Genomic DNA, 56,383 nt, shown 5'->3' with positions numbered 1-56,383 from the left:
GCCTGGTCGGCGCCCCGCCCGGGTACATCGGCTACGAGGAGGGCGGCCAGCTCACCGAGGCGGTCCGCCGCCGCCCGTACAGCGTGGTGCTGCTGGACGAGGTGGAGAAGGCCCACCCGGAGGTCTTCGACGTGCTGCTCCAGGTGCTGGACGACGGCCGGCTCACCGACGGCCAGGGCCGCACGGTGGACTTCCGCAACGCGATCCTGATCCTCACCTCCAACCTGGGCTCGCACTACCTGGTCGACCCGACCACCCCGGAGGACAAGAAGAAGGCCCTGGTGCTGGACTCCGTCCGGGCCGCGTTCAAGCCGGAGTTCCTCAACCGGCTGGACGACATCGTGGTCTTCGACCCGCTGGGCACCGCCGAGCTCAGCCGGATCGTCGACCTTCAGGTCGCCCGCCTCGGCGAGCGGCTGCGCGAGCGGCGGCTCACCCTGGAGGTCTCCGCCGCGGCCCGCGACTGGCTGGCCCTCACCGGGTACGACCCGGCGTACGGCGCCCGCCCGCTGCGCCGGCTGGTGCAGTCCGCGATCGGCGACCAGCTCGCCCGGGCGATCCTCTCCGGCCAGGTGCACGACGGGGACACCGTCCTGGTCGAGCGGGACGAGGAGGGCGACCGGCTCACGGTCCGCGGCCGGGGGCCGCTGGAGAAGTAGGCACCGGGTACGGGCCGCTCCCTCGCCCACGCGAGGGGGCGGCCCGCCCGGCACCCTGGTCCGCCGGACCGGCTAGTCCGCCGCCCGTTGCCGCCGCCGCGAGCGGTCCCGCCAGGCGCGCGCCAGCCGGTGCAGCTCGGCCCCCTGGGACTCCGGGAGGTTCCAGGTCTGGGTGAGCAGCCGCAGGGTGGACACCCGCGGGCAGGACACCCCCCGCTCCAGGTCGCGGATCGACCGCACGCTCAGCCCCGACGCCTCCCCCAACTGCTCCTGCGTCATCCCCCGGTCCAGCCGGATGTTCCGCAGCAGCGCCCCGAGCGAGGCGCCCTCCCCGGTCACCGTACGCTCCATCCCCGTTCCCCCCTTCGGTTCAAAACACCTCAACTCACCCGGAGGAGAAGGACTTTGCCCCGGGTGAGTTCCGTCGCACGCTAACCGCATCCGGCCCGTACGGCAGGCGAACCCGGGCGCCGGGCGCGTGACTTGGCTCACGCCCGCGCCGGGCGCGCGGCGGGGCCACCGCACCCCGGACACCGTGCGTGACGAAGGCCTCCGGACGCCCCCTGAGGAAGATCGGCGCGCCCCCCGGTGCCCCTGTGAGCGGCGCCCCGGATGAGGCAGGATGGGAGGTGGAAAGGGCGGCCTCTCATTGCCGGCCACCACGTGCACTGAGGAAGAGGACCCCCATGAGCATCGACCCGTCGTCCATCCCGTCGTTCGGCGTGCCCCAGGGCGGCCAGCCCGGCGGCCAGGGTGGCCGACCGGCCGGCCCGCCGCCGATCGTCGTCCCGGAGCAGAGCCTGGTCGCCCAGCTGCTCGACCAGATGCAGCTGAAGCACGTCGTGGACGAGGAGGGCGACCTCACCGCCCCCTGGGAGGGCTTCCGCGTCTACTACATGTTCCGCGGCGAGCAGAAGGAGCTCTTCGCGGTCCGCGCCTTCTACGACCGCGCGTACCCGCTGGAGAAGAAGGGCGAGATCCTCGACCTGATCGACGAGTGGAACCGCGAGACCCTCTGGCCCAAGGTGTACACCCACACCCACGAGGACGGCGTGGTCCGCCTGATCGGCGAGGCCCAGATGATCGTCGGCACCGGCGTCAACCTGGACTACTTCGTCACCACCACCGCGAACTGGACCCAGGCCGCGGTCGGCTTCGAGCAGTGGATCGTCGAGCGCCTCGGCCTGCAGAACGAGATCGAGGGCGAGGACGGCGAGGGCGAGGGCGGCGAGGAGGCCTGATCCCGGCCCCGGCCCGCGCACCCCTGCGGCCCGGCCCCCGGCACCGCCGGGCGGCCGGGCGGCCGGGCCGTTTCCGTACCCGCCCCGGTCGGCCCCGCCCCCGGTCCCGGCCGGCCCCGCCCCGCACCGCAGCGCCCGGCCGTCCTTGTCCCCGGCCCCCGGCTGCCCCAGGATGGCCCTGACGACGAGCCGTGAGGAGCCGACGATGGGTACCAGGCCGCTGCTGAACCGCCGACTGGACGGGATGGGCACGACGATCTTCGCCGAGATGTCCGCCCTGGCCACGGCCACCGGCTCGATCAACCTCGGCCAGGGATTCCCCGACACCGACGGGCCGCGCGAGATCGCCCGGGCCGCCGCCGACGCCGTACTGAGCGGTCGCGGCAACCAGTACCCGCCCGGCCCCGGCATCCCCGAGCTGCGGCAGGCCATCGCCGAGCACCAGCAGCGCTTCCACGGTCTGGCCTACGACCCGGACACCGAGGTGCTGGTCACCGCCGGCGCCACCGAGGCCATCGCCGCCGCCCTGCTCGCCCTGCTGGAGCCCGGCGACGAGGTGATCGCCCTCGAACCCTTCTACGACTCCTACGCCGCCTGCATCGCCATGGCCGGCGCCGTCCGCCGCCCGCTCACCCTCCGGGCCCCGCACTTCCGCCCCGACCTGGACGAGCTGCGCGCCCTGATCACCCCGCGCACCCGGCTGCTGCTGATCAACACCCCGCACAACCCCACCGGCACCGTCCTCACCGCCGAGGAGCTGGCCGGCATCGCCGCCCTGGCGATCGAGCACGACCTCCTGGTGATCACCGACGAGGTCTACGAGCACCTGGTCTTCGGCGCCACCCACCACCCCCTCGCCGCCCTCCCCGGCATGCGCGAGCGCACCGTCAGCATCTCCTCCGCTGGCAAGACCTTCTCCTTCACCGGCTGGAAGGTCGGCTGGGTCACCGCGAGCCCCGCCCTGGTCGCCGCCGTGCGCACCGCCAAGCAGTACCTCACCTACGTCAGCGCCGGCCCCTTCCAGTACGCCGTGGCGGAGGCCCTGCGCCTGCCCGACGGCTACTTCGACACCCTGCGCACCGACCTCCTCCGCAAGCGCGACCTCCTGCTCGACGGCCTCACCGCGGCCGGCTTCCGCGCCTTCACCCCCGAGGGCACGTACTTCATCACCACCGACATCACCCCGCTCGGCGAGAAGGACGGCATCGAGTTCTGCCGCGCCCTCCCCGAGCGCTGCGGCGTCGTCGCCATCCCCAACGCCGTCTTCTACGACGACCCTGACGCCGGCCGCAGCCTGGTCCGCTTCACCTTCTGCAAGAAGGACGAGGTCCTCCAGGAGGCCGTCACCCGCCTCCAGCGGCTCTGAGGCGACGCACCCGACCACCCTTCCGTTCCCCCGCCCGTCCGCGGCCGGGGAACGTCAGCACCGGCGCGGGCCCACTGCCGCCGTCCGGTCGTGCGCCGCGGCCGGTTTCGCCACGTCCGCCGCTTCGGGACGGGCCAACAGCACCTCCCTGCCCAGGAGTTGACGGCCAGGCGGGGCCGTACTCCGCCCACCCCGTGCCCCGCGGCGGCGCCTGGCCCCGGCCACCGGCGCCGCGCTTATCCGTCCGGCGGGCGGTTTGTGCAAAAGGAGTGCGGCCATCCGGGGGTGCGTTGCGTTGCTACGGCGCGCGCGTAGGTTTCGCGCGCCCCCTGAGACGGGACCAATTCTGGCCCGGCAAGCGCGCTGATTCGCCCTCAACTCCCCTGGATGGCATGCTCCTTTGCTGCCCGTGAGGCAAGTCCGGCAGCCCGACGGGCACGCCCCGACCACCCTCCGCACCCCGCGTACGGCAGGTGGGAGCGCACGAAGCGCTCGAAGAGTGCACAACCGGCGCACACGGCGCACGGGCCGGTGACAGGGGCGCGCGCTGTGCAGACTCGCACACCGGCTCGATCAGAGCCGGGAAGCAGGTGTGCTCGAAACGGTGAATGCTTGACAAAGTTGGGTAAATCACCGACGGACCCGGCGTATTCATGCTTCTCTGCTGCTGAATCTCCAGCCGGAATCCTTCCTTCCACGGTCGGCCGCGCCCAGGGCCGCACAGCCACGAACAGCCTCGCCATCGCCTAGGCCTACTCGCTGCTGCTCGGCGGGCGCGCACGGAGCTGAAACGCGGAGCCGAGCATGCTCACCACACTGCAGACCTCCTACACGGACACCCGCGCCGGTGACCTGGCCTGGTGCCTCGGCGGCGACCCGCTGCCCGCGCTCGCCGTCCGCGACCTGAGACTCGGCGGCCGCCGCCCCGGAACCTCCGGCACCCTGCAGCTGCGGCTGCTGGGCGCCTCGCACCAGGTGGTGATCTCGGCCGGCCCCGGCGACTGCCTGGAGACCGTCGCCTGCATGCCCGGCCGCCGCACCCCGCTGCCGGCCCGGGTGGCCAAGCAGGTCGGCGGCTGGGAGTACGAGTTCGCCGCCCGCATCGAAGCCCTGCCCCCGCACGACTTCGCGGCCCGCGCCCAGGAGCTGCTGGCCCTGGTCGAGGGGCACCCGCGCGGCCTCGCCGGGGTCTTCCCGGGCGACCCGAGCGCCTTCACCGCCCTGGTCACCCAGGGCGGCACGGACCGGCTGCTCTGGCGCACCTGGCACGCCTACCCGCAGGAGGGGCAGTTGGTCTGCACCCGCTCCTCGCTGGTGGTGTCGGGGCCGTGACGGCCCGCGAGCCGAACGCCCAGAGCCCGTGCAGCAGCACCGCTCCGGTCATTCGGCACCCGGCACAAGCCTACGAATCGTACGCAGGAACGATTCGTCAATCCGACGGTCCTCGCTGTCCGTCGGATGGGCGCAGCCATCCGTCCCGCACGTCCCCTAGCGTTTGTTCGTGATCAACCATCCGGCCGGTCCGCCCGCACGCCCGCGAGTGGACCTCGACGACGGCACCCCACCCAGGCCCGGGCGAACCCTCACCCCCCTGCCCACCCGCCGTCGCTCCCGGCTGCGCTCCCGCCCCCGGCTCGCCCGGCTGACCGTCCTGCTGGCCGCGTTCGTCTGCGCGGCCTGCGGACTCGTCTACGAACTCGAACTCGTGGCGCTCGGCGACTACCTGCTCGGGGACACCGTCACCCAGACCTCCGTCGTGCTCTCCGTCATGGTCTTCGCAATGGGCCTCGGCTCACTGCTCGCCAAACGGCTCACCCGCCGGCCCGCGACCGCCTTCGCCCTCGTCGAGTGCGCCCTCGCCCTCACCGGCGGGCTCTCCGTCCTCGCCCTGTACTCCTGCTGGGCCTGGATCGGCCGCTACCAGGCCGCCATGGTCGGCCTCACCTGCCTCATCGGCATCCTGATCGGCGCCGAGATCCCCCTGCTGATGACCCTCATCCAACGCATCCGGCGCGAGGACGCCGGACGCGCCGCCGCCGACCTGTTCGCCGCCGACTACGTGGGCGCGCTGATCGGCGGCCTCGCCTTCCCCTTCCTCATCCTCCCCGGGCTCGGACCCGGCGACGGCGCCCTGCTCACCGGGGCGGTCAACGCCGTCGCCGGGTCCGCCGTGGTGCTCTGGCTCTTCCGCGAGGAACCCGCCCCCCGGATACGACGGCTGCTCTGGGCCGGCTGCACCCTCGTCCTCGCCCTGCTCGCGGCCGCCGCCGTCGGCTCCGACGCGGTCGAAAGCGCCGCCCGGCACGCCCTCTACGGCGACCAGGTCCGCTACGCCACCCGCAGCCGGTACCAGGAGATCGTGCTCACCGGCCCCGCCGAGGGCCCGCTCCGGCTCTACCTCGACGGCCGCCTCGCGGTCTGCGGACCCGACGAGTACCGGGGCAGCGAAGCCCTGGTCCACCCCGCCATGGCCGCCGGGCCGGACGCCCGGGTCCTGCTGCTCGGCGGCGGCGACGGCCTCGCCCTGCGGGAGGTGCTGCGGCACCGCGGCGTCCGCACCGTCCGCCTCGTCGACGCCGACCCGGCCCTCCCCCGGCTCGCCCGCACCGACCCCGGCCTCGCCGCCCTCGACGGCCACTCCCTCGACGACCCCCGGGTCCGCACCACCGCGGCCGACCCGATGGCCTGGCTGCGCGGCGCCCCCGACGAGCAGTACGACGTGGTGCTCGCCGACCTGCCCGCGCCCTCGGACGGCGGACCGGTCAAGTTCCACTCCCAGGAGTTCTACGGCCTCGCCGCCCGGCTGCTGGCCCCCGGCGGCCGGATCGCCGTCCGCGCGGGCGGGGACTCCGAGGACGGCGGGGGCAGCGCGGACGGCGGGGACGCCGACGGCCTCTGGCGGATCGAGTCGGGCCTACGGGCGGCCGGGCTGCGGACCACCCCGTACGCGGTCGAGGGCGGCGCCGCCACCGACTGCCGCCCCGGCCCGCGGGACACCGCCCAGGACTTCCTGCTCGCCGCCGCCACCCCGCCCCCGCTCACCCTCGCCCCGGACGCCCCGCCACCCCGCGCCCTCACCCCCGACACCCTGCGCGACTCCACCACCCGCCTCACCGCCCTCCGCCCGCCCCACCCCCCGGCCCCGCTCACCCTCCTGGGCCCGCGCTGAGGCAGCCCGGGCGGGGCGCCCCGGCTTCGGGCGGGTGAGGAGGGTGGTGAGGCGGGCGGGGAAAGTCCGGCGGTGGTGGGTAGGGACCGGGCGGGGCCCAGTCGGTAGGCTCCGTGGCATGGAGCATGAGGTTGTCGTCCCGATGTCCGCAGAGCTGGTGCGGGAGGCCTTGCAGGATCCGGCGCTGCTGGCGCGGAGCGTGCCGGGACTGAGCACCGAGCCGGCGGCGGTCGGGGCCGGGCCGGCCGAGGAGATCGGCGGGCGGCTGAAGCTGCGGATCGGCGGCTCGACGATCACCTACAAGGGCGTGCTGTCGCTGATCGAGGGCCGGGGCGGGGTGCTGACCGTGCTCGCCGAGGGCGAGGAGGTCCGGGGCAGCGGCGAGGCGACCGCCACCGTACGGGTGAGCGTCGCGGAGGGCGCCGAGGACGGCACCGCGACGGTCCGCTTCACCGGCGACCTGAGTGCCACCGGTCGGCTGACCGAGTTCGACGCCGAGACCCTCGACGCCGTCGGCCGCCGCCTGCTGGAGCGTTTCGCCACCGCGCTCACCTCCCCGGACGCCCCGGCCGAGGACGACGAGGAGCTCACCGACGAGGCCGCCGGCGAGACCGCGGACGAGGCCGGGACGGGGTCCGAGGACGAGAACGAGGCCGGGACCGACGCCGAGGTCGTGTTCATCGAGGAGCGCCAGGACCAGCCCGGCGACGACCTGGAGGACGACCTCTCCGACCTGATCGCCTTCTCCGACGCCGATGCCGAGCGTTTCGGCCTCCCCACCGGCTCCGCCGCCGACGACGACGCCGACGATGACGACATCGACGACCACGACGACGGCAACGCCGCCGAGGCCGGCGGCCCGCAGGACGGGGTCGCCGAGGAACTCCCGGTCGAGCCGCTGTTCGCCTACGAGGACGAGCCGGAGCTCTCCGGCCCGGTCCGCCGCAGCATCGTCGGCCGTTCGGCCGAGGAGGTGGACCACGCCCCGCCGCGCGGTCGGTACGCCCCGGCGCTGCCGTCCCGCAGCGCGCGGGCCCGGGCGGCGTCCCGCTGGGGCGGCGAGGCCGGTGGCATCGTGGTGCCGGGCACCGGCGGCCGCAGTGCGGTGCCGTGGGTGATCGGCGGCTCGGTGGCCCTGCTGGGCGGCGCCGTGGTGCTGGTCCGGGCGCTGCGTCGCCGCTGAGGCCCGTCCTCCGGCCCTGGCCCGCGCCCGCGGACTCCCGGCGTTGCCCCGCAGGCGGGAGGCCCAGGGCGGGGCCTAGACTGAACGCTCATGAGCAACGACCGCGACGCCCTGCTGGCACAGATCAAGGACAAGGCCGTCGTGCACGGCAAGGTCACCCTTTCCTCCGGCAAGGAGGCCGACTACTACGTCGACCTGCGCCGGATCACGCTGGACGGCGAGGCCGCCCCGCTGGTCGGCCGGGTGATGCTGGACGCGACCTCCCACCTGGAGTACGACGCCGTCGGCGGCCTGACCCTGGGCGCCGACCCGGTGGCCGCCTCGATGCTGCACGCCGCCGCCGCGCGCGGGCAGAAGCTGGACGCCTTCGTGGTCCGCAAGGCCGGCAAGGCGCACGGCCTGCAGCGCCGGATCGAGGGCCCCGACGTGAAGGGCCGCCGGGTGCTGGCGGTCGAGGACACCTCCACCACCGGTGGCTCGGTGCTGACGGCCGTCGAGGCGCTGCGTGAGGCGGGCGCCGAGGTGGTCGGCGTCGCGGTGATCGTCGAGCGCGGTGGCGCGGCCGCCGTCGAGGCCCAGGGCCTGAACTACGTGACCGCCTACACCGCGGCCGACCTGGGTCTCTGACCGCAACGGACGACACAACACGGAGGGCCGGGCCCTGTTTCACGTGAAACCACGTGGAACGGGGCCCGGCCCTCCGCCTTTACGCCGTGAAGACCGCAAAGACCGTAGCGGCCTGGAGGCCGTCAGCGGCCGTCACCGCCTCAGCCGCGCCGGTGCCGCCCGCTGCCGCCCGCTGCCGCGTCGGCGGCCGGGGCCTCGACCACGCCGGCCTTCTTCTTGCGGCGCTCCCGCATGACCTCGAACAGGATCGGCGAGATCGACAGCAGCACGATCAGCAGCACGGCCGGGATCAGGTACTTGTCGATCACCGGGGCGAGCGCGTCGCCGAAGAAGTAGCCGATCAGCAGCATGGACTCGGTCCAGAGCACGCCGCCGACGACGTTCCAGACGAAGAAGGTCTTGGCGGGCATCTCCAGGGTGCCGGCCACCGGGTTCAGGAAGGTCCGGATGATCGGCATGAAGCGGGCCAGCACGACGGCCTTGCCCGAGCCGAACTTGTTGAAGTACTCCTCCGCCTTCACCACGTACTCGCGGCGGAAGATCTTCGAATCGGGCTTGTCGAACATCTTCGGTCCGACCTTGGCGCCGATCAGGTGCCCCAGCTGGGCACCGGCGACCGCCGCGATCGGGCAGCCCACGAGCAGCACGGCGATCGGCAGCTTCGCGCCGTCGCCGAGCACCGAGGAGGCCGCGTTCGAGGCCGCGACGCCCGCCAGGATCAGCAGCGAGTCGCCCGGGAAGAAGAAGCCGACCAGCAGGCCGGTCTCCGCGAAGATGATCGCGATCAGCCCGATGGCGCCGAGGGACGAGATCAGGGATTTGGCGTCGAGCAGGTTGACGGCCAGCTGGTTGTAGTCCACGGGCGCAGGATAGCGGTCGTACCTTTCCGGCGGCTTCCGGCCGAGCCCCCGCGCCCCCGCCCGGGGCCGACGACGAGTTCCGGCCGAGCCCCGCCGGTGCGACGTCCCGACAGGCGGGCTCCTGCTGACCTGCGGGCACGAGTCTGGGAAGATGACACCGGCGTCCGGTCCGCGGCAGCCACCACCCTCATGGCCGTACCGCGGAGGTCGCCTCGAACCTTGGTGCCGGAGAGCCACACCGCAGCGCCGCGCGTCGGCGGGCCGGCACGGAGTCGTCACGAAGGCGTACACAGCGTCGGACAGCACCGTCCGTACGCCGCAACCCGACAGGAGCGGATCGCATGCCCATCGCAACTCCCGAGGTCTACAACGAGATGCTGGACCGGGCCAAGGCGGGCAAGTTCGCCTACCCGGCCATCAACGTCACCTCGTCGCAGACCCTGCACGCCGCGCTGCGTGGTTTCGCCGAGGCCGAGAGCGACGGCATCATCCAGATCTCGACCGGTGGCGCGGAGTTCCTGGGCGGCCAGCACAGCAAGGACATGGTGACCGGCGCGGTCGCGCTCGCCGAGTTCGCCCACATCGTCGCCGCCAAGTACGACGTCACGGTCGCGCTGCACACCGACCACTGCCCGAAGGACAAGCTGGACGGCTACGTCCGCCCGCTGCTGGCGGTCTCCGCCGAGCGCGTGGCCAAGGGCCAGAACCCGCTGTTCCAGTCGCACATGTGGGACGGCTCGGCCGAGACCCTCGCCGACAACCTGGCCATCGCCCAGGAGCTGCTGGCCGTGGCCGCCGCCGCCAAGATCATCCTCGAGGTCGAGATCACCCCGACCGGCGGCGAGGAGGACGGCGTCACCCACGAGATCAACGACGAGCTGTACACCACCGTCAACGACGCCGTGCGCACCGCCGAGGCGCTGGGCCTGGGCGAGCAGGGCCGCTACCTGCTGGCCGCCTCCTTCGGCAACGTGCACGGCGTGTACAAGCCGGGCAACGTCGTGCTGAAGCCGGAGCTGCTGCGCGAGCTGCAGGACGCGATCGGCAAGCAGTACGGCAAGACCGACCCGTTCGACTTCGTCTTCCACGGCGGCTCGGGCTCGACCGCCGAGGAGATCGCCACCGCGCTGGAGAACGGCGTCGTGAAGATGAACCTGGACACCGACACCCAGTACGCCTTCACCCGCCCGGTGGCCGGCCACATGTTCGCCAACTACGACGGCGTGCTGAAGGTCGACGGCGAGGTCGGCAAGAAGAACACCTACGACCCGCGCACCTGGGGCAAGCTGGCCGAGGCCGGCATGGCCGCCCGCGTGCGCGAGGCCGCCGAGCAGCTGCGCTCGGCCGGCAAGCGCCTGAAGTAACGAGCGCCCGGAATGACGAGTGCCCCCGGTGGACGATCCACCGGGGGCACGGTCACGTCCGGGCCCCTACAGCTCGGACGACTTCAAGCTCGGACGGCTTCAAGCTCGGACGGCTACCGCCCGGTCGACTACAGCTCGGTCGACGGCTTGAGCTCCGCGTACGCCTCCGCGCTGCTGTCCTTCAGGAACTGCCAGCAGCGGGCCTCCTCCTCGGTCTCCTTGATCGCGCCGGCCGCCCGGGCGAGCGCCGCCAGGCAGCGCAGGAAGCCGCGGTTGCCGCGGTGCTCCCACGGCACCGGCCCGTGGCCCTTCCAGCCGTTGCGGCGCAGCGCGTCGAGGCCGCGGTGGTAGCCGGTGCGGGCGTAGGCGTACGACTCGACGTGACGACCGGCCGCGTAGGCGTCGTCGGCGAGCATGGCCCAGGCGAGGCAGAAGGTCGGGAAGTCCGCGGCCACCTGGGTGGGTGAGGCGGACTCCTCCGCGAGCATCCGGTAGGGCTGCTCGTCCTCCGGCAGGAGGGTCGGTTCGGGGCCGTCGAGAAGATTCCTGTGGATCGCCATGGGGTGCAGTCTGCCATCCGGGGCGCAGGGGTCAACCGTCCGGCCGCGGCGGAGCGCCGGGAGCCCGCCCGCTGCATACCCCGTATGTAGACATTCACCCGTTCGCATGCCAGGGTGTCGCTCGTGCCAGCAGCAAGACCCGCCCGCCGACGAGCCGCACCTCCCAGGAACGACCGCGGTGGCCGCCGACGCCGCCGGGCACGCCGCAGGATCGGCCCTGGCATGCTCACGGCACTGGTGGTCTCCGTCCTGCTGCTGGGCGCCGCGGTCTTCGTGCTGAACCGCACCCCGGACACCCCGGCCCCCGCCGCGACCGCCCAGGCCCGGGTCGCCCCGCCCGCCGAGCAGGTGCCCGGCACCCCGTCGGCGGCACCGGTGGCCGCCGGCCCCACCGTCACACCCACCCCGCCCCCGGCGACCACCCCCGCGCCCGCACCCACGCCCACCGGCCCGGACCCCGGCCCCACCAAGGGCTCGGGCACCTTCAGCATCGCCCCCGCCAACGCCAAGGCGGTCGGGCGCGGGACCGTGCGCCGCTACCGGGTGGAGGTCGAGGACGGCATCGGCATCGACGCCGCGTCCGCCGCCGCGCAGGTCCACGGCATCCTCGGCGACCCCCGCGGCTGGACCAACGACCGCAAGAACGCCTTCCAGCTGGTCGCCGGCGGCTCCTACGACTTCACCGTGAAGATCGCCTCCCCGGCCACCGTCGACAAGATCTGCGGCGCCTCCGGGCTGGACACCCACGGCGAGGTCAACTGCAACGTCGGCAACCAGGTGCTGGTCAACTCCAAGCGCTGGAACACCGGTTCACCCCAGTTCAGCGGCCCGCTGGACGAGTACCGGGCCCTGATCGTCAACCACGAGGTCGGCCACCGGATCGGCCACGGGCACGAGACCTGCCCCGGCCCCGGCAAGCCCGCGCCCGCGATGATGCAGCAGATCTACGGCCTCAAGGGCTGCGCGCCCAACGCCTGGCCGTACTCGGCCGAGGGCAGCTACCTGAGCGGCCCGGCCGTGCCCTGAGGCGTGGCTGCCCCAGGGTCCGGGGTCCCTCTTCGGAACGGAGTTGAGACCTGATCGGCAGCGCCCCGGTACGGCCACGGCCTACCCTGCGGTCATGACCGCTGCCCAACGCCGAAAGCTCGCCGCCGTGTTCGCCGCCGCCGGGGTCGCCCTCGGTGCCGCCGCCTGCTCGTCCTCGGCCGACAGCGGCCCCGGCACCGGCGGTGGACCGCTGTCCTACGACCGCGTCCGGTCGACCGCCCTCGACCTGGTCAAGAACAAGTCCACCAGCTGCCCGTTCGGCCTCGACCTCGCGAAGGCGACCGCCGCCGCCGGGATCAGCGGCGCCGTCGCCCCCGCCGTCACGGACGGGCGCTCGGTCACCGGCAACGCCGGCGACGGAGTACCGGCCCAGCCCTGGCCGTCGGGCGCCACCCACCCGCCGACCATGCCCGAGATGCCGGCCACACCCCCGAACGCCCAGATCACCTGCTCGTACACGGTCGGCCCGTCCACCGTCGACATCGACCTGCTGGCCGTGTCGAAGAACGACTACGGCGTCAGCATGATGCTTCCCACGATCCGGGGCGCCGGGCTGCTCAGCCTGGACCAGCTGACCCGGTTCTCCACCGACCGCCCCGCCGTCGGGCAGACCAAGCTCACCCCGGGCCAGGGCACGGCCGCCGTCTCCCGGATCTCCCTGCACGGGGAGGGCGACCTCGTCCTGATGCTGTCCCAGAACACCAGCAGCGGCGAGCCGGACCAGGCCCTCGCCGGTGAACCGCTGCGCAAGGCCGCCGAGGCCCTGGCCGGGCAGATCCACTAGGCAGGCCTATCCCAGGACCGGCAGGTACTCCGCCAGGTCGCTGCGCTCCCCCGAGGCGGACACCCGGTGGTCGGCCACCGCCGCCGCCCACGGCAGGCGGCCGGTGGCGAGCCGGATCCAGGTCAGCGGGTCGGTCTCGACCACGTTCGGCGGGGTGCCGCGGGTGTGCCGGGGGCCCTCGACGGCCTGGACCACGGCGTACGGCGGGATCCGCAGCTCGACCGCGCCGCCGGGGGCCCGGGCGGCCAGTGCGTCGGCGAGCAGCCGGGTAACGGCGGCGAGGGCCTGCCGGTCGTGTGGGAAGGCGGCGGGGCCGAGGGCGTCGGCCAGGTCGTCGGCGTGCACGACGGTCTCGACGAGCCTGGTGACCAGCATGTCGGCGAGTGTCATCGAGCCGAGCCGGATCTCGAACCGCCGTACCGGGTCGGCGGCTTCGGGCCTGGCCAGCAGCCCGGTCAGCGCGTCGGCGGCGCTCCCGAAGGCCGCCGCGACGGCGGCCGCGTCCCCGTCGAAGTCCGCCGCGGCCCGCTCCCGGGCCTGCTCGTCCAGCAGCGGCGCCACCGTGCCGACCGCCGCCACCCAGCCCGCCAGGTCGAGCGGCGGACGCCCCTGGAGCGGGTCGTCCAGGTGCGCGGGGACGAAGTCGAGTTGGACGGCCAGGTGCGCGAGCAGCTCCCGCACCCGCCAGTCCCCCAGCCTGGTCGGCAGGTCCAGCTGTTCGTCGCCGAGGCCCGCCACGGCGGCGCGCAGCGCCCCGGTCTGGGCGGCCAGCGCGGCGCGGACCTTCTGCGGTTGGTACGTACGGGACTTGGCGGGCATGGGGCCCAAGATACGCCGAGGAGCGGACGGTTCAGCAGAACCGTCCGCCCCTCGACAACGACCCGTCAGGCCAGCAGGGCCTCGATGACGCCGGTGTGGGCGTCCTTCAGCTCGGCCAGCGTGACGCTGAACTGCCCCTGGACGTCGATGCTGTCGCCGTCCACGACACCGATCCGGGTGGCCGGCAGGCCACGCGCGGTGCACATGTCGTTGAAGCGGAGCTCCTCGCTGCGCGGCACCGCCACGACGGCGCGGCCGGCCGACTCCGAGAACAGCAGGACGAACGGGTCGGTGCCCTCGGGCACGACGATCCGCGCGCCGTGGCCGCCCTTGAGGCAGCTCTCCACGAGCGCCTGGCCGAGGCCGCCGTCGGAGAGGTCGTGCGCGGCGTCGATCATGCCGTCGCGCGAGGCGGCGATCAGGATGTCGCCGAGCAGCCGCTCGCGCTCCAGGTCCAGCTTGGGCGGCAGGCCGCCGAGGTGGTCGTGGACGACCTGCGACCAGGCCGAGCCGCCGAGCTCGTCCGCGGTGTCGCCGAGCAGGTAGAGCAGCTGCCCCTCCTCGGCGAAGGCGATCGGGGTGCACCGGGTGACGTCGTCGATGACGCCGAGCACCGCGACCACGGGGGTCGGGTGGATGGCGACCTCGCCGGTCTGGTTGTACAGCGAGACGTTGCCGCCGGTGACCGGGGTGCCGAGCACCAGGCAGGCGTCGGCCAGGCCGCGGGTCGCCTCGGCGAACTGCCACATCACGTCCGGGTCCTCGGGGGAGCCGAAGTTGAGGCAGTCGGAGACGGCGAGCGGCTTGGCACCGCCGGCCGCGACGTTGCGGTAGGCCTCGGCCAGGGCCAGCTGGGCGCCGGTGTACGGGTCCAGCTTGGCGTAGCGGCCGTTGCCGTCGGTGGCGACCGAGACGCCGAGGTTGGTCTCGTCGTCGATCCGGATCATGCCCGAGTCCTCGCCGTGGGCGAGCACCGTGTTGCCGAGCACGTACCGGTCGTACTGGTCGGTGATCCAGGACTTGGAGGCCTGGTTCGGGTGGCTCGCGACCTTCAGCAGGTCGGCCTTGAGGCCCTCGCCGGTGGTCGGGCGGGCCAGCCGCTCGGCGGTCGGGGCGTCGGCCTGCAGCGCGTCCTGCCAGCTCGGGCGGGCGTAGGGGCGCTGGTAGGTCGGGCCCTCGTGGGCGACGGTGCGCGGGGGCACGTCCACCACGAGCTCGCCGTGCCAGAAGATCTCCAGGCGCTCGCCGTCGGTCACCTCACCGATGACGTTGGCGATGACGTCCCACTTCTCGCAGATCTCCAGGAAGCGGGCGACCTTGTCGGGCTCGACGATCGCGCACATCCGCTCCTGCGACTCGCTCATGAGGATCTCCTCGGGCGAGAGCGTGTGGTCGCGCAGGTGCACGGTGTCGAGGTCGATCCGCATGCCGCCGGAGCCGGCCGAGGCCAGCTCGCTGGTGGCGCAGGACAGACCGGCGCCGCCGAGGTCCTGGATGCCCTTGACGAGCTTCTCCCGGAAGATCTCCAGGGTGCACTCGATCAGGAGCTTCTCCTGGAACGGGTCACCGACCTGGACGGCCGGGCGCTTGGTCGGCTTGGTGTCGTCGAAGGTCTCGGAGGCCAGCACCGAGACGCCGCCGATGCCGTCGCCACCGGTGCGGGCTCCGTACAGGATGACCTTGTTGCCGGCGCCGGAGGCCTGCGCGAGGTGGATGTCCTCGTGCTTCATGACGCCCACGCACAGCGCGTTGACCAGCGGGTTGCCCTGGTAGCAGGAGTCGAAGACGACCTCGCCGCCGATGTTCGGCAGGCCCAGGCAGTTGCCGTAGCCGCCGATGCCCGCGACGATGCCGGGCAGCACGCGCCGGGTGTCCGGGTGGTCGGCCGCACCGAAGCGCAGCGGGTCCATCACGGCGACCGGGCGGGCGCCCATCGCCAGGATGTCGCGCACGATGCCGCCGATGCCGGTGGCCGCGCCCTGGTAGGGCTCGATGTACGACGGGTGGTTGTGCGACTCGACCTTGAAGGTCACCGCGTAGCCCTGGCCGACGTCGACCACACCGGCGTTCTCGCCGATGCCGACGAGCATCGCGTCCGAATCCGGCTTCTTGTCGCCGAACTGCTTCAGGTGGACCTTGCTGCTCTTGTACGAACAGTGCTCGGACCACATGACCGAGTACATCGCGAGCTCGGCGCCGGTCGGGCGGCGGCCGAGAATCTCCCGGATGCGTGCGTACTCGTCCTGCTTGAGGCCGAGTTCGGCCCACGGCTGGGCGGCGTCCGGGGTCTGCTCGGCGTTCTTGACGGTGTCGAGGCTCATCAGGCGTTCACCAGCTGCTTCAGGACGGAAGTGAAGAAGCCCAGGCCCTCGGTGCTCGGACCGGTGAGCGGCTCCACGGCGTGCTCCGGGTGCGGCATCAGGCCGACGACATTGCCGGCGGCGTTGGTGATGCCGGCGATGTCGCGGTACGAACCGTTCGGGTTACCGTACCCATCAGCGGCGTCGCCGCGGACGAGGTAACGGGCCACGACCCGGCCCTCGGCCTCGAGTTCGTCCAGGACGTGGGCGTCGGCGACGAACCGGCCCTCGCCGTTCTTCAGCGGGACGACGATTTCCTGGCCCACCGAGTAATCGCCGGTCCAGGCGGTGTCCGCGTTCTCGATCCGGAGCTTCTGGTCGCGGCAGATGAAGTGCAGCGAGTCGTTCCGGTGGAGCGCGCCGGGCAGCAGGTGCGATTCGCACAGCACCTGGAAGCCGTTGCAGATACCGAGGACCGGCATTCCGAGCTTGGCCTGCTCGATGACGGTCTCCATCACCGGCGAGAAGCGGGAGATCGCGCCGCAGCGCAGATAGTCGCCGTAACTGAATCCGCCGGGCAGGACGACGGCGTCGACCTGGTGGAGATCCTTGTCACGGTGCCAGAGGGCGACCGGCTCCGCGCCGGCCAGGCGGACCGCGCGCTGGGCGTCGCGGTCGTCGAGGGATCCGGGGAAAGTGACGACGCCTACGCGGGTGGTCACTTCGCCTCCTCCTCCTCGACCCGGACGGTGAAGTCCTCGATCACGGTGTTGGCGAGAAAGGTCTCGGCGGCTTCGCGGATACGGGCGAGCGCGGCGTCGTCGACCGGACCCTCCAGCTCCAGCTCGAAACGCTTGCCCTGGCGGACGTCGGCGATCCCGGTGAATCCGAGACGGGGCAGTGCACGCTGCACCGCCTGTCCCTGGGGGTCGAGGATCTCCGGCTTGAGCATGACGTCGACTACGACGCGTGCCACTGGCACTCCCGGTGGTGTCTTCGGTGAGGCGGGGGAACTCCAGACTACCGGCCGTTCGGGGCAGGATTGCTGGCCGGGGCGGGTGACGCGCGTAGACCCAGGACCCTTACGCCACAAGGGTTCCGACACCCCCGCCCCCCGCCCCGGCCGGCGCGTTTCCGGGGATTCGGGGCGCCGAACCGCGCTGCCCGAAGAACACCCGAATACGGCACTTGGGGACAGATCCGCCCGTCCCGCACTCTGGTATCCGGCAGTCCCGCGAAGACTCGTGAATATCCGGAAAAGAATGCCGGACTCTTCGATTTCGACCCCCTTCGGGTGCAGAATAGGGCCACCTGTCGCGGCAAGTGCTGCGTATCCGGCGGGCCACCAGGCCTGCCCGTATGCGCTTGCGCGGGTTGGTGCACATCAGGCCGGCGGTCGCACTCCGCGAACCGGCGGCCGAATTGCCCGAGAGGATTGACACCCATGGCTCAGCGTGTAGTTGTCACGCTCTCCGACGACCTGGACGGCGGCGCCGCCGCAGAAACCGTCCACTTCGGCGTCGACGGGAAGTCGTACGAGATCGACCTGTCCGTGGACAACGCGGAAAAGCTGCGGGAGGCCCTCGCTCCGTTCGTCGCGGCCGGCCGTCGCCAGAGCCGCACCGGAAAGTCCTTCCGCCGCACCGCGCTCACCCCGGACCCGGCCGCCGTGCGCGCCTGGGCCCTGTCGCGCGGCATGGAACTCCCGGCCCGCGGACGCATCCCCAAGCACGTGTACGAGGCGTTCGCCGAGGCGAACTGACCTCGTCGGGGCACGCCCCGGTCGCCCCGCCCGCCTGGTCCGAAAGGGTGGGGCGACCACCCCGAACGATGCTGTAGAGTATTCCTCGTCGCCGCAACGGAGAGATCCGAAGAGGCGGCGGGTGCCCCACCAGGCACCATGCGGACGTAGCTCAGTTGGTAGAGCATCACCTTGCCAAGGTGAGGGTCGCGAGTTCGAATCTCGTCGTCCGCTCGCAGTGCGCGAGCACAGCACAACTCAATAGTTTTACCCTGCGGACGTGGCTCAGTTGGTAGAGCATCACCTTGCCAAGGTGAGGGTCGCGAGTTCGAATCTCGTCGTCCGCTCCAGAGCGAAGGCCCCCTCGATCGAGGGGGCCTTCGACGTTTCCGGCTCCGGTTCGCTTCCTGTTTCCTTTCGGCCCGCTTCCGGCCAGCTTCCGGTGATCGCCGCCCGGAAGCTCCTCCCCCATGACATTTGTCATCGCCGACCCGTGGATCCGCACCGTCGGTTCATGACGGCGCGCACTGCCCGCCCGGCCGTACCGGCGGAAGGCTTGGGGCATGGAAAAGAGCCACCCCGCCCGCCGCGACGACAGTGTGATCGAGGTCACCGGCCTGCACCGCCGCTACGGCACCGGCGCCGCCGAGTACCACGCCGTCCGCGGCGTCGACCTGACCGTCGGTCGCGGCGAGCTGTTCGCCCTGCTCGGCACCAACGGCGCCGGCAAGACCTCCACCATGGAGGTCATCGAGGGCCTGGCCGCGCCCGGCGCCGGCACCGTCCGGGTGCTCGGCCACGACCCCTTCGCGGAGCGCGCCGCCGTCCGGCCGCGGATCGGCATCATGCTCCAGGAGGGCGGCTTCCCCGGCGAGCTCACCGCCGCCGAGACCGGCCGCACCTGGGCCGGGATGACCAGCGGCGCCCGCCCGGTCGCGGAGGCGCTGGAGCTGGTCGGCCTCGGCCACCGCGCCGACGTCCGGGTCAAGCAGCTGTCCGGCGGCGAACGGCGCCGGCTCGACCTCGCGATGGCCCTGCTCGGCCGCCCCGAGGTGCTGTTCCTGGACGAGCCCAGCACCGGCCTCGACCCGGAGGCGCGCGCCGCCGTCTGGCGGCTGGTCCGCGAACTGCGCGCCCAGGGCACCACGGTGCTGCTCACCACCCACTACCTGGAGGAGGCCGAGGAGCTCGCCGACCGACTGGCCATCATGCACGGCGGACAGGTCGTCACCACCGGCACCGTCGCCGAGGTGATCGCCGGCCGGCCCTCCCGGATCACCTTCGAGCTCCCGGAGTTCGCTGGGGCCGCGCTGCCGGTCCTGCCCGGCGCCGAGGTCACCGTCGACGGCCGCAAGGTCACCGTGCAGAGCACCGGCCTCCAGGACACCCTCACCGACCTGCTCGGCTGGGCCCGGCACCACGGGATCGCGCTCGGCGCCCTGGACGCCCGCAGCGCCTCGCTGGAGGAGGCCTTCCTCGCCATCGCCTCGGAGGCCGCCCACCAGGCCCCGCCCCAGGCCCCTGCCGCCCCCGGCCGTCCCGCCCGCCGCCGCCTGATCGGATCCGCCCGATGACCACCGCCACCACCGCCACGGGTGCCCCGAGCACCACCGCCCGCCGCCTGCTCGCCCTCGGCCGCGCCGAGGCCACCCTGCTGCTGCGCAACCGCACCGCCCTGTTCACCGCGGTGGTGCTGCCGGTGGTGCTGATCGGCTCGCTGCGCAGCATCCTCAAGCAGCAGGCCGAGAACACCCCCGGCCTGGACATCGACTCGATGCTGGTCTACGGCGCGGTCGGAATGGTCCTGGCCTTCGTCGTGTACTACAACCTGACCGCCGCGTACGTCGGGCGGCGCGGCGAACTGGTCCTCAAGCGGCTGCGCACCGGCGAGGCCGGGGACCTGGAGATCCTGCTCGGCACGGCAGTCCCCTCGCTCGCCCTCGGCCTGCTGATGGCCGCCCTGATCGGGGTCGGCGGCAGCGTCGGCCTGCACCTGGCGGTACCGGTCAACCCGCTGCTGATGCTGGTCGGCCTGGTGCTGACGCTGGCCACCATGATCGCGCTGGCCGCGCTGTCCAGCGCCTTCACCAAGACCGTGGAGAGCGCCGGCATCACCACCCTGCCGGTCATGCTGGTCATGCAGTTCGGCTCCGGCCTGTTCGTCCCACTGGAGGTCATGCCCTCCCAGCTGGCCGACGTCTGCCGGCTGCTGCCGACCACCCCGGCCTTCCAGCTGATCCGGGTCGGCTGGTTCGGCACCGACGGCTCCGCCGCCCCGACCGACTTCCTGGGCAGCTGGGGCGCCGCCGCCCCGCACCTGGTCACCGGCACGGTCTGGCTCGGCCTGGCGGTCTGGGGCGCCGTCCGCTACTTCCGCTGGGAGCCGCGCCGCTGACCAGGGCGAACGGGAAACCGAAGGATCCACCCCCGGCCCGCCTCTGATATGAAGGCAGCGACACGATCGTGACTCAGACGGGGGAACTGCGATGGTCCGGGGGCCGATCCGCCGCTGGAAGGGCTACGGCAAGCCGCAACGCGCCGAGCTGTACTTCCGCTGGTCGCTCTACCTGGTCGCGTTGATCGGGCTGCCGGTGAACCTGCTGGCCAGCGCCTCCTCGGTACGGATCACGGGCTCGGCCTCCGTCGCCCGGGTCGCCCTGGTGCTGTCCCTCGCCTCGGTCCTGGTCACCCTCCGGGCCTACCGCACCTCCCTCGACCACTACCTGGGGCGACCCAGCACCCACCGCCGTTGGCTGACCGTCAGCGCCGTCCTCGCGGTCGGGGGCTCCTGGGCCCTGATGCTGCTCGGACCGTCCTCCGACGGACTGCCACCCCATTCCGGCCCACCGTTCACCATGGTGATCGCCGCCGCCCTGGTGGGCGGGGCCGCCGGACCGGCCGGGGTGGGCCTGCCGGCGCGCTGGGCCTTCGTCGGCGCGGTCGCCGCGCCGCTCGCGGTCGCTCCCCCGATGCTGCTGGCCGGCATCGGCCTCCCCACCACCACGGGATGGGTGGTGGGAGCCGTCATCGGCACCCTCGTCCTGATCGGCAGCTGCCGCAGCGCCGCGTGGGTGACCGCCGTCGTCTGGGAGCTGGACACCGCCCGCGAGGCCCAGTCCCGGCTGGCCGTCGCCGAGGAGCGGCTGCGCTTCTCCCGCGACCTGCACGACGTGATGGGCCGCAACCTCACCACCATCGCGCTGAAGAGCGAGCTCGCCGTCCAACTCGCCCGGCGCGGGCGCCCGGAGGCCGCCGAGCAGATGTCCGAGGTGCAGCGGATCGCCCAGGAGTCGCAGCGGGAGGTCCGGGACGTCATCCGCGGCTACCGCACCGCCGACCTGCGCGCCGAGGCGATCGGCGCCCGGGCGGTGCTGCGCTCCGCCGACGTCGCCTGCGAGATCGACCTCGGCGAGAACGCCGACGGGCTGCCGCTGCCGGTGCAGTCGGTGCTCGGCTGGGTGATCCGCGAGGCCACCACCAACGTGCTGCGGCACAGCGAGGCCGCCCGCTGCCTGATCCGGCTGCGGCAGGAGGACGGCCGGGCGGTGCTGGAGCTGGAGAACGACGGGGTGCCCGCCGAGCCGTTGCCCTCCCCGGGCGGCGGCACCGGGCTGCGCGGCCTGCGCGAGCGGTTGGCCGCCCACGAGGGCGAACTGACCGTCCCGACCGCCGTACCCGGTACCTTCCGGATGCTCGCCACCGTCCCGCTGCCGACCTGAGGGAGACCGCCCGATGACCGAGGACACCGCGCCCGTGCGCGTCCTGCTCGCCGACGACGAGCACCTGATCCGCGGCGCGCTGGCCGCGCTGCTCTCGCTGGAGGACGACATCGAGGTGGTCGCCCAGGCCGGCTCCGGCCCGGAGGCGCTGGCGATGGCCCAGGCGCACCGGCCGGACGTCGCCGTGCTGGACCTCCAGATGCCCGGCAAGGACGGCATCGAGGTGGCCGCCGAGCTGCGCCGGCTGCTGCCGGACTGCCGCTGCATGATCGTCACCGGCCACGGGCGTCCCGGCTACCTCAAGCGGGCCCTGGAGGTCGGGGTGCGCGGCTTCCTGCCGAAGACCGTCTCGGCGGCCGACCTGGCCGGCATCATCCGCACCGTGCTCTCCGGCGGCCGGTACGTGGACCCGGAGCTGGCGGCGGACGCGATCAGCGCCGGCGAGACCCCGCTGACCCCGCGCGAGACGGACGCCCTGGAGCTGGCCGCGGACGGCACCCCGATCGCGGAGATCGCCGAGCGGGCCGGGCTGTCCCAGGGCACCGTGCGCAACTACCTGTCCTCGGCGGCCACCAAGCTGGGCGCGGAGAACCGGCACGCGGCGGTGCGGATCGCCCGCGAGCACGGGTGGATCTAGGGCCGGACAGGCCCAAGCACTCGCGGGCGTCACCGCCGCGGCTCAGACCCAGCTGGTGCCGGTCAGCCGCTCGTACACCTCGATGTACTTGGCCCGGGTCTGCTCGACCACCTCGGCCGGCAGCGCCGGCGGCGGCTGCTCGCTGTAGCGGTCCCAGCCGGAGGCCGGGGAGACCAGCCAGTCGCGGATCAGCTGCTTGTCGAAGGACGCCTGCGAGCGGCCCGGCTCGTACTCGTCGGCCGGCCAGTAGCGGGAGGAGTCCGGGGTGAGCACCTCGTCGCCGATGATCAGTTCGCCGTCCAGCAGGCCGAACTCGAACTTGGTGTCGGCCAGGATGATGCCGCGGTCGCGGGCGATGTCGCGGGCCCGGGCGTAGACGTCCAGGGTGGTGCGGCGCACCTGGTTGGCCAGCTCGGCGCCGATCCGGCGGGCGGTCTCCTCGTAGGGGACGTTCTCGTCGTGCTCGCCGACCTCGGCCTTGAGGGCCGGGGTGTAGATCGGGGCGGGCAGCTCGGAGCTGTTCTCCAGGCCCTCCGGCAGGGCGATGCCGCAGACCGTGCGGCTCTCCCGGTACTCGGTCAGGCCGGAGCCGGCCAGGTAGCCGCGGGCGACCGCCTCGACCGGGATCATGTCCAGGCTCTTGCAGATCAGCGTGCGGCCCTTCCAGTCGGCGGGGGCGCCGGCCGGGACCTCGGTGGAGATCACGTGGTTGGGGACGATGTCGGCGATCCGCTCGAACCACCACAGCGAGAGCTGGGTGAGCACCCGGCCCTTGTCCGGGATCTCGTTCGGCAGCACCCAGTCGTGGGCGGACATCCGGTCGCTGGCCACCATCACCAGCTCGCCGGACCCGGTGCGGTACAGGTCGCGCACCTTGCCGGTGTGCAGGTGGACCAGGCCGGGTACCAGCACCGGCTCGGGCTTGGTGACAAATCCGCTCAAGGTGTTCAGTCCTCAGGGGTCGTTCACGGGCGTGGGGCACCGCGAAAGGGGAGGTCACTGCCCCCGCAGTCTTTCACGACCGCTGGACGTCAGTTCTTGCAGAGCCGGTCCAGCAGGTTGGCGGTGGCCCGCTGGACCCGTTCGTCGGTGAGTCCGGGGCGGCCGAGGGCGGGCGACCAGGCGAAGGTCCCGGCCGCGAAGACGTACGCGCCGCTGGGCGCCCGGTACAGCGAGGTCTCCTGGTAGCGGGTGCGGCCGGCCAGGTCCCGGTACGGCGAGTGGGCCAGCAGCACCCGCTCGGTGTGCTCGGGCAGCGCGACCTTCGGGTAGTACCGGTCGGCCTCCCCCGCCACCAGGCCGGGCAGCTCGTCCCCCTCCTGCAGCCCGGTGCCGTCCCAGAGCCAGTGCGCGGTGTGCCGGGCGACCAGCGGGACGGGCGCGGCGACCCGGCCCGAGTACTGCACGCCCAGCAGGTGCTGCTCGGGCTCGCCGGCGTCCCGCCACAGCGCGCTGGCCGCACCGGGGACCCCGGCGGCCGGACTGCCCGGGCCGACCTTCTGCCGCTTGCGGCAGTTGAGCAGCCGGTTGGGTTCGCCGGAGGCGGCGGCGGTCAGCTCGACCCGCCAGTACATGGTGTTGGCGGACAGGAAGACCAGCGAGGTGCCGCCGTCCCGGGCCCGCTCGGCGGTCCGGCGCATCGGCTCGGACCAGTACTCGTCGTGGCCGGGGAAGACCAGCGCGCGGTGCTCGCCCGGGTCCACCAGCCCGGCGTGCAGGTCGGTCGCGGTGGCGTAGGAGAGGTCGTAGCCGTAGCGCTCGGCCCAGCGGATGAAGTCGTACGCGTGGCCGACGTGCAGCGGCAACCCGGCGGTGGCGTGCGGGCGGTCGAACGAGACCGTGACGGCCGCCTCGGGCTCGCCGACCAGGCCGCCCCGGTCGTCCCAGGCGTGGTAGAGGCTGGCGCCCGTACGGCCGTCCTCGGGGAACAGGTTGTACGCCTGCCAGGTCACGTCCGGGACCACCAGGAGCAGTTCGGCGGTCCGCCCCTGATCGGCGAAGTCCCTTACGGTGAACGGGATGTGGCTGCGGTGCGCCATGTCCGCGGTGGTCAGCACGGCGACGTACGCGCCGGGCTGCCAGTGCAGCGGGACCTGCAACCGCCAGGAGTGCCACCAGTGGTGGCAGGAGACCGTCCGCTCGACCACCAGCGGGGCGGGCTGGGCCAGACCGGCGATCAGCGGACTGGACGTCATGTGGCGCGCGCCGTCACCGCCGTAGTGGCCGATCCGGTAGACGTCCACGGTGAACTCGCGCGGCGGGTTGACGGTGACCCGGAAGTCCACCGAACCGCCGGGGCGGATCACCCCGGCCGAGGCGAAGCCCTTGATCTGCTGGTCCACGTCGTTGGAGCTCTGCGGGGTGCCGACCGGCGGCTTGGGCCGCACGCCCGCCGACAGCGGCTGCTGGCCGGGCGCGTCCACCGAGACATACCAGGGCACGGCGCCCTCGGCCCCGGCCAGGTACTGGTCGGGGCTGCGCAGCCAGGGCAGCGGGCCCTGGCCGAAGGGGTCGGAGACGCTGTACGCGTGCGTGCCCGACTCCCAGCGGCGGTTGAGTTCGGTCCCCACGCGCCCCTCCCAGGTGCACTTCCGTGAATCCCTCGCTCGCCTCCGGGCGCTCCTGACCCGGTGTCGACGTTCCTCGCTCCGGCGCTCGCTGCCCTCGCTCGTCGCTCGTCGCTTTCGACACCGGCGCGCCCTTCGGCTCCCGAGGCCCGGTTGGCACGTGCCCCCCGGATGTGCGTGCGGTCTAATACACCACACAGTGCTGGCGCTCCGTCACCCCACGGTAGCAATTGGTGTCGGCAATCTCGGGCCCCGCCGGGACAGGGCCCCCGGCCTGCGGAGACGGCCGGCGGCCGGGGCCCCCGGGGGCGCGTGCCGGGGCGCCGAGCGCCTCCCGGGGCCGCAGGATCCTCAAGGGGCCTCAGAGGCGGACGGGCTTCTCCAGACGGACCTCGGCGGCGTCCAGCCAGGCGCGCAGCGGGCCGTCCTGGCCCTGCTCCACCGCCTGGGCGACCGGTCCGGCCAGGTCCGTGCGGCGCACCCCGCCGAGCAGCAGCACCGGGCCGTCCAGCCAGTCCAGGCCGGGGGCGCCGCCCGCGGTGTCCACGGCGGCGCAGCAGACCATCGCGGTGACGTGGTCCACCAGCAGGTCGCGGCCGGTGCGGTCGGGCTCCAGCAGCGGGGCCGGGGTGGTGGTGCGGGCGAGCTGGGCGGCCAGGGCGGCGGCCAGCTGCTCGCCGTCGCCCTCGGCGAGCCGGGCCAGCAGCCGGGTGAGGGTCGCGGCGCCCGGGCGGGACTGCGGGGCGAGCCGGTCCAGGGCGGCCTGGAGGGCGGCGGCCCGGGCCCGCCAGCCGGCGTCCACCACCTCGGCCGGGTAGTCGGCCCACTCCAGCTCGTGCCAGGCACCGGCCGCCGGGCGGCCGAAGAACAGCTCGGCGGCGAGCCGGGAGACCGCCCGGTCCACCGTGCCGGGCTCCTCCAGCAGGTCGCAGGCGGGGCGGTCGCCGAGCCGGGTGCCGTAGCCGTCGGCCAGCCGGTCGCGGCGGGACAGCTCGGTGAGCGCGGCGACCACGCCGGCGTTCAGGTGCGCGGGGTGGCGGCCGAGCCGCCAGGCGGGCAGCGCGACCCGGGTGAGCAGCCGGTCCCAGCCGGCGTAGGCCAGGCCGACCTGCTCCTGGGCGGCGATCCGCAGGCCGTAGTCGACCGTCCTGGCCTGCTCGGAGGCCCAGCTCGCGACGGACCGCTCCAGCTCGGCGGAGTGGCCCCGGCAGGCGCCCAGCAGTCGGCGGGTGATCCGCCGGGCGATCCGGTCGGCGAGCCGGGCCGGGCCGCGACGGGGCGGGGCGGGCGGGGCCGCCAGGGTGCCGCCGCCGAGGCCGGGGGCCGCGCCCGCACCGGAGTCCAGACAGGCGTCCAGGCTGCGCAGGAAGCGGCGGGCGGCGGCGATCTCCGGGTCGGCGGAGGCGGCGGTGCCGGCCACCACGGGGGCGAGCAGGGCGCGCAGTTCGCCGGCCCGCATCCACCACAGGAAGGGCGAGCCGATCACCAGGACCGGCGCGGGGGGCTCGGGGTTCGGGCGCAGCGGGCGGGGGCGGCGCGGCGGCGCGACGTCCTCCAGCCAGCTGTCGCAGTCCGGGGTGAGGGCCACCGCGGACGGCGCCGGGACGTCCAGCCGATCGGCCAGTTCGTCGATCAGGCGGTACAGCTCGGGGGCGCTCGCCCGCTCGACCGGCACGGCCGGGATCTGCGGCGGCACGGCCCGGCGCAGCGCCCGGGCGGTCAGCCCGGCCACCAGCAGGGTCAGCGCGGCGACCGAGCAGACCACCCAGCGGGCGGCGTCCCAGCCGGCGGCGTCGGAGGAGCCGGCGGCCCCGATCCGGCCGGTGAACCGGCCCGCGAGCAGGACCACCGCCACGGCGGCGGGCAGGACGGCCGCGGCCAGGGCGAGGCCCCGGATCCGCAGGACCGCTTGGGCGTGAGCGCGCGCGGTGTCGACGGCCATACGGTGCGGCACCCCCTTCGGAGCCCTCGGGCACCCGGTACGGGCCCTGAGCCGACTCGAAACGATCAGTTCCGACCGGGAAGCGGAGGCGTCCGATCCCCGGCAGTGCATGCTGTGTGGCGCTACTGACATTTTCGACGCCCCGGTCCGGGCGGGCGTTCCGGATCTCCCCGGTTTCCACTCGTCCCGGTGACGCCGCCAGGTCGTCCGATGACGCCGCCCGGCCGCCCGCGACCGGTCCGGTGCGAAGCACCGGGCGACCGTCCGGCCGATCGCCGTCCAGCATCCCCCCGCGGGCGCGCCACTACCCGGCGGCGACCCCGGCGCACGGCACCGTCGGACGGCGATCCAGCGCACCATAAGGCCGGGCGCACGGTTACGTCAGCCGGATGCGGGCGCTGTCACCCGATGGGCTGGAATCCGCCCGCCGAACGGTGCGTCGGGCCCCCGAACCGCTCCGGCCCGGGAAACGCCCGGGTCGCTGCGCCCTGCGGGTTGTTCTGCCTCTTCAGGGCTCGCTCGCCTCCGGGGCGCTCCTGACCCGGCGCCGACGGTCGGCGCTCCGGCGCTCGTGCCTCGCTGGTCGCTTCTCCCTTTCGGCACCGGCGCGCCCCTTCGGCTCGCTCGCGGGCACACCGCCGCAGCCCCCAACTGCCGCGGCCCCCGTGCGAAGGGTTCGCACGGGGGCCGCCGGGATCGCGGTGCCGTCAGGCGGTGGCCGCCTTGAGCGCGATGTCGGTGCGGTGCTGGCCGCCCTTGAGGGAGATCCGGTCCAGGGCCGCGTACGCGCGGTCGCGCGCCTCGGCCAGGTCGGTGCCGGTCGCGGTGACCGACAGGACGCGGCCGCCGGCGCTGAGCACCCGGCCGTCCTGGTCCGCCTTCGTCCCGGCGTGCAACACGTACGCGGTGCCGTCCGCCTCGGCCTCGGCGAGGCCCTCGATCGGGTCGCCGGTGCGCGGCGCGGCCGGGTAGCCCTCGGAGGCGACGACCACGGTGACGGCCGCCCCCTCGTCCCAGCGCAGCGGCTCCAGCTGGTCCAGGGTGCCGGTGGCGGAGGCGAACAGGACGCCGGCCAGCGGGGTGCGCAGCCGGGCCAGCACGACCTGGGTCTCCGGGTCGCCGAAGCGGGCGTTGAACTCGATCACCCGGGTGCCGCGCGAGGTGAGCGCCAGGCCCGCGTAGAGCAGGCCGGAGAACTCGGTGCCGCGGCGGCGCAGCTCGTCCACGGTCGGCTGCAGGACGGTGTCCAGCACCTCCTGGACCAGCCCGGCGGGCGCCCAGGGCAGCGGCGAGTAGGCGCCCATGCCGCCGGTGTTGGGGCCCTCGTCGCCGTCCAGCGCGCGCTTGAAGTCCTGCGCGGGCTGCAGCGGCAGCACGGTGGTGCCGTCGGTGATGGCGAACAGCGAGACCTCGGGGCCGTCGAGGTACTCCTCGATGACCACGCGCTCGCAGGAGGCGGCGTGCGCCAGCGCTTCCGCGCGGTCGGAGGTGACCACGACGCCCTTGCCGGCCGCCAGGCCGTCGTCCTTGACCACGTAGGGGGCGCCGAAGGCGTCCAGCGCCTCGGCGGCCTCCTCTGCGGTGGTGCAGACGTAGGAGCGGGCGGTGGGCACGCCCGCGCCGGCCATCACGTCCTTGGCGAAGGCCTTGGAGCCCTCCAGCTGCGCGGCCGCGCCGGAGGGACCGAAGACCGGGATGCCGGCCGCGCGCACGGCGTCGCCGACGCCGGCCACCAGCGGGGCCTCGGGGCCGACCACCACGAGGTCGGCGCCGAGGGTCGCGGCCAGTTCGGCGACCCGGGCGCCGTCCAGCTGGTCGACCGGGTGGACCGTCGCCACCTGGGCGATCCCGGCGTTGCCCGGGGCACAGTGCAACTCGGTCACGGAGGGATCTTGGGACAGGGAGCGGCACAGGGCGTGTTCGCGGGCGCCGCCGCCGATGACGAGGACCTTCACGCAGGCAGCGTAGTCGGTGGCCTGTTCCGGCCGCTCTCCGGTCCCGTCCGATCCTCCAGGAAGAGCGGTCCGTACACCGATTACGTAGGAGGATCCTCCAAGTCCGGACGGGCCGGATGCGCGCCGGGTGCACGGGTCAGGACGGCGGGTCACCGGACCCTCGCTCGGACGGGTGAAATCCCGCGACCCCCGCAACCCTCCCACCTCGTGTTCCGGTGGCCGAAACCGGTAACGATCACCGGGGAAGCGCCCCGCGGTCAGCCATTTGGCGGTAAGAAGTGCTGTTGGACAACGACCGGCAGACGTCACGTCAGCCGATGCGCCGACAGACCATGCCGCCCGCCCGCCACAGGGAGCCCCACAGGTGAGCCAGCCGGAAATGCAGCCCGAGGAGAGTGCCTGGGGCAAGGAGATCGGCGAGGAGGACCAGCCCGCCGCAGCCGTGGCCCGGCGGGCCCCCACCCGGCACCGGACCGATCTGAGCGCCCGCCAGTTCCCGCTCGGGGACTGGGGCGAGCCCGCGGAGCGGCTGGAGGAGCTCTACCGCTGGTCCGAGGAGCGGGCGGTCGAGGCGATCGAGTGGTACCGCCGGGACCGGATCTGGAAGCGCCGCTGGGCGCGCCTGCTGCGCTTCGGGTCGGCGGCCTTCGCGGTGGGCGGGCTGACCGCCCCGCTGCTGGACCTCGCCGGGGCGGTCGCCCACGGCACCAGCTGGGGCTACGTGGGCCTCGCCCTCTCCGCCGCCTGCTACGGCACCGACCGGGTCTTCGGCCTCACCTCCGGCTGGATGCGGGACGTCTCCACCGCGCAGGCGCTGCAACGCCGGCTGGAGGCCTTCCAGTTCGACTGGGCCTCGGAGTGCGTGCGCGAGGTGCTCGGCCCGACCGAGGGCACCGCGGGCGAGGCCGCCGAGCGCTGCCTGGGCGTGCTGCGCCGGTTCTGCGAGGACGTCTCGGACATGGTCCGCACCGAGACCTCGGAGTGGATGCTGGAGTTCCGCGCCTCGATGACCCAGCTGCCCACCCAGTCCGCGGGGACCTGGGGCGGCCGCACCGAGCCCGGGGTGGGCGCCCAGGTGCGGGTGTTGCCGCCGCCGGGGACGCGGCCCACCATGCCGCGCCAGCGACCGCCGGAGGGCCCGCTGCGGTAGGCCCCGCTGCGGCAGTCCTCGGCGGGGGCGTCAGGCGTCGGGGTCGCTACGCGAAGACGACCATCGAGCCCTGGCTGAGGCTCCGGGTCGCCGCCGCGTACAGCCCCGACCAGGCGTGCCGCTCCCGGGCGAAGGGGTGCAGGTCGTCGATCGGCGGCCCGAACGGCTGCTCCAGGCCGGTCGGGCCGAGCGGTCGGGTCGGGTGCGGCGGGTTGAGCGGGTCGATGCCCAGGGCCGGTGCCACGGCCTGCAGTTCGCGCAGCAGCCCGTGGCTGGAGCCGAGCGGGCCGCCGGCCGCGAGCAGCGTCTCGTCCACCAGCGGGGCCTGGAACTCGACCGGCACGTACGCCCCGGCGTGGTCGAAGTGCCAGACCAGGTGGGACTGTTCGGCGCTGCTCTCGAACATCTCCAGCAGCTGCTCGTAGTCGCTGCCGAGCGCGTCGACCGGGGTGATGTCCAGACCGGTGAGGCCCAACAGGTAGGCGCGGCGCAGGAAGTGCAGCGAGTCGTAGTCGAAGGCGGCTATCGGCTCGACCGCTCCGCTCAGCCCGGGGACGAACTGGTAGACCGGCACCTCGGGCAGGCCGCGCGAGGTCAGTACCGCGTTGTAGAGCGCGAGGTCGTCCCGGAAGGGGTTGTCGGGGCTGTGGCTCAGCACGTCCACCAGCGGGACGAGCCAGAGGTCGCAGGCCATGGCCGGCAGTTCCTCTCCGGACGGCGGGATCGCCCGCGGGGCGGGGCGACGACGGGGGGCGGGGTCGGTACCCGGACGGCCCGTGGGGCGGCCGGTCCGACGCCCGCCCACCCTACCGGCCCGGGGCCGGATGCGGATCGGGCCGCCCCTGCGGAGCCTCGGGGGGCGACTCGGGCAGCCGTCGGCCGAACCTGGTGTGCGGCACCCAGCGCGGCTGCGGCACCAGCCCGAGGCCGAGTCCCAGCTCACGGCCCAGCTCCCGACCGACCTCGTCGCCCCGCCGCCCCGGCCCGGGGCGGGCCGCCCCGGCCTCCGGCTCGGTCTGCGGCGCGGGCAGCGGCTGGGTCTCCGTCGCGGTCTGCGGCGCGGTCTGCGGTGCGGTCTGCGGTGCGGTCCCGAACGGCGGCTGCGCCGCGGGGAACGGACGGGACCACCGGTCCGACGGCTGCGCCGCGGGCGGCTCGACCGGAACGGGCAGCGGCTCGCCGTCCGCGACCTCGGTGAGCAGCCCGAGCACCGCCACCGACTCCAGCGGGCGACCGGCCAGCCCGGCCAGCAGCCGGACGGTGAACAGGTTGTACTCGCAGATGATCCGGTGCGCGCCGTGCAGGTCGCGGGCCCCGATCGCGTCGACCAGGTCCGGGTGGCGGTCCCAGCAGACCCCGCCGAGGGTGGGCATCGCCCGCAGGTGGCGCGCGGCGAACATCCAGGACTGCACCCGCAGCCAGTCCAGGTACTCCGCGATCCGGCGGTTGCCGAGCAGGGCGGAAACCTCCTGCCAGAACCGGCGGTCGCAGCCCACCATCACGTCCAGGTTCCCGGCCCGGGCGGCCCGCACCGCCGCGTCGGCCCGGCGGCTCAGCGAGGGCAGCCGGGTGAGGTCGGGCAGCGCCCGACGGGTCGCGAACTGGCGGTAGAAGCTGTCGGTGAGCAGCACCCTGGCCTCGAAGATCTCCAGGAAGTCCTCCCAGCCCAGCTCCGGCACCGTGAAGCCACGGTGGTGCTCGGTCCGCAGCAGCCCCTGGGCGCCGAGGTCGACCAGCGCCTCGCGGGCCGGGGTCGCGGAGACGCCGTACAGCTCGGCGATCTCCTTCACGGTGAAGTTGCGGCCTGCCTCCAGCCGGCCGGCCATCATCTCCTCGCGGAGCGCGCCGGCGATCTGCTCGCGCAGGCTGTTGCGGTGGATGACGGGGCGGGGGGTGTCGCCGGCGCCGGTGCCGGACATGCGCGCGACCTCCTGGGGCGGGCCACCGTACCGACCCGCGACGGACCGGCCGACCGGCGGCGGGGAACACGACGAGTGCTCATCTTCTCAAACCGGCCCGGAACAGGTACGAACCAACCCTCCGGAAACCCGTGTCCCCGCCCGTGCCCGGGCCCGCGCCACCGCCCGGGCCACCGTCCGTGGCTACCGCTGGACCGGCGCCGGGATGCCGAGCAGGCGGTCCCGCAGCACCGGGAACTCCTCCCGCGCCCGGCCCACCTCGGCCGGATCGAACTCGACGGTCAGCACCTCCTCGGCCGCCCCCGCCTCGGCCAGCACCCGGCCCCACGGGTCCACCACGACGCTGTACCCGGCCTGCTCGACCCCGGCGTGCGTCCCGGCGGTGTTGCAGGCCAGCACGAAGGCCTGCTCCTCCAGCGCCCGGGCCCGGGCCAGCAGCGTCCAGTGCTCGCGCCGCTTCGCCGGCCAGGCCGCCGGGACCACCAGCAGCTGGGCCCCGGCGTCCAGCAGCGCCCGGAACAGCTCCGGGAACCGCAGGTCGTAGCAGGTGGCCAGACCCAGGGTGCCGAACTCGGTGGGCGCGGTCACGATCTCCTGCCCGGCGCCCATCACCACCGCCTCGCCGCTGTCGAAGCCGAAGCGGTGGATCTTGCGGTAGGTGTGCACCAGCTCGCCGTCCGGGGCGAACACCATCGAGGTGTTGTAGATCGGACCGTCCGGGTCGCGTTCGACGATCGAACCGGCGTGCAACCAGACCCCGGCGGCCCGGGCCGCGGCCGCCATCGCGTCCGAGGTGGGCCCGTCGAGCGTCTCGGCACCCCCCGACCAGAGGTCGTGGGCGAAGCCGCCGAGCGGCCACAACTCCGGCAGGACCACCAGGTCGGCGCCCTGCTGAGCCCGTACCAGCGACGCGGCCCGGGCCCGCCGTTCGGCGGGCGGCTCGGCGTCGGAGACCGCGAGTTGGATCAATGAAGCGCGCACAGTACCACCGTCCACGGCAAGAGACCTACGATCGTCACCCGAAAGCGCTGCCCAGCTGTCTCCCGGCAGCGTAACGTGCGGTTAGCGTGTGCGCCCGGAAGCCGGACCATCCCGGCCGACCGCGACGGCCGGGCGCGGAGCGTAGGAAAGCTGACGGAGGGCCGGAGATTCCCGTGACGGACAACCAGACCGTGCAGGCTTACACGGAGGCGTGGACCCAGAGCATCGAGTCCATATCGGAGCTGGTCGCCCCCCTCCCCGAAGGCTCCTGGAACCGGGCCACCGAGTGCCCCGGCTGGTCGGTCCGGGACGTCGTCTCGCACGTGATCGCGGTGGAGTCCGAACTGCTCGGCGACCCGCGCCCGATCCACTCGCTGCCACGTGACCTTCGCCACGTCACCACCGAGTTCGCCCGCTACATCGAGCTGCCGGTCGACAAGCGCCGCTGCCACACCGCCCTGGAGATGACCAGCGAGCTGGAGTACACGATCATCCGCCGCTCCCGCGCGCTGCGGAACGCCAAGCAGACGCCCGGGGAGCCGGTCCGCTGGCCGGCCGGTCCGCTGGCCGCGGAGGTGCCGTACCACGAGCTGCTGCGGATGCGGGCCTTCGACGTCTGGGTGCACGAACAGGACCTGCGCCGGGCCCTGGAGACCCCCGGCAACCTGGACGCCCCCGGCGCGCTGATCGCCCGGGACGTCCTGCTGGAGCGGCTGCCCAAGGCCGTCGCCCACACCGCCGGCGCCCCGGCCGGGACGGCCCTGGTGCTGGACGTGACCGGCCCGGTGGAGTTCCTGCGCACCGTCCGGGTGGACTCCGCCGGGCGCGGCAGCGTGGACGAGTCCATCAGCCTGGCCCCCGACGTCCAGCTCACCATGGACTGGGAGACCTACGTCCGGCTCGCCTGCGGCCGCGGCCGGCCCGGCCCGGTGAGCGTCGAGGGCGACAAGGAACTGGCCGAGCGGGTGCTCGCCAACTTCTCCGTCACCATCTGACACCCCGCGCGCACCACCCGGCGTACACGCACCACCGCACGCCGGGTCGGCACCACTCGTGCATCCATGCGTCAACCCAGCACCAGCCACCTCACCTGTTTGGCCTCGTTGTTCCGGGCAGTCCTGCCACCACCCGGAAGAAGGAGGGGCGTCCAGATGGACGACGAACAGGAACAGCAGGAACAGATGGTGCTGGTGCGGTCGAGCTTCCCCGTCACGGGGCAGCCGATCCGCGTCGTGATGATCGACGGGGAGCCGTGGTTCGTCACGGCGGACGTGTGCCGGATCGTGGGCCGAAAGAATCCGACCACCGCCGTTTACGGCTTGGAACCCCATCAGCACCGCACCGTCGATCTGCGGTCGGTAACCCTCCATCCGATGGAGGGTTACGACGTTTCCGCAGCTCAGAAACCCTACCGGCAGCGAAATCCATTGCTCGGCGTGGTGAGCGAGGCGGGACTGTACAGCCTCCTCCTGCGGTCGGACAAGAAGTCCGCCCAGCCGTTCCGGACGTGGGTCACCGAAGAACTGCTCCCCTCCGTCCGCCGAGGGGACACCGACGTCCCCACCCAGCAGCGGCGGATGGCGGAGACCCTGGCCGAGGCGATCGGACAGCAGGTGAGGATCGTCGCGGAGATCGACCACGAGGACTGGCCCGGCCTGACCGTCCACTCCGACGGGACGGTCCACTGCCGGCACGGGGAGATGGTCCTCCATCTCCCGACCAAGGAGGAGGACAGCGGGCCGCCGTTCGGCGCGTACTTCGCCTGCCCGGGCGGGGAGCGGGTCGGCATCCGGGGCAGCCGGATCGTCCCCGGGTGCCCGAAGCTGAAGCTGGTGGACCTGATCCGCCTGCGGAAAGCGGCGAAACCCCAACCCGACCGAGTGCCGAGGCAAGGAAGCCTGATCGTGGAAATGCACGGCGCCCGGATCTACGGAACCGCGCCACAGATCGCCGAACTGATGCGCGAGTACGGCGGCTGACCCACCTCCGCCTGCGGAAACGCGATTACCCTAACTTGAAGTTAGGGTAATCGCGTTTCCGCAGGTCAGAAACCCTACGCATCCGCCGCCGCGACCCTCCGCCGGAGTCGCAGGATCATCGCCGTCCCGAGCGCCAGCGGCGCGTACTGCCAGCAGAACGCCCAGCGGAAGGCGTCGGCGGAGTAGGTGCCGGAGCCGGGCGGGGAGAGGGCGTCGAGCAGGACGCCGATGCCGAACAGGGTGATCATCGTGCCGATGAAGCCGCCCATGTTGACGATCCCGGAGGCGGTGCCGAGCCGTTCGGCCGGGTTGCGGGTGCGGGCGTAGTCCAGGCCGACCAGGGAGGCCGGGCCGTTGCTGCCCATGACCAGGATGATCCCGATCAGGAGCCACATCGGCGGGTGCCCGCCGGGCCAGGCGAGCACCAGGGCCCAGCCGAGCCCGGTGGTGGTGATGACGGTGAGCACGATCGGCATCCGGGCCCGGGCGGAGCGGGAGAGCAGCCGGCCGAAGAGGAACCCGAAGGTCATGTTGGAGAGCACCAGCAGGGTCAGCAGCCCGCCGGCCCCGGCGCGGGTCATCCCCTGGGCCTCGATCAGGTAGGGCATGCCCCAGAGCAGCCCGAAGGCGTTGCCGGGGAACTGGGTGGTGAAGTGGATCCACAGGCCCAGTCGGGTGCCGGGCTCCCGCCAGCAGTCCTGGACCTGGCGTCGGACCTTCGGGCGGGCGGCCGGCGGGTCGACCGGTCGTACCACCGCCGGTGCGTCCTTGAGGAAGAGCGCGACCAGGGCGAACACCGCCACGCCGAGCAGCGCGATGGCGGTGAAGGTGGGCGTCCAGCCCTCGCTGTGCAGGGCCTGGGCGAGCACCACGGTGGTGACCAGGTTGCCGCCCATCCCGGCCAGGCCGGTCAGCTGGGCGACGAACGGGTTCTTCGCCGCCGGGAACCACCGGGCGGCGATCCGCAGCACGCTGATGAAGGTCATCGCGTCGCCGCAGCCGAGCACCGCCCGGGAGGCCAGTGCCGGGGCGAAGGAGGAGCTGAAGGCGAAGGCCAGCTGGCCGGTGCTCAGCAGCAGCACGCCGAGCAGCAGCACCCGGCGCGGTCCGAAGCGGTCGACCAGCAGGCCGACCGGGACCTGCATAGCCGCGTAGACCAGCACCTGGAGGATCGAGAAGGTGGACAGCGCCGAGGCGCCGATGCCGAAGCGCTCGGCGGCGTCCAGGCCGGCCACCCCGAGGCTGGTGCGGTGGATGACGGCCAGCACGTAGACGCTGACGCCGACGGACCAGGCCAGCCAGGCCGCGCGCCCGCCGGGCGGCACGGGGGCCCCGGCCGCCGGCGGCTCGACGGTGGGACGAGGAGCGGGGACGGACAGGGACGCGGCTGAACGGGCGGGCTCCACGGTCATAGTCCGTCCAGACTAGTCATCCCATGATTGGACGCCCAGGTCCCCGCGGTGTGAGCTCGCGAACCCTCAGCCGGTGACCGTCCAGGAGACCGACCGGGTCATGTAGCGGTCCCGGAAGGCCTCGTCCCGCACCCAGTCCGTGGTGTCCCGGACGGTCGCCGTCACGGTCGCCGTCCGGCCCGGGGCGAGGTCCAGCTGCGCGGTGTCCAGCCGGCCGCCGTCCACGGCCGGCGGGGCCGCCGGGGCGCCGTCCACCTTCCAATCGACGGTCAGCTGCCGGGTGCCGGTCAGCGGCAGCGGCCGGACGTCCAGCCGGGGGCGCCCGGCGACCTCGCCGGGCGGCGGCGACGGGGCGTCGGTCGGCCGGACCTTGCGGTACAGCTCCTCGACGATCGCCTCGCGGGAGGGCAGGTTGTAGGCACTGCCGAGGGTGCGCATCACCGAGTCGGGGGTGGGCCGGTACAGGCCGTTGGCGCTGCGGTACGCCCCGACGGTGCCGGCGCCGTCCGGGGAGACGGCGCCCAGCCAGCGCCACCACTTGGTCTGCTTCTTGAGCATGTCCTCGGCGTTGAGGGTGGAGAGGTTCGGGTAGTCGGCGTCGTCCGGGGCGCTGTCGTACTCGTCGCCGAGGTCCCCCACGGTGTGGCCGATCTCGTGCTGGATGATCCGCCCGGCGTCCGGACTGCCCCCGGCCAGGGTGGTCACCCCGGTGCCCCCGGCGCCGCCGTACTCGACCGAGTTGGCCAGCGCTATCAGGTACTGCGGCCCGGCGCTGTCCCCGGCGTAGCGGGCGGTGGCGCCCTCGTCGGCGCAGAGCAGCCGGGCGGTGCCCTCGCACCAGAAGTGCATGCCCAGCGGGGTGGCGGGGTGGCGGCCGCGGCTCTCGGTCTCGGCTATCCCGGAGGACGGGGAGACCACCTCGACCCGCCGTATGTTGAAGAACCCCTGGTAGGTGCGGAACGGCTCGATGTCCATCAGTGCGTGCCAGGCCTTGTCGGCCTGCTGCCGGAAGGCCTCCTGCTCGTCCGCGGTGTAGCCGTCGCCGAGCAGGACGAGGGTGATCCGGTTGGACGGGTCCCCGGTGCGGCGTATGTCGAAGGTCGGGGCGGCCGCGGGTATCCGCTGGTCGGCGCGGAGCGCGGTGTGCGGGGGCACCGCCCGGTCGACGGGGGCGCCGGTCCCGATCACGCCGAACGGTGAGGGGCCGACGAGTTCCAGGGCGGCCGGGAGTACGGCGGTGGACACCAGTACGAGGGCGGCCAGACTCCGGACGAGACGGCCAGGGTTGCCAGCAGGCATACGGGTGCGTCCTCGGGGCTCCGGTCACCCGGTGTCGCCCGGGTGGTGGAGCGGAGACGTACCCGGACCGGCGTGTCGCCCCCACCGGCCGCCGCAAATGTCACCGACCTGGCCGAACGATTCCCGTCTTGCCAGTCATACCAACCAATCTCATCGACTCCACCCAGGGCTCTCCGGAGCTCACCGGTGCCGCCTCCCCAGCTCCAGCACCAGGTGCGTGCCGAGCCCGAAGAGCAGCCCCCAGAAGGCCGAGCCGATGCCGAACAGGCTCATCCCGGAGGCGCTCGCCAGGAAGGTCACCACCGCCGCGTCCCGCCCGCGCTCCTCGGCGACCGCCGCCGCCAGGCTGCCCTGCAGCGAGGCCAGCAGCGCGACCCCGGCGATCACCGCGATCAGCTCCTTCGGCAGCCCGGTGAACAGGCTCACCAGCACCCCGCCGAAGCTGCCGACCACCACGTACAGCACGCCCGAGGACATCCCCGCGACGTACCGGCGGCGCGGGTCCGGGTGGGCCTCCGGGCCGGAGCAGATCGCCGCGGTGATCGCCGCCAGGTTCACCCCGGGCGAGCCGAACGGCGCCACCAGCATCGACATCACGCCGGTCGAACCGATCAGCAGCCGGTCGTCCGCCCGGTAGCCGAAGGCCCGCATCACCCCGAGCCCGGGCGCGTTCTGCGAGGCCAGGGTGACGATGCCGAGCGGCAGCGCCAGCCCCACCAGGGCCGACCAGGAGAACGCCGGGGCGGTCAGCACCGGCACGGTCGGCCCGCCCGAGCCCAGGTGCAGCGGCAGCCCGACGGTCAGCGCCGCCAGCACCCCGCCGACCACCAGGGCGATCAGCACGGCGTACCGGGGCACGAGGCGCTTGGCCAGCAGGAAGGCCGCGAAGCTGCCCACCACCAGCACCGGGGCGCCGTGCACCGCCCCGAAGATCCCGGCGCCGAAGGAGAACAGGATGCCCGCGAGCATCGCGTTCACGATCCCCACCGGCACCGCCGCGATCAGCCGGCCGAACCAGCCGGTCACCCCGAACAGCGCCACCACCGCCGCGCTCACCAGGAACGCCCCGATCGCCTCCCGGTACGGGTAGTGGCCGAGGCTGGTCACCAGCAGCGCCGCCCCCGGGGTGGACCAGGCGGTGATCACCGGGGTCCTGGTCCACCAGCTGAGCGCGAAGCCGCTCACCCCGCTGCCGATCGCCACCGCCCAGATCCAGGACGTGGTGTGCGCCGGGTCCAGCCGCCCGGCGGCGGCGGCCGCGAGCACCACCACCAGCGGCCCGGAGAACGACACCGCGACGCAGACCAGGCCCGCCAGCAGCGCGGGCGCCGACACGTCTCGCCGCAGCGAGCGGGGTTCCCCGCCCTCGCTCGACGCCGCTTCCGGGCTGATCGTCAGTTCATCCGTCATTCCGGCAGTATCCCGAAGCCGGTCTTCCGAAGTCCCGAAAAAAGTTCTCACCCCACCTGCAACCCCCGGCGGGGATGCACGTCTTTCAGGGTGAAGGCACGGGGGGGCAAGACCGGCAGAGCCGGGGGCGCTTCCGCTCGCGAGGAGCGGGGCCGGTCGTCTTCACCCATCACACCGTCGGTCCATGACCCTGGGGAGTCACGTCATGCGCACGTCCGTTATCAACCGATTTACGAAGAATGACCGCGACTTCTCCGGCCGCCGCCGCATCGCCGTCCTCGCCGCCACCACCGTCCTCGCGGGCGGCGTCCAGTTCATCGCCGCCGACCCCGGCTGGGCCTGCGGCGACCGGCGGTACGACGGCACCCACACGGCCACCAAGCCAACCGTGCCGTACTCGGACTTCCTGTCCTTCGGCCACGACAAGAGCGTCGCCACCGACGGCAGCTGGACCGAGTTCGGCCTGTCGGTGGAGAACTCCACCGGCGCCGACGTGGCCCGGACCGCCCCGGCGCTGGGCCTCGCCGCCGCCGGCCCCGGCACCCCGCTGCACACCAAGGACGTGCGGATCGAGGTCAAGCAGCAGAACGGCGCCTGGAAGCCGCTGAAGCTCGACGCGGGCTGCATCGGGATCGACGCCGAGACCGACTCGCTGGCGCGGCGGCTGGCCAACAACCGGAACACCGACTACTGGTTCCGGATCTCCCTCGCCCCCACCGTCTCCAAGGACCTGACCGCGCTGAACCTGGTGACCAACGCCACCAACGACAAGTCCACGCTGGAGTCCTGGGACCTCCACAGCATGAAGGTCACCCACCCCAAGGCCGCGCCCGCCGCCGGGCAGCAGGCCCCGGCCGCCAAGCCCGCGCCGACCAAGGCCGCCCCGGCCAAGCCCGCCGCCGACACCACCGCCACCGTCACCGGGGCCACCCCTACCCCCGCCCCGGCCACCACCGCCCCCGAAGGCACCCCCGAGCTCGCCCACACCGGCGCCGCCGAGACCAACACCTTCCTCGCCACCTCCTCCGCCGTCCTGCTCGCGCTCGGGGGCGGCGTCCTGCTCGCCGTCCGCCGCCTCCGCCGCCAGCGGTAGTCGACGGACGGGCACGACGAAGGGGCCCTGCCCCGCACATGGTGCGGAGCAGGGCCCCTTCGCTACGGACGACGGACCGTCAGCCCCAGGTGATCAGGCGCTTCGGGAACTCCAGCAGCCCGGCCACGTCGGCCAGCAGCCTGGAGCCCAACTCCCCGTCCACCAGCCGGTGGTCGAAGGAGAGCGCGAGCGTGGTCACCTGGCGCGGGACCACCTTGCCCTTGTGCACCCACGGCAGCTCCCGGACCGCGCCGAAGGCGAGGATGGCCGCCTCGCCCGGGTTGAGGATCGGGGTGCCGGTGTCGACGCCGAAGACGCCGACGTTGGTGATGGTGACCGTGCCGCCCTGCATGTCGGCCGGCGAGGTCTTGCCCTGGCGGGCGGTCTCGACCAGCTCGCCGAGCGAAGTGGCCAGGCCCGAAAGGGTCTTGGACCCGGCGTCCTTGATGTTCGGGACGATCAGGCCGCGCGGGGTGGCTGCGGCGATGCCGAGGTTCACCTGGCCCTTGACCACGATCTCCTGGGCCGCCTCGTCCCACTGGGCGTTGATCTCCGGGTGCCGCTTGATCGCCACCAGCAGCGCCTTGGCGACCAGCAGCAGCGGGCTGACCCGGACGTCCCGGCCCAGTTCGCCGCTCTCCTTGAGCTTGCGGACGAACTTCATCGTGCGGGTCACGTCGACCTGGACGAACTCGGTGACGTGCGGGGCGGTGAAGGCCGAGGCCACCATCGCCTGCGCGGTCGCCTTGCGGACGCCCTTGATCGGCACCCGGACGTCGCCCGCACCGGACACCGACACCGGAGCGGCCACGGCCGCCACGGCCTCAACGACCTCGACGGCCTCGGCCACGACCGGCACGGCGGCCGGAGCGGCCTGGGCCGCGGCGTGGGCGTGCAGGTCCTCGCGGGTGATCACCCCGCCCGCGCCGGTCGGGGTGACGGACCGCAGGTCGATGCCCAGGTCCTTGGCCAGCTTGCGCACCGGCGGCTTCGCCAACGGCCGCTCACCGGCGGGCAGTTCGACCGGCGCGACGGGCACGACGGGCACAACAGGAGCGACCGGGGCCGCGGCCTTCGCCGTGGCCGTGGTCGTCCGCCGGGCCCGACGCTGGGCGGTGCCGGTGCGCGGGCCGTACCCGACCAGCACCTCCCGCCGCTCCGGCTCGGCCTCGGCGGCCGGTGCCGCGGCCACAGCCACGGCGGCGACGGCGGGCGCGGGCACGGGCGCGGCGGCCGGAGCGGCCCCCGCCTCCCCGGCGACCGCCACCGAGATGATCACGGTGCCGACGTCGACCGTCGCGCCCTCGGGGAAGAAGAGCTGCTCGACGACCCCGTTGAACGGGATCGGCAGCTCCACCGCCGCCTTGGCGGTCTCCACCTCGCAGACGACCTGCCCGTCGGTGACGGTGTCACCGGGCTTGACGTACCAGCTGAGGATCTCGGCCTCGGTGAGGCCCTCGCCCACATCGGGCATCTTGAACTCGCGGAGCGAGCGAACTTCGGTGGTCATCTACGCTCCCCGGTATCAGTACGCGAGCGCGCGGTCGACGGCGTCGAGCACGCGGTCCAGGTCGGGGAGGAAGGCCTCCTCGACGCGGGACGGCGGGTACGGCGCGTAGTAGCCGCCGACCCGCAGGACCGGTGCCTCCAGGTGGTAGAAGCACCGCTCGGTGAGCCGGGCGGCCAGCTCGGCGCCCATGCCCAGGAAGACCGGGGCCTCGTGCACCACGACGGCCCGCCCGGTGCGCTTGACCGACTCCTCCAGGGTGGTGAAGTCGACCGGGGAGAGCGAGCGCAGGTCGACGACCTCCAGCCGGCGGCCGTCCTCCTCGGCGGCCGCGGCGGCCTCCAGGCAGACCTTGACCATCGGGCCGTACGCGATCAGCGTCGCGTCGGCGCCGGGGCGGACGATCCGGGCGTCGTGCATCCCCAGGTCGGCGGCGGCGCCGACCTCGCCCTTGTCCCAGTAACGCCGCTTGGGCTCCAGGAAGATGACCGGGTCGTCCGACTCGATGGCCTGCCGCAGCATCCAGTGCGCGTCGTGCGCGTTGGACGGGGTGACCACCCGCAGACCGGCGGTGTGCGCGAAGTACGCCTCGTGCGACTCGCTGTGGTGCTCGACCGCGCCGATGCCACCCGCGTAGGGGATGCGGATGGTGACCGGCATCTTGACGTGCCCGAGCGCGCGGGCGTGCATCTTCGCCAGCTGGGAGACGATCTGGTCGAAGGCCGGGTAGACGAAACCGTCGAACTGGATCTCCACCACGGGGCGGTAGCCGCGCAGCGCGAGGCCGATCGCGGTGCCCACGATGCCGGACTCGGCCAGCGGGGTGTCGATCACCCGGTCCTCGCCGAAGTCCTTCTGCAGGCCGTCGGTGATCCGGAAGACGCCGCCGAGCTTGCCGATGTCCTCGCCCATCAGGACGGTCTTCGGGTCGTTCTCCAGCGACTTGCGCAGCGCGTCGTTGAGCGCCTTGGCGATGCTCAGCTGACCGGCCATCAGTGGTTCTCCCCCGCCTCGAAGGAGGCCGCGTACTCGACGTATTCGGCCCGTTCCTGATCGACCAGCGCGTGCGGCTCGCTGTACACGTGGTCGAAGATCAGCGTCGGGTCCGGGTCCGGCATGCTGCGCACGCCCTCGCGCACCCGCAGCCCCAGCTGCTCGCTCTCGGCGTCGACGGCGGCGAAGAACTCGTCGTCCGCCAGGCCCTCCTTCTCCAGGAGGGTGCGCAGCCGCAGGATCGGGTCCTTGGCCTTCCAGGCCTCGGTCTCCTCGGTGGCCCGGTAGCGGGTGGGGTCGTCGGAGGTGGTGTGCGCGCCCATCCGGTAGGTGAAGGCCTCGATCAGCACCGGGCCGTTGCCGCTGCGGGCGTGGTCGAGCGCCCAGCGGGTGACCGCGAGGCAGGCCAGCACGTCGTTGCCGTCGACCCGGACGCCAGGGAAGCCGAAGCCGGAGGCGCGGCGGTACAGCGGGATCTTGGTCTGGGTGGTGGTGGGCTCGGAGATCGCCCACTGGTTGTTCTGGCAGAAGAACACCACCGGGGAGTTGTAGACCGAGGCGAAGGTGAAGGCCTCGTTGACGTCGCCCTGGCTGGACGCGCCGTCGCCGAAGTACGCGATCACCGCGTCGTCGGCGCCGTCCTTGGTGATGCCCATCGCGTAGCCGGTGGCGTGCAGGGTCTGCGAGCCGATCACGATGGTGTAGAGGTGGAAGTTCTTCTCGTTCGGGTCCCAGCCGCCGTGGTTCACGCCGCGGAACATGCCGAGCAGGTTCAGCGGGTCGACGTCGCGGCACCAGGCCACGCCGTGCTCGCGGTAGGTCGGGAAGGCGTAGTCGCCGGTGCGCATGGCGCGGCCGGAGCCGACCTGGGCGGCCTCCTGGCCGAGCAGCGAGGCCCACAGGCCCAGCTCGCCCTGGCGCTGGAGCGAGGTCGCCTCTCCGTCGAACCGGCGCACCAGCACCAGGTCGCGGTAGAGGGAGCGCAGCTCCTCCGGGGTGATGGTGAGGGGGTAGTCCGGGTGCTCGACCCGCTCGCCTTCCGGCGTGAGCAGCTGGATGAGCTCCGGCTGGGCGTCCGTACCCGGGGCGCGGAGGGTGTCAGGGACAGCGGGGGCCGCCTTCTTGCGAGCCCTCGCCGTGCTTTTGACGGTCACGTTCACTCCTCGGTCTGTCCGGCCGCCCGGGGTCGCCGGTGACCGGTCCGGTCACCGCCTCGCGGGGCGCGCGTGGGTGTGCGCACCTACTGCGTGGCAGGTGGTGATCCTGTTCCGACGGCGTCCCTCACGAGAACGTTACCCAGCGTCCGCCCTCGGCGCGCTTGCGCTAGGACGTCCTACTTGTTCAGGGTCTACAACCCCGAGGGTGCTACGTCCGGCTCGCCGTCGGAAGGGTGGGGGTGACGGTCGGCGTGACGCAGCTCTCAATTCGAGCGCCTTCAGGACACCAGCGCACGTTATCCGGGCGGACGCCCGTACGTAAGGGGGTTCTCGGTATCGGTTTCGGTCGGGTGTGGCTGGATCCCGTCTTTACGACGCTGAGGACGATAGGCCTTTTGTACGGTGGTATGGGAGGCTTTGGGCGTGACTGATAACGGACAAATCAGGGTGTTCCTGCTCGATGACCACGAGGTCGTCCGACGGGGCGTGCACGATCTGCTGTCGGTCGAGGACGACATCGAGATCGTCGGCGAGGCCGGCACGGCCGCCGAGGCGCTCACCCGGATCCCCGCGGTCCACCCCGACGTCGCGGTGCTCGACGTCCGGCTGCCGGACGGCAACGGCGTCGAGGTCTGCCGCGAGATCCGGTCCCGGCTGCCGGAGATCAAGTGCCTGATGCTGACCTCGTTCTCGGACGACGAGGCGCTGTTCGACTCGATCATGGCGGGCGCCTCCGGCTACGTCCTGAAGGCGATCCGCGGCACCGACCTGATCACCGCCGTCCGGGACGTCGCGGCCGGCCGCTCCCTGCTCGACCCGGTCGCCACCAGCCGGGTGCTCGCCCGGCTGCGCGACGGCGGCGAGAAGGAGGACGAGCGGCTGGCCCAACTCACCAAGCAGGAGCGGCGGATCCTCGATCTGATCGGCGAGGGGATGACCAACCGTCAGATCGGCAACGAGTTGCACCTGGCCGAGAAGACGGTGAAGAACTACGTCTCCAGTCTGCTCGCCAAGATGGGCATGGAGCGACGCACCCAGGCGGCGGCGTACGTGGCGCGGCACCAGGCCGACCACCAGTACTGACCGTACGGCTGCACAGTCCTGACGGTTTGTCAAGGGCCCCCACCAGGGGGCCATAACCTCTGCACGTGACTTTCAGCCAGACCCTCGCCTGCGCCCCGGCCCGCCCCGACCTCTCCGCACCGCCGATAGGGACCCTCAGTCCACCCGTCCCGCGCAGCGCACTCGCCGAGGTCCTGGCCCGCTTCCGGGTGGGGCGGCTGCTCACCGCCGAGCCGGTCGCCGAAGGCCTGCTCAACCGGGGTTACCGGGTCGGCACCGAAGCCGGCGCGTACTTCCTGAAGTGCTACGTCGACGCCGCCACCGCCAACCGTCCGAAGATCCTCGCCCACCACCGCGCCATGACCGACCTGCACGCCCTCGGCCTGCCCGTGGCACCCCCGCTGAGCTGCTCCGACCGCGGCGGGACGGTGGCCGGCCTGAACGGCCGCCTGTTCGCCCTGTTCCCCTGGACCGATGGCCGACACCGGCACGGTACGGAGCTCGATCCGTCGCAGTGCGACGCCCTCGGCGCGCTGCTCGGCCGACTGCACGGCGCGCTCGACGACGTCTGCGCCCCCCTCGACCAGCCAGACGGCTACCGCAGCGCCGACCCCCTCGACAGCGCCGAACTGGCCCGCGACCTGCGGCACCGCGCCCGTGAGCACCGCCCCAACGGCGACCTGGACGCGCTCGTCGTCCAACGGCTCGACGAACGGCTGGAACTGCTCGCCGAGCACGCCCACCGCCGCCCCGACCCGCTGGCCGCCCCGCCCACCGGCTGGACCCACGGCGACTTCCACGGCCTCAACCTGATCCACGCCGGGGGCCCCGACGGCGAGCGGGTCGCCGCCGTGCTCGACTGGGACAAGCTCGGCCCGCAGCCGCGCGCCGAGGAGGCCGTCCGGGCCGCCACCCTGCTGTTCAACGACCGCACCACCGGCACCCTGGACCTGGTCCGGGTCCGCCGCTACTCCCAGGCCTACCGGGCCACCGGCGCCGCCACCGCCGAGCACCTGGCCGCCGCCGTCCACCGGGTCTGGTGGGAGCGGCTGAACGACTTCTGGATGCTGCAGTGGCGCTACCAGCGGGCCGACCACCGGGCCGACCCGCTCTACCCCGCCTCGGCGGGCCAGCTGGCGTGGTGGTGCCAGGAGTACGAGCAGGTCCTGGACGCCTTCGCCAACTGATCCGTCAGTTGCCGCCGCCGGCGGGCAGCGTGGCCCCGCCGATGCCCCCGCCGCCGCTGCCGCCGGTCGGCTTCGTCGTCGGGCCCGGCGGCTTCGGGGTGGTCGAGCTGCCACCGTCACCGGGCGGCGCCGACGCCGAGGAGCTGGCCCCGCCGGTCGAGGTCGCGGTGGCGGACGACGTGTGGCTCGGCGTCGTGGTCGGCGATGCCGTGTGCCTGCCCGTACTCGGCGACGGCGACATGTTGTTGTCCCCACCGCCCCCGCCGATCCCACCGCCGCCGGTACCGGTCGGCGGCAGCGTCGGCCGCCGGCTGCCGGAGGTCGACGGCGGCTGGGTCAGCTGACCGTTCTGGTTCGGCGTGGTCGGCTCGACGGTGCTGACCGCCGGCTCGGGCGTGGTGGGCACGACGGGCGTCTTCACGTCAGTGCCGCTCAGCGCGAAGGCGATCCCCGCCCCGGCCGCGACCAGCACGGCGATCCCGCCGGCCACCCAGCCCCAGGGGCCGCGCCGGCGGCCGCCGTGGTCATCGTGGTGGTCGTCGTCGCCGCCACCGCCGTACCCGCCGCCGCCCTGGTACGGGGAGGGGCTGTGCGGGCCGCCCGTGGGGTACGGCAGCATCGAGGTCTGGTCGCCGGCGCCGACCGCGCCGAAGGCCTGGGTGGCCGCCGCCTGGTCCGGCCGGAGCACCTGGGTGGCCCCGGTGTCGCCGGGCATCCCGGTGCCCGCGCCGACCCAGCCGGCCCCGGCCGCGCCGTGCATCTCGCGCAGCGCGTGCTGCAGGTGGGCGCGGAACTCGTCGGCGTCCTGGAAGCGGTCGTCCGGGTTCTTGGCGAGCGAGCGCAGCACCAGCGGGTCCAGGCCGACCGGCACCCGGCTGTTGGCCTGCGAGGGCGGCACCGGCGGGTCCTGGACGTGCTGGTAGACCACCGAGAGCGGGGTGTCGCCGGTGAACGGCGGGCGCAGCGTGAGCAGTTCGAAGAGCATGCAGCCGGCCGCGTACAGGTCGGACCGGTGGTCGACGGCCTTGCCGAGCGCCTGCTCGGGCGACAGGTACTGCGGGGTGCCCATGACCATGCCGGTCTGGGTCATCGTGGTGGCCCCGCCGGTCAGCGCCCGGGCGATGCCGAAGTCCATCACCTTGACCGCGCCGGCGTTGGTGATGATCACGTTGGCGGGCTTGATGTCGCGGTGCACGATGCCGTTGCGGTGGCTGTAGGCCAGCGCCTCCAGCACCCCGGCGATGATGATCAGCGCCTGGTCGACCGGCGGCGGCGCCTCGTCCGCCAGCAGCTCGCGGACCGTCCGGCCCTCGACCAGCTCCATCACGATGTACGGCGTGGACTCGTCCCCGACGTACTCCTCGCCGGTGTCGTAGACCGAGACGATCGAGTGGTGGTTGAGGGCCGCGACGGCGTGTGCCTCGCGGGTGAAGCGCACCCGGGCGATGTCGTCCTGCGCCAGCTCGCCGCGCAGCAGCTTGACCGCGACGGTACGGCCCAGCCGCACGTCCTCGGCGGCGAACACCTCGGCCATGCCGCCGCGGCCGAGCCGGTGGGTCAGCCGGTAGCGGCCGTCGCCGACCGTGCCCATCGGCACCCCGCGGCCGGGCGTCTGCGGGCCGCCGAACGGCGGCAGCGCGGAGGTCGCGGCTTCGCTGCCCGGCTCGGGGATCCTCGGCGTGCCGCCGGTCCGTCCGTCCGCTCGGGCACCCGACTCGTCGTCCGGCTGCTGCGTCTGTGCCATCGCTCCTCGCCCCGGGCGTTCGCTCGGATTCGCGGTGCCCTGTCGCTTACGTGTCCCCGAACGCTACCGCTTCCGACGCGCACCCGTGACACGCGCGAAGCGGCGGGAAACGGTCAGAGCAGACCGCCCCGGTCGGCCTGCGGGTCCACCACCACGACCGCGGCCGGGCGCTCGGAGTGGAACTTGCCGTTGGTGTTGTCCTTCGCCTTGTTGACCACGATCGCGATGATGATGCCCGCCAGCACCAGCACGCCGACGATGATCGCGATCACCACGAAGGCCGTGGAGCAGCCGCCGCCGCTGGGCTTCGGCTGCTGGTACGGCGGCATCGGCTGCGGGCCCGGGGTGTGCATCGGCCGCTGCCCCCCTTGCTGGAGGAACTGCGGTGGCGGCGTGTGCGGGGCCTGCGGGCGCGGGGTCTGGTAGGCCGGCGGCGGGGTCTGGTACGCGGGCGGCGGGGTCCGGTACTGCTGCTGGGGCGGCGGGGTCTGGTACTGCTGCTGCGCCTGGTAGGCCGGCGGCGGGGTCTGGTACTGCGGCTGCTGCTGCTGCGGGAACGGCTGCGGGGTCTGCGGCGCCTGCGGGGTCGCGTGCACCGAGCGCGGACCCTCCTTGATCACCAGCGGGGAGCTGGCCTGCAGCGCGTGCCCGGCGCCGCCGCCCTTCAGCTCGGCGATCAGCCGCTCCGCCTCGTCGCGCATCGCGGCCGCGCTCTGGAACCGGTGCGCCGGGTCCTTGCGCAGCGCCTGCGCCACGAAGGCGTCCACCGCCGGGGTGATCGACCGATTGAGGCTGGAGGCCGCCGGCGGCTCCTCCTGGACGTGCTTGTAGGCGATCGAGAAGGCCGAGTCGCCGTCGAAGACCAGCTGGCCGGTGAGCATCTCGAAGAGCATCACGCCGACCGAGTACAGGTCGGAGCGGGCGTCCACCGGCTTGCCGAGCGCCTGCTCGGGCGACAGGTACTGCGGGGTGCCGACCACCATGCCGGTCTGGGTCATCGACGTGACGCCGGACTCCAGCGCCCGGGCGATGCCGAAGTCCATGACCTTGACGTTGCCCTTGCGGTCGAACATGACGTTGCCGGGCTTGATGTCGCGGTGCACCAGGGCCATGTCGTGCGAGGCCTCCAGCGCGTTCAGCACGCCGACGATGACCCGCAGGGCCTCGTCGGTCGGCATCGCGCCGTACTGGGCGACCGCCTCGTTGATCGCCTCGCGCAGGCCCTTGCCGTCGATCAGCTGCATGACGATGTACGGCGTGCTGGAGCCGTCGGGGGCGACGTCCTCGCCGCTGTCGTACACCGTGACGATGTTCGGGTGCTCCAGCCGGGCCACCGCCTGGGCCTCGCGGCGGAACCGCTCCTTGAACGAGTCGTCCCGGCCCAGCTCGCTGTGCATGCTCTTCAGCGCGACCTGCCGGTCCAGCACGCTGTCGTACGCGAGGTGCACGGAAGCCATGCCGCCCTCGCCCAGCAGCCGCTGCAGCACATAGCGGCCGTTGCCCAGGGAGAAGCCCTCGGCCGCCGCGTTGCCGTGCTCGCTCATGGTCCTCTGCTCCCCCTCGGCGCGGTGGTCCTGCCGCAACCGGTGACGTTCGGTCTCGTCCGTGCGTGGTGGGCCCGGCCCGCTGGCCCGGCGAACCCTGTCGCGGCGGCTCCACCGGCCAGCGACAGGGGTCAGGGTATCGGCTCCCGCCGACGGTGATCGGCCCAGGGCCGATCCTGCCCCCGGACCGTCGGCGCCGACTCCCGGCGCCCCGGCCCGGGGCGGATCGTCGTGGTACGTCCGGCCCAGGGCCGGGTCCGGCGGGGCCTGCCGGGCCTACAGGTACGGGCCGGAGCGGATGCCGCGGCCCTGGCCCGGCTCCTCCTCGTCCGGCTCGCCGCCGTTCAGACCCGGCGGCAGCGCGCGCCGCATCTGCTCCAGCTGCGCCCGCGCGGCCATCTGCTGGGCGAACAGGGCGGTCTGGATGCCGTGGAAGAGGCCCTCCAGCCACCCCACCAGCTGGGCCTGGGCGATCCGCAGCTCGGCCTCGGTCGGGATGGTGTCGTCGGTGAACGGCAGCGAGAGCCGCTCCAGCTCGGCAACCAACTCCGGGGCCAGCCCGAGCTCCAGCTCCTTGATCGAGCTGGCGTGGATGTTCTTCAACCGGACCCGGCTGGCCTCGTCGAGGGGCGCGGCCCGGACTTCCTCCAGCAGCTGCTTGATCATGCTGCCGATGCGCATGACCTTGGCGGGCTGCTCGACCATCTCGGTCACCGGCAGCTCACGCGGCACGTCCGCGTCCTCGTCCCCCTCGATCGGCGCTCCGGCGAACCCCTGGCCCACCGGCAGTCCGTCCGGTCCGACGATCAGCACCTTCTGACCGTCCTGCGACTGCCCGCCGACGGCCCGGAAGGGCTCCTGCGACGAGCGCTCGTTCATCGGATTCGTCATGAACAACATTCTCTCTCACTGGGGTTGGTCGGGCGGAAGCCCCCGTGCGTCCCGCCGGCCTGCGCCAACCGTGACGACGGTACGCCCCCGCGGCCCGCCCGGGAATCCGTACGGGTACTCAGTTCCCGCCCCGACCCGACCGTCCGCCCCCGCCGGGCCACCGGCTCCCCCGCCACCCCGGTCGCACACAGCACCTCCCCCGGCACCCCGCGAAACCCACCCGTCGCACCGGGCACGTCCCCCGCGAACCCGCACCGAATCTCCACGCCGCCGAGCCCGGGCCCGCCGTCTCAACCCTTCCGCAGCCGCAGACCCACCAGCCCCACACCGCAGCCGATCAACCCCAGGCCCACGCCCAGCGGCAGCTGGAGCGTGGAGGGGTCCTGCCAGCGGGCGGGGAGGAGCGCGGGAACGGCCGCGGCCGCCACGGGCTGGGCGGCCGTCGTGACGGTGTCCTCGTCGCCGGCGGGGGCCGGGGTGTCCGCGGCCGGGTCCGGCTGGTCGGCCGTGACGTCCTGGTCCGGGGCCTGCGCCGGCGCCTGGTCGACGGCCTGGTCCGGGGCCTGTTCGGAAGCCTGGTCCGGCACCTGGTCGGGGGCCTGTTCCACGGCCGTGTCCGGCCGCTCCAGTGCCGCGGCCGGCCGGTGGCGGTGCGCCCGGAGTCCGGCGAGGTCCGGGTGTGACCGCTCGGGCACCGCGTGCTGCGGCGGCGCCGCGTTCGGCCAGGGCCCGCCGGCCTGGTCGGACTGGTCGGCCTGGTCCGCCTGCTCCTCGTCGGCCCCCGGCCCCGGCGCGTCCGCCTGGGCGTCCGCCGGCGCCGAGGCGCCCGGGGCGGGGGCCGCGACCGCGACGGTCGCGGCGGCCAGCGGGAGCGTCAGCCCGAGCACGGCCGCCGCGAACAGCCGCCGGGCCCGACCGGTCGGACGGGCTCGGCGGACCCGGCGGACGCAGCGGTCACGCCGGTGGTGGAGCGCGGCGGGCAGCGGCCCGAGGACGGCGTACGGGGGTGCGGCCACGGTCGGAGTCCTTCCGACGGCCGAACGCGCCCGGGGCGGGTTCGGCGGCGGGACAGCTCCGCACCAGCCTCACACAGTCCGGCAATCCCGGCATTTCGGACACCAGGGCGCGCCGAACACCGCCGGACACCGCTGCGACACCGCTGCGACACCGCTGCGGCCCGGCTCAGACCGTCAGCACGACCTTCCCGAACTGCTCCCCCGCCTCCAGCACCCGGTGCGCGTCGGCGACCGAGGTCAACGGCAGCACCCGGTCCACCACCGGCTTCACCACCCCGGACTCGACCAGCGGCCACACGTGCTCCCGCACCGCCGCCACGATCGCCGCCTTCTCGGCCAGCGGCCGCCCGCGCAGGTTGGTGGCGATCACCGCCGCCCGCTTGCGCAGCAGCGCGTTGAGGTCGAGCTCGCCCTTCACCCCGCCCTGCAGCCCGATGATCACCAGTCGGCCGTTGACGGCCAGCGCCTCCACGTTCCGCTGGAGGTACTTGGCGCCCATGATGTCCAGGATCACGTCCGCCCCGGCCCCGTCGGTGGCCTCCCGGAGCACCTCGACGAAGTCCTGCTCGCGGTAGTCGATCGCGATGTCCGCACCCAGCTCGGTGCACCGGGCCAGCTTCGCCGCGCTGCCCGCCGTCACCGCGACCCGGGCGCCGACCGCCTTGGCCAGCTGGATCGCCATCGTCCCGATCCCGCTGGCGCCGCCGTGCAGCAGCACCGTCTCGCCCGGCCGCAGGTGCGCGGTGAGGAAGACGTTGGACCACACCGTGCAGGCCACCTCCGGCAGCGCCGCGGCCTGCTCGGGGCTCAGCCCCTTCGGCAGCGGCAGCAGCTGCCCGCTCGGCACCGCGACCCGCTGGGCGTAGCCGCCGCCGGCCAGCAGCGCGCACACCTCGTCGCCGACGGCCCAGCCGGCCACGCCCGGGCCGAGGGCGACGATCCGCCCGGCGCACTCCAGCCCGGGGTAGGGCGAGGCGCCGGGCGGCGGGTTGTAGAAGCCCTGCCGCTGGAGCAGGTCGGCGCGGTTGACGGCGGTGGCCGCCACCTCGACCAGGACCTCGCCCTCGCCGGGCACCGGGTCGGGGACCTCGGCCCACACCAGTGCCTCGGGGCCGCCGGGTACGGGAATCGTCATCGCATGCATGCCCCGAACCTACTGCGCGTCACGCCGGTCCGGGGCTCAGGCCCCGCCCCGCGCGGCCGACTTGATGACGATCACCCGGTCGGTGAGCTGCAGCACGGCGGCCTCCGGCTCGGTGTAGTTGAGCACCCGCCGGCCCCGCACCACCGCGACCACCAGTTCCTCGCACTCGCGCGGGCTGTGCCCCGCCTCGGCCCGGGTGACCGGGCGCTCGACCACGTCCAGCCCGTTCCCGTACGTCAGCAGGTCCTCCATCACCGCCCCGGCGTGCGGGCTGAGCATCGACAGCCCGAGCAGCCGCCCGGCCGAACTGGAGCTGGTGACCACGACGTCGGCGCCGCTCTGCCGCAGCAGCGGTGCGTTCTCGTCCTCCCGCACGGCCGCGACCACGGTGGCGCCCTTGTTCAGCTGCCGGACCGTCAGGGTGATCAGCACCGCCGTGTCGTCCCGCTCCGGGGCGACGACGATCCGGGCCGCGGCGGGGACGGCGGCCCGCACCAGGGTGTCGGTCCGGGTCGCGTCGCCGACCACCCCGACCAGGCCGTGCTGCGAGGCGTGCTCGATCACCTTGCGCTGCGGGTCGACGACGACGATCTCCTCCGCCTTCACCCCCTGCCCGAGCAGGGTGTCGACGGCGCTGCGCCCCTTCGTCCCGAACCCGATGACGACGGTGTGCTCGCGCACGGTGGACCTCCAGCGGTTCAACCGCCATTGCAGGCGGGTCCGTTCGGTGAGCACCTCCAGCGTGGTGCCGACCAGGATGATCAGGAACACCACGCGCAGCGGGGTGATCACGAGGATGTTGGCGAGCCGGGCGCCGTCGCTGTACGGGGTGATGTCGCCGTAGCCGGTGGTGGAGAGCGTCACGGTGGCGTAGTACGCCGCGTCCAGGAAGCTGAGTTCGCCGCCCGCGTTGTCGTGGTAGCCGGCCCGGTCGAGGTAGACGATCACCGAGGTGGCGACCAGCACGGCCAGCGCGAGCAGCAGCCGCGAGCCGACCTGCCGGACGGCGGGCGCGCTCCGCCGGGCGGGCAGCACGATCCCGGCGTCCGCCCACGGCTCCGTCCCCGGCGCCGAGATGCGCCTGAGCCGACTCATCCGCCCACCCCTCGGACGTACTCCCGCTGCCCGCTCACGGTGCCCCCACCAGCTCGACGGCCTCCCCCGCACCCGCCCCGCCGGGCGGCACGACGGCCAGCGCCTCGGCCCGGGCGAGGCCGCGCAGCATCGCGGGCCCGTCGAAGGCGAGCGGCGCCACGCCCGCGGCGGTGCGCCGCACCGGCTGCAGCCGGGTGTCCAGCGGGTGCCCGGGCAGCGGGACGGCCGCCACGGCGAGCGCGGGGGCGGTGGCGGCCCGGCCGCCGCGGGCGTGCAGCAGCGGCAGGGCGAGGGTGACCATGCCGGCGACGGCGGCCAGCGGGTTGCCCGGCAGGCCCACCAGGTGGCGCCCGCCGGGGAGTTCGGCCAGCAGCATGGGGTGTCCGGGCCGGACGGCCACGCCGTCCACCAGCAGTCGGGCGCCGGCCTCGGCGAGCGCCCGGTGCAGGAAGTCCACCGGGCCGGCGGCCGTCCCGCCGGTGGTGACCACGATGTCGGCGGTGGAGTGCCGCAGGGCGTCCCGCAGCAGCCCGAAGTCGTCGCGGACGCACCGGACTTCGGTCACCTCGGCGCCGGCCGCCCGCAGCCAGGGCGGCAGCAGCGGGCCGAGCGCGTCCCGGACCAGTCCCGGGCCGGGGATCCCGGTGTCGAGCAACTCGTCGCCGAGCACCAGCAGTTGGACCACCGGTCGGCGGCGCACGGCGAGCCGGTCGTGGCCGCAGGCGGCGGCCAGGCCGAGCACCGCGGGGCCGACCACCGTCCCGGCGGGCAGCAACTCCTCGCCCCGGCGGCACTCCTGGCCGCGTGGGCGGACGTCCTGGCCGGTGGTCAGCTGCTGCGGACCGCGGTCGCGCAGCAGCGTGCCCTCCGCCCGACCGTGCTCGCGGCGCAGTACGGCGGTGGCGCCGGGCGGCAGTTGGGCACCGGTGGCGATCTCCACGGCGTTGCCGTCGGCCAGCGGCGCCACCTCGGTGCGACCGGCCAGCACCCGGCCGGTGACCCGCCAGGGCCCCGGTCCGGCGACCGCCCAGCCGTCCATCGCGGAGGTGTCGAAGGCGGGCAGGTCGGTGAGCGCGCCGAGCGGTTCGGCGAGGACGTGGCCGAGCGTCTCGGCCAGCGGCAGCCCGACCACCGGCAGCGGCCGCAGCCCGGCCCGGCGCGCGGCCTCCCGGGCGCGCGACCAGCTCAGCACGCCTGGTCCGGGAGCGGGGGCGGGGGCGGGAACGGCGGCGGCCACTGCGGTCCGTCCGGCCTCGCTCACGGCTCCCCCGGGCCGTCGGCCGGCTTCCACCGCTCGGCGAGCGCCGTGGTCCGCCGGGCCGCCTCGGCGACGGCCGCCGACCCGCCGCCCTGCTGCGCGGCCGCGTAGCCGATCAGGAAGGCGGTCAGCGGCGCGGCGGGCCGGGCCACTCCGTGCGCGACCACCCGGGCCATGTCGAGCAGTCCCCGGACGTCCACGTCCAGGTCGATGCCCAGGTCGGCCTTGACCTCGGCGATCCAGTCTTCCAGCGTGCGCTCCATGCGCCCATGCTGCCCGATCAGCGGTTTCCCCGGGGTGTTCGCCCCGTGTGCGGCGCGCGTCGTTTCCCGCACGCCCCGGGGCCGGGGCCGGTGAGCCCCGCTCAGGAGTCCGGGTGAGCCGCGCTCAGGAGTCCGGACGGGGCCGGCTCAGGACCTCTCCCGTTCCCGGGCCTGCTCCAGGTCCTCCCAGGTGTCGCAGTCGTACGCGACGTTGTCCGTGTCGGCGACGCGCAGCCCGGCCAGCCCGCCGACCAGGCGGCGCAGCGGCTGCCCGGCCGGGTCGCCGAGCCCGGCGAGCGCGGCGCGCAGCGGGGCGGTGCGGTAGGCGGCGGCGAGCGGCTGGTCGCGGCCGCCCGCGTCGACCAGCACGGCGGCTCCGGTGTCCCGGTCGGCCCGGTCGAGGGCGGTGACCAGCCGGTCCACCGTGCGGCGGTCCAGGAAGGGCAGGTCGGCGGCGAGCAGCAGCACGGTGTCCGCGGTGACCAGCTCGAGCCCGGCCGCGACGGCGGCGACCGGCCCGCCGCCGGGCGGCTGTTCCCTGGTCCAGCGGACGCCCTCGCGCGCGGTGGGGCGGGCGGGGCCGACCACCACGGTGGTCCGGGCGCCGGCGCAGGCGGCGAGCACCCGGTCCAGCAGGGTGGTCTCGCCGACGGTCAGGCCGGGCTTGTCGACGCCGCCCAGCCTCCGGGCCGCACCGCCCGCCGGAACGATCACGTCGTACGGCGTCGTCATGCGGCCAGTATCCCGCCCTATCCGTCCGCCCGGTCGGGCTCGTCCGCCTCGTCCCCGGCCTCGGCGTCCGTACCGGCCTCGGCGGCGGCGGGCTCGGCGGCCCGGGCGGTGTTGGCGGCCGCGCCCAGGTCCAGGAAGGACGGCAGGGTCAGCTCCCCGTACCGCTCGTTCATCGCCGTGACCAGCGCCTCCGGGTCGTCCGGGTGCTCGGCCAGCAGCCGGTCGAAGTCCCGCAGGTACTCCCCGGTGAAGGCGAGCACCCGGGCCGCGTCGTCGCCCTGCTCGGGGGCGCGGTGCCCGGCGATCACCCGGTCCACGCCGAGGTCGGCGATCCGGCCGAGGTTGTGGCCCCAGGTGGTGCGCTGGGCCGGGGTGGTGTCGGCGGTCCACACGTGGGTGCCGTTGCAGGCGAAGTCCCCGGCGATCACGGTCCGGATGCTCGGCACGTGGACGACCGTGGACTCCCCGCAGTCGGCCTGGCCGAGCAGCAGCACCGGGATGACCTGGCGGTCGAGCATCAGCGGCTGCGGCAGCAGCGGGGCGGGGACCAGCGGGTGGTCCGGGATGTCGTCGCCGTAGACCGGCTTCCACTGGGCGACCTTCGCCGCGACGGTGCGCCGGATGCCCTCGACCACCGCCGGGGCGGCCAGCAGCTGGGCGTCCGGGAAGAGCCGGAGCACCTCCTCGGCCCCGAAGTAGTGGTCCGGGTGCTGGTGGGTGACCAGGATGGCGAGCAGCCGGCGGCCCTTGCCGGCGACCCATTCGGCCAGTTCGCGCCCGGCGCTGCGGGTGAGCTGGGCGTCCACCAGGATCGCGGTCCGCTCGCCGAGGATCAGCGTGGAGGTGGTGAAGAAGGCCGATTCGGGCCCGGTGAAGACGGCGACCTCCAGCGGCGGGGCGGGCCGTTCGGCGTCACCGGGGGCCCCGGCCGCGACGGGCTCGGCGTCCACCCGTTCCGCGTCGGCGCTCTCCTCGGGCGGGGACGTCGTCACGGGCTGCTCCCTCTG

Annotated in this window: 49 protein-coding genes, 2 tRNA genes and 2 pseudogenes (1 of these 53 running past the window's edge); 23 read left to right on the top strand and 30 right to left on the bottom strand. The window is 73.7% G+C overall.

What is annotated here, in order from left to right; genetic code table 11:
* Nucleotides 1-659: the 3' end of an ATP-dependent chaperone ClpB gene (gene clpB / locus ACFVXG_RS10680; RefSeq protein ID WP_387926258.1), read on the top strand. It extends 1,963 nt beyond the left edge of the window; the window shows 659 of its 2,622 coding nt (coding positions 1,964-2,622); its start codon lies off the left edge, out of view; its stop codon occupies nt 657-659.
* Nucleotides 660-731: 72 nt separating this feature from the next.
* Here the strand turns inward: clpB and ACFVXG_RS10675 are convergent, their stop codons facing one another.
* Nucleotides 732-1,010 carry a helix-turn-helix domain-containing protein gene (locus ACFVXG_RS10675; RefSeq protein ID WP_387926256.1) on the bottom strand — a complete coding sequence of 93 codons (279 nt, stop codon included), beginning with the start codon at nt 1,008-1,010 and terminating at the stop codon, nt 732-734.
* Nucleotides 1,011-1,345: 335 nt separating this feature from the next.
* On the opposite strand from ACFVXG_RS10675, the gene ACFVXG_RS10670 reads away from it, so the two are divergent.
* From ACFVXG_RS10670 to pyrE, 6 genes are all read left to right on the top strand, one after another.
* A complete protein-coding gene (locus tag ACFVXG_RS10670; RefSeq protein ID WP_350506606.1) occupies nt 1,346-1,900 on the top strand; it encodes a YbjN domain-containing protein in 555 nt (184 codons plus the stop codon).
* A gap of 205 nt (nt 1,901-2,105) precedes the next feature.
* On the top strand, nt 2,106-3,266 hold the full coding sequence (locus tag ACFVXG_RS10665) for a pyridoxal phosphate-dependent aminotransferase (RefSeq protein ID WP_387926254.1): 1,161 nt from the start codon (nt 2,106-2,108) through the stop codon (nt 3,264-3,266).
* Between the two features lie 804 nt (nt 3,267-4,070).
* Entirely contained in the window at nt 4,071-4,598 is a 528-nt protein-coding gene (locus tag ACFVXG_RS10660) for a DUF2617 family protein (RefSeq protein ID WP_387926252.1), read from the top strand.
* Between the two features lie 169 nt (nt 4,599-4,767).
* On the top strand, nt 4,768-6,435 hold the full coding sequence (locus ACFVXG_RS10655; protein ID WP_387926251.1) for a polyamine aminopropyltransferase: 1,668 nt from the start codon (nt 4,768-4,770) through the stop codon (nt 6,433-6,435).
* Nucleotides 6,436-6,553: 118 nt separating this feature from the next.
* A complete protein-coding gene (locus ACFVXG_RS10650) occupies nt 6,554-7,618 on the top strand; it encodes a hypothetical protein (RefSeq protein ID WP_387926249.1) in 1,065 nt (354 codons plus the stop codon).
* A gap of 90 nt (nt 7,619-7,708) precedes the next feature.
* The gene (gene pyrE, locus ACFVXG_RS10645) at nt 7,709-8,245 is read left to right on the top strand and encodes an orotate phosphoribosyltransferase (RefSeq protein ID WP_387926247.1); all 537 of its coding nucleotides are present in this window, start codon (nt 7,709-7,711) and stop codon (nt 8,243-8,245) included.
* A gap of 140 nt (nt 8,246-8,385) precedes the next feature.
* Here pyrE and ACFVXG_RS10640 read toward each other — a convergent pair whose 3' ends face one another.
* Entirely contained in the window at nt 8,386-9,105 is a 720-nt protein-coding gene (locus tag ACFVXG_RS10640) for a DedA family protein (protein WP_387926245.1), read from the bottom strand.
* Between the two features lie 341 nt (nt 9,106-9,446).
* On the opposite strand from ACFVXG_RS10640, the gene fbaA reads away from it, so the two are divergent.
* Nucleotides 9,447-10,469, top strand: coding sequence for a class II fructose-bisphosphate aldolase (gene fbaA, locus ACFVXG_RS10635; RefSeq protein ID WP_387926243.1), 1,023 nt, complete (start codon nt 9,447-9,449; stop codon nt 10,467-10,469).
* A gap of 128 nt (nt 10,470-10,597) precedes the next feature.
* Here the strand turns inward: fbaA and ACFVXG_RS10630 are convergent, their stop codons facing one another.
* Nucleotides 10,598-11,029 carry a DUF3151 domain-containing protein gene (locus ACFVXG_RS10630; RefSeq protein WP_387926241.1) on the bottom strand — a complete coding sequence of 144 codons (432 nt, stop codon included), beginning with the start codon at nt 11,027-11,029 and terminating at the stop codon, nt 10,598-10,600.
* Between the two features lie 222 nt (nt 11,030-11,251).
* On the opposite strand from ACFVXG_RS10630, the gene ACFVXG_RS10625 reads away from it, so the two are divergent.
* Together ACFVXG_RS10625 and ACFVXG_RS10620 are read left to right on the top strand one after the other, a co-directional pair.
* Entirely contained in the window at nt 11,252-12,055 is an 804-nt protein-coding gene (locus ACFVXG_RS10625) for a DUF3152 domain-containing protein (RefSeq protein WP_387926239.1), read from the top strand.
* Nucleotides 12,056-12,149: 94 nt separating this feature from the next.
* Complete coding sequence (locus ACFVXG_RS10620; protein WP_387926237.1) at nt 12,150-12,860, top strand: hypothetical protein; 711 nt, start codon at nt 12,150-12,152, stop codon at nt 12,858-12,860.
* Between the two features lie 6 nt (nt 12,861-12,866).
* On the opposite strand, the gene ACFVXG_RS10615 is transcribed toward ACFVXG_RS10620, so the two are convergent.
* The 4 genes from ACFVXG_RS10615 to purS all read right to left on the bottom strand — a co-directional run bounded on the left by ACFVXG_RS10615 (nt 12,867) and on the right by purS (nt 16,955).
* Nucleotides 12,867-13,679, bottom strand: coding sequence for a sterol carrier family protein (locus tag ACFVXG_RS10615; protein ID WP_387926235.1), 813 nt, complete (start codon nt 13,677-13,679; stop codon nt 12,867-12,869).
* A gap of 65 nt (nt 13,680-13,744) precedes the next feature.
* Entirely contained in the window at nt 13,745-16,000 is a 2,256-nt protein-coding gene (gene purL, locus ACFVXG_RS10610) for a phosphoribosylformylglycinamidine synthase subunit PurL (protein ID WP_387926233.1), read from the bottom strand.
* On the bottom strand, nt 16,000-16,701 hold the full coding sequence (purQ, locus tag ACFVXG_RS10605; protein WP_387926231.1) for a phosphoribosylformylglycinamidine synthase subunit PurQ: 702 nt from the start codon (nt 16,699-16,701) through the stop codon (nt 16,000-16,002). The genes purL and purQ overlap by 1 nt, the downstream gene beginning before the upstream one ends.
* Nucleotides 16,698-16,955, bottom strand: coding sequence for a phosphoribosylformylglycinamidine synthase subunit PurS (purS, locus tag ACFVXG_RS10600; RefSeq protein ID WP_387926229.1), 258 nt, complete (start codon nt 16,953-16,955; stop codon nt 16,698-16,700). Before purS ends, purQ begins: the two co-directional genes overlap by 4 nt.
* 468 nt (nt 16,956-17,423) lie before the next feature.
* Between purS and ACFVXG_RS10595 the strand changes: the two genes are divergently transcribed.
* From ACFVXG_RS10595 to ACFVXG_RS10565, 7 genes are all read left to right on the top strand, one after another.
* A complete protein-coding gene (locus ACFVXG_RS10595) occupies nt 17,424-17,741 on the top strand; it encodes an Lsr2 family protein (RefSeq protein ID WP_030056585.1) in 318 nt (105 codons plus the stop codon).
* Between the two features lie 140 nt (nt 17,742-17,881).
* Nucleotides 17,882-17,954 (top strand) — tRNA-Gly (locus ACFVXG_RS10590).
* A gap of 40 nt (nt 17,955-17,994) precedes the next feature.
* Nucleotides 17,995-18,070 (top strand) — tRNA-Gly (locus ACFVXG_RS10585).
* A gap of 213 nt (nt 18,071-18,283) precedes the next feature.
* A complete protein-coding gene (locus tag ACFVXG_RS10580; RefSeq protein WP_387926227.1) occupies nt 18,284-19,294 on the top strand; it encodes an ABC transporter ATP-binding protein in 1,011 nt (336 codons plus the stop codon).
* Nucleotides 19,291-20,115 carry an ABC transporter permease gene (locus ACFVXG_RS10575; RefSeq protein WP_387926225.1) on the top strand — a complete coding sequence of 275 codons (825 nt, stop codon included), beginning with the start codon at nt 19,291-19,293 and terminating at the stop codon, nt 20,113-20,115. Before ACFVXG_RS10580 ends, ACFVXG_RS10575 begins: the two co-directional genes overlap by 4 nt.
* A gap of 91 nt (nt 20,116-20,206) precedes the next feature.
* Entirely contained in the window at nt 20,207-21,439 is a 1,233-nt protein-coding gene (locus ACFVXG_RS10570; protein ID WP_387926223.1) for a sensor histidine kinase, read from the top strand.
* Nucleotides 21,440-21,452: 13 nt separating this feature from the next.
* Nucleotides 21,453-22,076 (top strand): response regulator, encoded by a 624-nt coding sequence (locus ACFVXG_RS10565; protein ID WP_387926221.1) that lies wholly within the window; start codon nt 21,453-21,455, stop codon nt 22,074-22,076.
* Between the two features lie 42 nt (nt 22,077-22,118).
* On the opposite strand, the gene ACFVXG_RS10560 is transcribed toward ACFVXG_RS10565, so the two are convergent.
* From ACFVXG_RS10560 to purD, 4 genes are all read right to left on the bottom strand, one after another.
* Nucleotides 22,119-23,018: a phosphoribosylaminoimidazolesuccinocarboxamide synthase gene (locus tag ACFVXG_RS10560; RefSeq protein ID WP_387926220.1), complete on the bottom strand. Its 900-nt coding sequence runs from the start codon at nt 23,016-23,018 to the stop codon at nt 22,119-22,121.
* 89 nt (nt 23,019-23,107) lie between these two features.
* Nucleotides 23,108-24,646, bottom strand: coding sequence for a N,N-dimethylformamidase beta subunit family domain-containing protein (locus ACFVXG_RS10555; protein WP_387926218.1), 1,539 nt, complete (start codon nt 24,644-24,646; stop codon nt 23,108-23,110).
* Between the two features lie 358 nt (nt 24,647-25,004).
* Nucleotides 25,005-26,585 (bottom strand): hypothetical protein, encoded by a 1,581-nt coding sequence (locus ACFVXG_RS10550; RefSeq protein WP_387926216.1) that lies wholly within the window; start codon nt 26,583-26,585, stop codon nt 25,005-25,007.
* Nucleotides 26,586-27,292: 707 nt separating this feature from the next.
* Nucleotides 27,293-28,540 (bottom strand): phosphoribosylamine--glycine ligase, encoded by a 1,248-nt coding sequence (purD, locus tag ACFVXG_RS10545; protein ID WP_387926214.1) that lies wholly within the window; start codon nt 28,538-28,540, stop codon nt 27,293-27,295.
* Nucleotides 28,541-28,904: 364 nt separating this feature from the next.
* Here purD and ACFVXG_RS10540 point away from each other — a divergent pair, with 364 nt between their 5' ends.
* A complete protein-coding gene (locus ACFVXG_RS10540) occupies nt 28,905-29,690 on the top strand; it encodes an SLATT domain-containing protein (protein ID WP_387926212.1) in 786 nt (261 codons plus the stop codon).
* Nucleotides 29,691-29,736: 46 nt separating this feature from the next.
* Here the strand turns inward: ACFVXG_RS10540 and ACFVXG_RS10535 are convergent, their stop codons facing one another.
* The 3 genes from ACFVXG_RS10535 to ACFVXG_RS10525 all read right to left on the bottom strand — a co-directional run bounded on the left by ACFVXG_RS10535 (nt 29,737) and on the right by ACFVXG_RS10525 (nt 32,590).
* Nucleotides 29,737-30,384, bottom strand: coding sequence for a hypothetical protein (locus ACFVXG_RS10535; RefSeq protein WP_387926210.1), 648 nt, complete (start codon nt 30,382-30,384; stop codon nt 29,737-29,739).
* 112 nt (nt 30,385-30,496) lie between these two features.
* Complete coding sequence (locus tag ACFVXG_RS10530; RefSeq protein WP_387926208.1) at nt 30,497-31,609, bottom strand: GntR family transcriptional regulator; 1,113 nt, start codon at nt 31,607-31,609, stop codon at nt 30,497-30,499.
* Nucleotides 31,610-31,792: 183 nt separating this feature from the next.
* Nucleotides 31,793-32,590: a carbon-nitrogen family hydrolase gene (locus tag ACFVXG_RS10525; RefSeq protein WP_387926206.1), complete on the bottom strand. Its 798-nt coding sequence runs from the start codon at nt 32,588-32,590 to the stop codon at nt 31,793-31,795.
* Nucleotides 32,591-32,763: 173 nt separating this feature from the next.
* Here ACFVXG_RS10525 and ACFVXG_RS10520 point away from each other — a divergent pair, with 173 nt between their 5' ends.
* Together ACFVXG_RS10520 and ACFVXG_RS10515 are read left to right on the top strand one after the other, a co-directional pair.
* Nucleotides 32,764-33,585: a maleylpyruvate isomerase family mycothiol-dependent enzyme gene (locus ACFVXG_RS10520; RefSeq protein ID WP_387926205.1), complete on the top strand. Its 822-nt coding sequence runs from the start codon at nt 32,764-32,766 to the stop codon at nt 33,583-33,585.
* A 156-nt stretch (nt 33,586-33,741) separates the two neighbouring features.
* Nucleotides 33,742-34,569, top strand: a complete 828-nt coding sequence (locus ACFVXG_RS10515) for a Bro-N domain-containing protein (RefSeq protein ID WP_387926203.1) — start codon at nt 33,742-33,744, stop codon at nt 34,567-34,569.
* A 74-nt stretch (nt 34,570-34,643) separates the two neighbouring features.
* On the opposite strand, the gene ACFVXG_RS10510 is transcribed toward ACFVXG_RS10515, so the two are convergent.
* From ACFVXG_RS10510 to ACFVXG_RS10500, 3 genes are all read right to left on the bottom strand, one after another.
* On the bottom strand, nt 34,644-35,981 hold the full coding sequence (locus ACFVXG_RS10510; RefSeq protein ID WP_387926201.1) for a nitrate/nitrite transporter: 1,338 nt from the start codon (nt 35,979-35,981) through the stop codon (nt 34,644-34,646).
* 66 nt (nt 35,982-36,047) lie between these two features.
* Nucleotides 36,048-37,280, bottom strand: a complete 1,233-nt coding sequence (locus tag ACFVXG_RS10505) for a M64 family metallopeptidase (protein ID WP_387926199.1) — start codon at nt 37,278-37,280, stop codon at nt 36,048-36,050.
* A gap of 180 nt (nt 37,281-37,460) precedes the next feature.
* Nucleotides 37,461-38,690, bottom strand: coding sequence for a benzoate/H(+) symporter BenE family transporter (locus tag ACFVXG_RS10500; RefSeq protein ID WP_387926197.1), 1,230 nt, complete (start codon nt 38,688-38,690; stop codon nt 37,461-37,463).
* Between the two features lie 205 nt (nt 38,691-38,895).
* Here ACFVXG_RS10500 and ACFVXG_RS10495 point away from each other — a divergent pair, with 205 nt between their 5' ends.
* Nucleotides 38,896-39,783 carry a hypothetical protein gene (locus tag ACFVXG_RS10495; RefSeq protein WP_387926195.1) on the top strand — a complete coding sequence of 296 codons (888 nt, stop codon included), beginning with the start codon at nt 38,896-38,898 and terminating at the stop codon, nt 39,781-39,783.
* A 79-nt stretch (nt 39,784-39,862) separates the two neighbouring features.
* Here the strand turns inward: ACFVXG_RS10495 and ACFVXG_RS10490 are convergent, their stop codons facing one another.
* From ACFVXG_RS10490 to pdhA, 3 genes are read right to left on the bottom strand one after another with little or no spacing between them, the layout of a single operon-like run.
* Nucleotides 39,863-41,293, bottom strand: a complete 1,431-nt coding sequence (locus tag ACFVXG_RS10490) for a dihydrolipoamide acetyltransferase family protein (RefSeq protein ID WP_387926194.1) — start codon at nt 41,291-41,293, stop codon at nt 39,863-39,865.
* Between the two features lie 15 nt (nt 41,294-41,308).
* Nucleotides 41,309-42,283, bottom strand: coding sequence for an alpha-ketoacid dehydrogenase subunit beta (locus ACFVXG_RS10485; protein WP_387926193.1), 975 nt, complete (start codon nt 42,281-42,283; stop codon nt 41,309-41,311).
* Nucleotides 42,283-43,437, bottom strand: coding sequence for a pyruvate dehydrogenase (acetyl-transferring) E1 component subunit alpha (gene pdhA, locus ACFVXG_RS10480; protein WP_387926191.1), 1,155 nt, complete (start codon nt 43,435-43,437; stop codon nt 42,283-42,285). Before pdhA ends, ACFVXG_RS10485 begins: the two co-directional genes overlap by 1 nt.
* Nucleotides 43,438-43,863: 426 nt before the next feature.
* On the opposite strand from pdhA, the gene ACFVXG_RS10475 reads away from it, so the two are divergent.
* On the top strand, nt 43,864-44,523 hold the full coding sequence (locus tag ACFVXG_RS10475) for a response regulator transcription factor (protein ID WP_350506572.1): 660 nt from the start codon (nt 43,864-43,866) through the stop codon (nt 44,521-44,523).
* Between the two features lie 65 nt (nt 44,524-44,588).
* Nucleotides 44,589-45,689 (top strand): phosphotransferase enzyme family protein, encoded by a 1,101-nt coding sequence (locus tag ACFVXG_RS10470; protein WP_387926189.1) that lies wholly within the window; start codon nt 44,589-44,591, stop codon nt 45,687-45,689.
* Nucleotides 45,690-45,693: 4 nt separating this feature from the next.
* On the opposite strand, the gene ACFVXG_RS10465 is transcribed toward ACFVXG_RS10470, so the two are convergent.
* The 10 genes and pseudogenes from ACFVXG_RS10465 to ACFVXG_RS10420 all read right to left on the bottom strand — a co-directional run bounded on the left by ACFVXG_RS10465 (nt 45,694) and on the right by ACFVXG_RS10420 (nt 56,368).
* Nucleotides 45,694-47,433 (bottom strand): protein kinase, encoded by a 1,740-nt coding sequence (locus tag ACFVXG_RS10465; RefSeq protein ID WP_387926187.1) that lies wholly within the window; start codon nt 47,431-47,433, stop codon nt 45,694-45,696.
* Nucleotides 47,434-47,546: 113 nt separating this feature from the next.
* Nucleotides 47,547-48,977 (bottom strand): protein kinase, encoded by a 1,431-nt coding sequence (locus ACFVXG_RS10460; RefSeq protein WP_387926185.1) that lies wholly within the window; start codon nt 48,975-48,977, stop codon nt 47,547-47,549.
* A gap of 276 nt (nt 48,978-49,253) precedes the next feature.
* Nucleotides 49,254-49,868, bottom strand: a complete 615-nt coding sequence (locus tag ACFVXG_RS10455) for a bacterial proteasome activator family protein (RefSeq protein WP_387926183.1) — start codon at nt 49,866-49,868, stop codon at nt 49,254-49,256.
* Nucleotides 49,869-50,158: 290 nt separating this feature from the next.
* A complete protein-coding gene (locus tag ACFVXG_RS10450; RefSeq protein ID WP_387926181.1) occupies nt 50,159-50,884 on the bottom strand; it encodes a hypothetical protein in 726 nt (241 codons plus the stop codon).
* A 166-nt stretch (nt 50,885-51,050) separates the two neighbouring features.
* Nucleotides 51,051-52,028: an NAD(P)H-quinone oxidoreductase gene (locus tag ACFVXG_RS10445; protein ID WP_387926179.1), complete on the bottom strand. Its 978-nt coding sequence runs from the start codon at nt 52,026-52,028 to the stop codon at nt 51,051-51,053.
* 36 nt (nt 52,029-52,064) lie between these two features.
* A complete protein-coding gene (locus ACFVXG_RS10440; RefSeq protein ID WP_387926177.1) occupies nt 52,065-53,123 on the bottom strand; it encodes a potassium channel family protein in 1,059 nt (352 codons plus the stop codon).
* A 34-nt stretch (nt 53,124-53,157) separates the two neighbouring features.
* Nucleotides 53,158-54,384 (bottom strand): molybdopterin molybdotransferase MoeA, encoded by a 1,227-nt coding sequence (locus ACFVXG_RS10435; RefSeq protein WP_387926175.1) that lies wholly within the window; start codon nt 54,382-54,384, stop codon nt 53,158-53,160.
* A pseudogene (locus ACFVXG_RS10430) lies at nt 54,381-54,662 on the bottom strand (DUF6457 domain-containing protein); the annotation flags it as partial. The gene ACFVXG_RS10435 and the pseudogene ACFVXG_RS10430, both read right to left, overlap by 4 nt.
* A gap of 141 nt (nt 54,663-54,803) precedes the next feature.
* A pseudogene (locus ACFVXG_RS10425) lies at nt 54,804-55,376 on the bottom strand (molybdenum cofactor guanylyltransferase); the annotation flags it as partial.
* Nucleotides 55,377-55,393: 17 nt separating this feature from the next.
* Nucleotides 55,394-56,368 carry an MBL fold metallo-hydrolase gene (locus ACFVXG_RS10420; RefSeq protein ID WP_387926173.1) on the bottom strand — a complete coding sequence of 325 codons (975 nt, stop codon included), beginning with the start codon at nt 56,366-56,368 and terminating at the stop codon, nt 55,394-55,396.
* Between the last annotated feature and the right edge of the window lie 15 nt (nt 56,369-56,383).

The organism is Kitasatospora sp. NPDC058162 (assembly GCF_042884005.1).
Lineage (GTDB): Bacteria > Actinomycetota > Actinomycetes > Streptomycetales > Streptomycetaceae > Kitasatospora.
This window is presented reverse-complemented; position numbering and strand designations above follow the sequence as displayed.

What these genes read in the sequence shown, in the direction of transcription:
- ACFVXG_RS10675 (WP_387926256.1), bottom strand. Translation starts at nt 1,010, where the DNA reads ATGGAGCGTACGGTGACCGGGGAGGGCGCCTCGCTCGGGGCGCTGCTG.
- ACFVXG_RS10670 (WP_350506606.1), top strand. Translation starts at nt 1,346, where the DNA reads ATGAGCATCGACCCGTCGTCCATCCCGTCGTTCGGCGTGCCCCAGGGC.
- ACFVXG_RS10665 (WP_387926254.1), top strand. Translation starts at nt 2,106, where the DNA reads ATGGGTACCAGGCCGCTGCTGAACCGCCGACTGGACGGGATGGGCACG.
- ACFVXG_RS10660 (WP_387926252.1), top strand. Translation starts at nt 4,071, where the DNA reads ATGCTCACCACACTGCAGACCTCCTACACGGACACCCGCGCCGGTGAC.
- ACFVXG_RS10650 (WP_387926249.1), top strand. Translation starts at nt 6,554, where the DNA reads ATGGAGCATGAGGTTGTCGTCCCGATGTCCGCAGAGCTGGTGCGGGAG.
- pyrE (WP_387926247.1), top strand. Translation starts at nt 7,709, where the DNA reads ATGAGCAACGACCGCGACGCCCTGCTGGCACAGATCAAGGACAAGGCC.
- fbaA (WP_387926243.1), top strand. Translation starts at nt 9,447, where the DNA reads ATGCCCATCGCAACTCCCGAGGTCTACAACGAGATGCTGGACCGGGCC.
- ACFVXG_RS10630 (WP_387926241.1), bottom strand. Translation starts at nt 11,029, where the DNA reads ATGGCGATCCACAGGAATCTTCTCGACGGCCCCGAACCGACCCTCCTG.
- ACFVXG_RS10625 (WP_387926239.1), top strand. Translation starts at nt 11,252, where the DNA reads ATGCTCACGGCACTGGTGGTCTCCGTCCTGCTGCTGGGCGCCGCGGTC.
- ACFVXG_RS10620 (WP_387926237.1), top strand. Translation starts at nt 12,150, where the DNA reads ATGACCGCTGCCCAACGCCGAAAGCTCGCCGCCGTGTTCGCCGCCGCC.
- ACFVXG_RS10615 (WP_387926235.1), bottom strand. Translation starts at nt 13,679, where the DNA reads ATGCCCGCCAAGTCCCGTACGTACCAACCGCAGAAGGTCCGCGCCGCG.
- purL (WP_387926233.1), bottom strand. Translation starts at nt 16,000, where the DNA reads ATGAGCCTCGACACCGTCAAGAACGCCGAGCAGACCCCGGACGCCGCC.
- ACFVXG_RS10595 (WP_030056585.1), top strand. Translation starts at nt 17,424, where the DNA reads ATGGCTCAGCGTGTAGTTGTCACGCTCTCCGACGACCTGGACGGCGGC.
- ACFVXG_RS10580 (WP_387926227.1), top strand. Translation starts at nt 18,284, where the DNA reads ATGGAAAAGAGCCACCCCGCCCGCCGCGACGACAGTGTGATCGAGGTC.
- ACFVXG_RS10575 (WP_387926225.1), top strand. Translation starts at nt 19,291, where the DNA reads ATGACCACCGCCACCACCGCCACGGGTGCCCCGAGCACCACCGCCCGC.
- ACFVXG_RS10570 (WP_387926223.1), top strand. Translation starts at nt 20,207, where the DNA reads ATGGTCCGGGGGCCGATCCGCCGCTGGAAGGGCTACGGCAAGCCGCAA.
- ACFVXG_RS10565 (WP_387926221.1), top strand. Translation starts at nt 21,453, where the DNA reads ATGACCGAGGACACCGCGCCCGTGCGCGTCCTGCTCGCCGACGACGAG.
- ACFVXG_RS10550 (WP_387926216.1), bottom strand. Translation starts at nt 26,585, where the DNA reads ATGGCCGTCGACACCGCGCGCGCTCACGCCCAAGCGGTCCTGCGGATC.
- ACFVXG_RS10535 (WP_387926210.1), bottom strand. Translation starts at nt 30,384, where the DNA reads ATGGCCTGCGACCTCTGGCTCGTCCCGCTGGTGGACGTGCTGAGCCAC.
- ACFVXG_RS10530 (WP_387926208.1), bottom strand. Translation starts at nt 31,609, where the DNA reads ATGTCCGGCACCGGCGCCGGCGACACCCCCCGCCCCGTCATCCACCGC.
- ACFVXG_RS10515 (WP_387926203.1), top strand. Translation starts at nt 33,742, where the DNA reads ATGGACGACGAACAGGAACAGCAGGAACAGATGGTGCTGGTGCGGTCG.
- ACFVXG_RS10510 (WP_387926201.1), bottom strand. Translation starts at nt 35,981, where the DNA reads ATGACCGTGGAGCCCGCCCGTTCAGCCGCGTCCCTGTCCGTCCCCGCT.
- ACFVXG_RS10505 (WP_387926199.1), bottom strand. Translation starts at nt 37,280, where the DNA reads ATGCCTGCTGGCAACCCTGGCCGTCTCGTCCGGAGTCTGGCCGCCCTC.
- ACFVXG_RS10500 (WP_387926197.1), bottom strand. Translation starts at nt 38,690, where the DNA reads ATGACGGATGAACTGACGATCAGCCCGGAAGCGGCGTCGAGCGAGGGC.
- ACFVXG_RS10495 (WP_387926195.1), top strand. Translation starts at nt 38,896, where the DNA reads ATGCGCACGTCCGTTATCAACCGATTTACGAAGAATGACCGCGACTTC.
- ACFVXG_RS10490 (WP_387926194.1), bottom strand. Translation starts at nt 41,293, where the DNA reads ATGACCACCGAAGTTCGCTCGCTCCGCGAGTTCAAGATGCCCGATGTG.
- ACFVXG_RS10485 (WP_387926193.1), bottom strand. Translation starts at nt 42,283, where the DNA reads ATGGCCGGTCAGCTGAGCATCGCCAAGGCGCTCAACGACGCGCTGCGC.
- ACFVXG_RS10465 (WP_387926187.1), bottom strand. Translation starts at nt 47,433, where the DNA reads ATGGCACAGACGCAGCAGCCGGACGACGAGTCGGGTGCCCGAGCGGAC.
- ACFVXG_RS10460 (WP_387926185.1), bottom strand. Translation starts at nt 48,977, where the DNA reads ATGAGCGAGCACGGCAACGCGGCGGCCGAGGGCTTCTCCCTGGGCAAC.
- ACFVXG_RS10455 (WP_387926183.1), bottom strand. Translation starts at nt 49,868, where the DNA reads ATGACGAATCCGATGAACGAGCGCTCGTCGCAGGAGCCCTTCCGGGCC.
- ACFVXG_RS10445 (WP_387926179.1), bottom strand. Translation starts at nt 52,028, where the DNA reads ATGCATGCGATGACGATTCCCGTACCCGGCGGCCCCGAGGCACTGGTG.
- ACFVXG_RS10440 (WP_387926177.1), bottom strand. Translation starts at nt 53,123, where the DNA reads ATGAGTCGGCTCAGGCGCATCTCGGCGCCGGGGACGGAGCCGTGGGCG.